At 70.7% G+C, this 57,671-nt stretch carries 48 protein-coding genes (2 of these 48 only partly in view); 20 read left to right on the top strand and 28 right to left on the bottom strand.

All coding sequences use genetic code 11. The features are described from left to right. A protein-coding gene (locus AB0B96_RS12830; protein ID WP_362898273.1) for a hypothetical protein crosses the window boundary here: on the top strand, positions 1-353 show its 3' portion. Its footprint begins 334 nt before the window's first position; only the last 353 of its 687 coding nucleotides appear in the window; the start codon falls outside the window, past its left edge; its stop codon occupies positions 351-353. 7 nt (positions 354-360) lie between these two features. Further along, the gene (locus AB0B96_RS12825; protein WP_362898271.1) at positions 361-543 is read left to right on the top strand and encodes a hypothetical protein; all 183 of its coding nucleotides are present in this window, start codon (positions 361-363) and stop codon (positions 541-543) included. Here the strand turns inward: AB0B96_RS12825 and AB0B96_RS12820 are convergent. After that, positions 540-1,610: an SURF1 family protein gene (locus tag AB0B96_RS12820; RefSeq protein WP_362898269.1), complete on the bottom strand. Its 1,071-nt coding sequence runs from the start codon at positions 1,608-1,610 to the stop codon at positions 540-542. The genes AB0B96_RS12825 and AB0B96_RS12820 overlap by 4 nt on opposite strands. A 198-nt stretch (positions 1,611-1,808) precedes the next feature. On the opposite strand from AB0B96_RS12820, the gene AB0B96_RS12815 reads away from it, so the two are divergent. Beyond that, positions 1,809-2,504 carry a VC0807 family protein gene (locus AB0B96_RS12815; RefSeq protein ID WP_362898267.1) on the top strand — a complete coding sequence of 232 codons (696 nt, stop codon included), beginning with the start codon at positions 1,809-1,811 and terminating at the stop codon, positions 2,502-2,504. On the opposite strand, the gene AB0B96_RS12810 is transcribed toward AB0B96_RS12815, so the two are convergent. Beyond that, the gene (locus AB0B96_RS12810; RefSeq protein ID WP_362898265.1) at positions 2,416-2,982 is read right to left on the bottom strand and encodes a helix-turn-helix domain-containing protein; all 567 of its coding nucleotides are present in this window, start codon (positions 2,980-2,982) and stop codon (positions 2,416-2,418) included. The genes AB0B96_RS12815 and AB0B96_RS12810 overlap by 89 nt on opposite strands. 88 nt (positions 2,983-3,070) lie before the next feature. Here AB0B96_RS12810 and AB0B96_RS12805 point away from each other — a divergent pair, with 88 nt between their 5' ends. Beyond that, a complete protein-coding gene (locus AB0B96_RS12805; RefSeq protein WP_362898263.1) occupies positions 3,071-3,739 on the top strand; it encodes a GNAT family N-acetyltransferase in 669 nt (222 codons plus the stop codon). Positions 3,740-4,061: 322 nt separating this feature from the next. Further along, the gene (locus AB0B96_RS12800; protein ID WP_350941762.1) at positions 4,062-4,658 is read left to right on the top strand and encodes a TetR/AcrR family transcriptional regulator; all 597 of its coding nucleotides are present in this window, start codon (positions 4,062-4,064) and stop codon (positions 4,656-4,658) included. 61 nt (positions 4,659-4,719) lie between these two features. Here AB0B96_RS12800 and AB0B96_RS12795 read toward each other — a convergent pair whose 3' ends face one another. Then, the gene (locus tag AB0B96_RS12795; protein ID WP_350941761.1) at positions 4,720-5,031 is read right to left on the bottom strand and encodes a hypothetical protein; all 312 of its coding nucleotides are present in this window, start codon (positions 5,029-5,031) and stop codon (positions 4,720-4,722) included. Between the two features lie 140 nt (positions 5,032-5,171). Between AB0B96_RS12795 and AB0B96_RS12790 the strand changes: the two genes are divergently transcribed. Further along, complete coding sequence (locus AB0B96_RS12790; protein WP_362898260.1) at positions 5,172-6,638, top strand: class I SAM-dependent methyltransferase; 1,467 nt, start codon at positions 5,172-5,174, stop codon at positions 6,636-6,638. 314 nt (positions 6,639-6,952) lie between these two features. Here the strand turns inward: AB0B96_RS12790 and AB0B96_RS12785 are convergent, their stop codons facing one another. Continuing rightward, the gene (locus AB0B96_RS12785) at positions 6,953-10,048 is read right to left on the bottom strand and encodes a BTAD domain-containing putative transcriptional regulator (protein WP_362898258.1); all 3,096 of its coding nucleotides are present in this window, start codon (positions 10,046-10,048) and stop codon (positions 6,953-6,955) included. 305 nt (positions 10,049-10,353) lie between these two features. Here AB0B96_RS12785 and AB0B96_RS12780 point away from each other — a divergent pair, with 305 nt between their 5' ends. Next, positions 10,354-10,839, top strand: a complete 486-nt coding sequence (locus AB0B96_RS12780; protein WP_350941758.1) for a hypothetical protein — start codon at positions 10,354-10,356, stop codon at positions 10,837-10,839. 279 nt (positions 10,840-11,118) lie between these two features. Here the strand turns inward: AB0B96_RS12780 and AB0B96_RS12775 are convergent, their stop codons facing one another. Both AB0B96_RS12775 and AB0B96_RS12770 read right to left on the bottom strand, forming a co-directional pair. Beyond that, on the bottom strand, positions 11,119-11,763 hold the full coding sequence (locus AB0B96_RS12775) for a GNAT family protein (protein ID WP_362898255.1): 645 nt from the start codon (positions 11,761-11,763) through the stop codon (positions 11,119-11,121). Between the two features lie 173 nt (positions 11,764-11,936). Then, positions 11,937-13,217, bottom strand: a complete 1,281-nt coding sequence (locus AB0B96_RS12770) for a pyridoxal phosphate-dependent aminotransferase (RefSeq protein ID WP_362898253.1) — start codon at positions 13,215-13,217, stop codon at positions 11,937-11,939. Positions 13,218-13,397: 180 nt separating this feature from the next. On the opposite strand from AB0B96_RS12770, the gene AB0B96_RS12765 reads away from it, so the two are divergent. Further along, a complete protein-coding gene (locus AB0B96_RS12765) occupies positions 13,398-14,384 on the top strand; it encodes a LysR family transcriptional regulator (RefSeq protein ID WP_362898251.1) in 987 nt (328 codons plus the stop codon). A gap of 221 nt (positions 14,385-14,605) precedes the next feature. Continuing rightward, a complete protein-coding gene (locus tag AB0B96_RS12760; protein WP_350941754.1) occupies positions 14,606-15,274 on the top strand; it encodes a ribonuclease HII in 669 nt (222 codons plus the stop codon). Between the two features lie 125 nt (positions 15,275-15,399). Here the strand turns inward: AB0B96_RS12760 and AB0B96_RS12755 are convergent, their stop codons facing one another. Both AB0B96_RS12755 and AB0B96_RS12750 read right to left on the bottom strand, forming a co-directional pair. Continuing rightward, positions 15,400-15,786 carry an SCO5389 family protein gene (locus AB0B96_RS12755; protein ID WP_350941753.1) on the bottom strand — a complete coding sequence of 129 codons (387 nt, stop codon included), beginning with the start codon at positions 15,784-15,786 and terminating at the stop codon, positions 15,400-15,402. A 63-nt stretch (positions 15,787-15,849) separates the two neighbouring features. Further along, on the bottom strand, positions 15,850-16,812 hold the full coding sequence (locus tag AB0B96_RS12750) for an ATP-binding protein (RefSeq protein WP_362898249.1): 963 nt from the start codon (positions 16,810-16,812) through the stop codon (positions 15,850-15,852). Positions 16,813-17,692: 880 nt separating this feature from the next. Here AB0B96_RS12750 and AB0B96_RS12745 point away from each other — a divergent pair. Next, entirely contained in the window at positions 17,693-19,003 is a 1,311-nt protein-coding gene (locus AB0B96_RS12745) for a hypothetical protein (RefSeq protein WP_362898247.1), read from the top strand. 66 nt (positions 19,004-19,069) lie between these two features. Here AB0B96_RS12745 and AB0B96_RS12740 read toward each other — a convergent pair whose 3' ends face one another. Together AB0B96_RS12740 and AB0B96_RS12735 are read right to left on the bottom strand one after the other, a co-directional pair. After that, positions 19,070-19,630 (bottom strand): hypothetical protein, encoded by a 561-nt coding sequence (locus tag AB0B96_RS12740; RefSeq protein WP_362898245.1) that lies wholly within the window; start codon positions 19,628-19,630, stop codon positions 19,070-19,072. A 255-nt stretch (positions 19,631-19,885) separates the two neighbouring features. Beyond that, complete coding sequence (locus AB0B96_RS12735; RefSeq protein ID WP_350941746.1) at positions 19,886-21,280, bottom strand: LCP family protein; 1,395 nt, start codon at positions 21,278-21,280, stop codon at positions 19,886-19,888. 228 nt (positions 21,281-21,508) lie between these two features. On the opposite strand from AB0B96_RS12735, the gene AB0B96_RS12730 reads away from it, so the two are divergent. Beyond that, the gene (locus AB0B96_RS12730) at positions 21,509-22,420 is read left to right on the top strand and encodes a hypothetical protein (protein WP_362898243.1); all 912 of its coding nucleotides are present in this window, start codon (positions 21,509-21,511) and stop codon (positions 22,418-22,420) included. On the opposite strand, the gene AB0B96_RS12725 is transcribed toward AB0B96_RS12730, so the two are convergent. From AB0B96_RS12725 to AB0B96_RS12705, 5 genes are read right to left on the bottom strand one after another with little or no spacing between them, the layout of a single operon-like run. Next, positions 22,378-23,388, bottom strand: a complete 1,011-nt coding sequence (locus AB0B96_RS12725) for an NAD(P)-dependent oxidoreductase (protein WP_362898241.1) — start codon at positions 23,386-23,388, stop codon at positions 22,378-22,380. The genes AB0B96_RS12730 and AB0B96_RS12725 overlap by 43 nt on opposite strands. Beyond that, positions 23,381-24,994 (bottom strand): class I adenylate-forming enzyme family protein, encoded by a 1,614-nt coding sequence (locus tag AB0B96_RS12720; RefSeq protein ID WP_362898239.1) that lies wholly within the window; start codon positions 24,992-24,994, stop codon positions 23,381-23,383. Before AB0B96_RS12720 ends, AB0B96_RS12725 begins: the two co-directional genes overlap by 8 nt. Next, a complete protein-coding gene (locus AB0B96_RS12715; protein WP_362898237.1) occupies positions 24,991-26,121 on the bottom strand; it encodes a cytochrome P450 in 1,131 nt (376 codons plus the stop codon). Before AB0B96_RS12715 ends, AB0B96_RS12720 begins: the two co-directional genes overlap by 4 nt. Beyond that, positions 26,118-26,849 (bottom strand): glycosyltransferase, encoded by a 732-nt coding sequence (locus AB0B96_RS12710; RefSeq protein ID WP_362898235.1) that lies wholly within the window; start codon positions 26,847-26,849, stop codon positions 26,118-26,120. Before AB0B96_RS12710 ends, AB0B96_RS12715 begins: the two co-directional genes overlap by 4 nt. After that, positions 26,849-27,808, bottom strand: a complete 960-nt coding sequence (locus AB0B96_RS12705; protein WP_362898233.1) for a ketoacyl-ACP synthase III — start codon at positions 27,806-27,808, stop codon at positions 26,849-26,851. Before AB0B96_RS12705 ends, AB0B96_RS12710 begins: the two co-directional genes overlap by 1 nt. Before the next feature lie 484 nt (positions 27,809-28,292). On the opposite strand from AB0B96_RS12705, the gene AB0B96_RS12700 reads away from it, so the two are divergent. Continuing rightward, entirely contained in the window at positions 28,293-29,648 is a 1,356-nt protein-coding gene (locus AB0B96_RS12700; protein ID WP_362898231.1) for an extracellular solute-binding protein, read from the top strand. Positions 29,649-29,859: 211 nt separating this feature from the next. Here AB0B96_RS12700 and AB0B96_RS12695 read toward each other — a convergent pair whose 3' ends face one another. Both AB0B96_RS12695 and AB0B96_RS12690 read right to left on the bottom strand, forming a co-directional pair. Continuing rightward, positions 29,860-30,831 (bottom strand): helix-turn-helix domain-containing protein, encoded by a 972-nt coding sequence (locus AB0B96_RS12695; protein ID WP_350941730.1) that lies wholly within the window; start codon positions 30,829-30,831, stop codon positions 29,860-29,862. Between the two features lie 196 nt (positions 30,832-31,027). Then, positions 31,028-32,365, bottom strand: coding sequence for a HAMP domain-containing sensor histidine kinase (locus AB0B96_RS12690; protein WP_362898228.1), 1,338 nt, complete (start codon positions 32,363-32,365; stop codon positions 31,028-31,030). A gap of 291 nt (positions 32,366-32,656) precedes the next feature. Between AB0B96_RS12690 and AB0B96_RS12685 the strand changes: the two genes are divergently transcribed. Further along, on the top strand, positions 32,657-33,169 hold the full coding sequence (locus AB0B96_RS12685) for a GNAT family N-acetyltransferase (protein ID WP_362898226.1): 513 nt from the start codon (positions 32,657-32,659) through the stop codon (positions 33,167-33,169). A 181-nt stretch (positions 33,170-33,350) separates the two neighbouring features. Here AB0B96_RS12685 and AB0B96_RS12680 read toward each other — a convergent pair whose 3' ends face one another. Continuing rightward, positions 33,351-34,133 carry a glycoside hydrolase family 16 protein gene (locus AB0B96_RS12680; RefSeq protein ID WP_350941726.1) on the bottom strand — a complete coding sequence of 261 codons (783 nt, stop codon included), beginning with the start codon at positions 34,131-34,133 and terminating at the stop codon, positions 33,351-33,353. Positions 34,134-34,163: 30 nt separating this feature from the next. On the opposite strand from AB0B96_RS12680, the gene AB0B96_RS12675 reads away from it, so the two are divergent. Then, positions 34,164-34,484, top strand: coding sequence for a hypothetical protein (locus AB0B96_RS12675; RefSeq protein WP_362898224.1), 321 nt, complete (start codon positions 34,164-34,166; stop codon positions 34,482-34,484). A 99-nt stretch (positions 34,485-34,583) separates the two neighbouring features. Beyond that, positions 34,584-35,894 carry a hypothetical protein gene (locus AB0B96_RS12670; protein ID WP_362898222.1) on the top strand — a complete coding sequence of 437 codons (1,311 nt, stop codon included), beginning with the start codon at positions 34,584-34,586 and terminating at the stop codon, positions 35,892-35,894. Positions 35,895-36,465: 571 nt separating this feature from the next. Here the strand turns inward: AB0B96_RS12670 and AB0B96_RS12665 are convergent. The 4 genes from AB0B96_RS12665 to AB0B96_RS12650 are packed head-to-tail and all read right to left on the bottom strand — an operon-like array spanning position 36,466 to position 42,978. Next, positions 36,466-37,467 (bottom strand): MinD/ParA family protein, encoded by a 1,002-nt coding sequence (locus AB0B96_RS12665; protein WP_350941723.1) that lies wholly within the window; start codon positions 37,465-37,467, stop codon positions 36,466-36,468. 46 nt (positions 37,468-37,513) lie between these two features. Further along, a complete protein-coding gene (locus AB0B96_RS12660) occupies positions 37,514-39,646 on the bottom strand; it encodes a hypothetical protein (protein WP_362898220.1) in 2,133 nt (710 codons plus the stop codon). Continuing rightward, positions 39,643-41,790 (bottom strand): hypothetical protein, encoded by a 2,148-nt coding sequence (locus AB0B96_RS12655; RefSeq protein WP_362898218.1) that lies wholly within the window; start codon positions 41,788-41,790, stop codon positions 39,643-39,645. Before AB0B96_RS12655 ends, AB0B96_RS12660 begins: the two co-directional genes overlap by 4 nt. 30 nt (positions 41,791-41,820) lie before the next feature. Beyond that, entirely contained in the window at positions 41,821-42,978 is a 1,158-nt protein-coding gene (locus AB0B96_RS12650; protein WP_362898216.1) for a hypothetical protein, read from the bottom strand. A gap of 801 nt (positions 42,979-43,779) precedes the next feature. Between AB0B96_RS12650 and AB0B96_RS12645 the strand changes: the two genes are divergently transcribed. Further along, positions 43,780-43,995, top strand: coding sequence for a hypothetical protein (locus AB0B96_RS12645; protein WP_362898214.1), 216 nt, complete (start codon positions 43,780-43,782; stop codon positions 43,993-43,995). A 159-nt stretch (positions 43,996-44,154) separates the two neighbouring features. Continuing rightward, positions 44,155-46,470, top strand: a complete 2,316-nt coding sequence (locus AB0B96_RS12640; RefSeq protein ID WP_362898212.1) for a polysaccharide lyase 8 family protein — start codon at positions 44,155-44,157, stop codon at positions 46,468-46,470. Between the two features lie 168 nt (positions 46,471-46,638). Here the strand turns inward: AB0B96_RS12640 and AB0B96_RS12635 are convergent, their stop codons facing one another. From AB0B96_RS12635 to AB0B96_RS12620, 4 genes are read right to left on the bottom strand one after another with little or no spacing between them, the layout of a single operon-like run. Beyond that, a complete protein-coding gene (locus tag AB0B96_RS12635) occupies positions 46,639-47,268 on the bottom strand; it encodes a hypothetical protein (RefSeq protein WP_362898210.1) in 630 nt (209 codons plus the stop codon). Continuing rightward, a complete protein-coding gene (locus AB0B96_RS12630; protein ID WP_362898208.1) occupies positions 47,255-48,991 on the bottom strand; it encodes a VWA domain-containing protein in 1,737 nt (578 codons plus the stop codon). Before AB0B96_RS12630 ends, AB0B96_RS12635 begins: the two co-directional genes overlap by 14 nt. Beyond that, entirely contained in the window at positions 48,988-50,154 is a 1,167-nt protein-coding gene (locus tag AB0B96_RS12625) for a toxic anion resistance protein (protein WP_362898206.1), read from the bottom strand. Before AB0B96_RS12625 ends, AB0B96_RS12630 begins: the two co-directional genes overlap by 4 nt. 34 nt (positions 50,155-50,188) lie before the next feature. Beyond that, complete coding sequence (locus AB0B96_RS12620; RefSeq protein ID WP_362898204.1) at positions 50,189-51,304, bottom strand: hypothetical protein; 1,116 nt, start codon at positions 51,302-51,304, stop codon at positions 50,189-50,191. A 210-nt stretch (positions 51,305-51,514) separates the two neighbouring features. Between AB0B96_RS12620 and AB0B96_RS12615 the strand changes: the two genes are divergently transcribed. After that, on the top strand, positions 51,515-52,375 hold the full coding sequence (locus tag AB0B96_RS12615) for a 3-methyladenine DNA glycosylase (protein ID WP_362898202.1): 861 nt from the start codon (positions 51,515-51,517) through the stop codon (positions 52,373-52,375). A gap of 387 nt (positions 52,376-52,762) precedes the next feature. After that, entirely contained in the window at positions 52,763-54,211 is a 1,449-nt protein-coding gene (locus AB0B96_RS12610; RefSeq protein WP_362898200.1) for an endo-1,4-beta-xylanase, read from the top strand. A gap of 126 nt (positions 54,212-54,337) precedes the next feature. Here the strand turns inward: AB0B96_RS12610 and AB0B96_RS12605 are convergent, their stop codons facing one another. Beyond that, positions 54,338-55,525 carry an endo-1,4-beta-xylanase gene (locus AB0B96_RS12605; RefSeq protein WP_350941702.1) on the bottom strand — a complete coding sequence of 396 codons (1,188 nt, stop codon included), beginning with the start codon at positions 55,523-55,525 and terminating at the stop codon, positions 54,338-54,340. A gap of 190 nt (positions 55,526-55,715) precedes the next feature. Further along, positions 55,716-56,627 (bottom strand): polysaccharide deacetylase family protein, encoded by a 912-nt coding sequence (locus tag AB0B96_RS12600; RefSeq protein ID WP_362898198.1) that lies wholly within the window; start codon positions 56,625-56,627, stop codon positions 55,716-55,718. A 670-nt stretch (positions 56,628-57,297) separates the two neighbouring features. On the opposite strand from AB0B96_RS12600, the gene AB0B96_RS12595 reads away from it, so the two are divergent. After that, on the top strand, positions 57,298-57,671 hold the start of the coding sequence (locus tag AB0B96_RS12595) for a glycoside hydrolase family 11 protein (protein WP_362898196.1). The gene runs 619 nt beyond the window's last position; the window shows 374 of its 993 coding nt (coding positions 1-374); it begins with the start codon at positions 57,298-57,300; its stop codon lies off the right edge, out of view.

The following is a 57,671-nucleotide window of genomic DNA, read 5'->3' as shown; positions in this document are numbered from 1 at the left end:
TGCGCGCCATCGCCGATCCCTCGGTGGAGATCGTGCGCACCGACGGCTTCAGGGCACTGGCGGGCTCGCCCGCCTACGGACGGTGGTGGGAGCCGTTCGCCCCGGTGGCGGTGGCGGCGGAGATCCTGGCCTGGCTGCTCATGCTGGCCCGGCCGAACCCCCGCTACGCCAGCCGCTGGGCGTGGTTCTGGATGTTTCTCACCGGCGGCTCGCTGCTCTACGTCCTGCTGGAGCCGAGACCCCTGTGGCGGGCTCCGTACGAGGCGCTGCCCGCGCCGGCCAGGATCGACGGGACACGCGGGTTCGTGATCGCGGTGGCGCTCCTTTTCGGCCTGTCGATGGTGAACGCGTGATCGTAAAGTGGGCGCGCTCCTGTTCCTGCTGCTCGAACCCCGCCCGCTCTGGTTCGCGGCCGGGCGACGTCTCGCGCCGCGCGAGCGGCTGGGCGGCGGCCGGGGCTTCCTGCTGGCGATCGGAGTCGGTCTGCTCTCCCTCGGCCTGGTGTCGGCCTTCGGCTGTCTGCTGACCCTCGTCGGAAACTAGGCGCGGAGGTCGGCGGACTCGCCGGACGGGGAGGACACGGCGGACTCGGTGGATTCGCCGGACGGGGAGGACGCAGCGGGCTCGGCGGACTCTGCGGAGTCGCCGGGCGAGGAGGGCTCGTCGGAGGAGTCGCCGGGCGCGGAGGACCTTCCTGAAGGCCCCGGGGACACCGGGGACACCGGGGACACTGAGGGCGCTGAGGGCGCTGCGGACCTGGAGGGTGCGTTCGGCCCGGGTTCTCCGTCTCCGGGTTCTCCGTCTCCAGGCTCGCCCGGCCCGGGTTCGCCGGGTGTCGTCGCGGCCGCCTTGAGGTCGGCGGCCTCCCTGCGGATCAGCAGGGCCCAGCCGCCGATCGCGACCCCGATGAACAACCACCACTGCACGCCGTAGGCCAGGTTGAGGCCGCCCCCCTCGCCGACGTCCGGCGCGGGGACGGGCGCGGGAGCGACGGCGGCCGCGGGCGACTGCTCGATCAGGTCGACGTAGCCGCCGAGGAGCCGGTACGGCAGGCCGCGTCCGATCGCCTCGGTGTTGATCAGCAGGACCTGCCCCGCGGGCAGGCCCGTCCGGTCGCGGATGCCGGAGGTCTCCTCGGTCTCGGTGGGACGTAGCCTGCCGGTGACAGTCACCTCACCCGAGGAGGGCGCGGGGACCTCGGGGAGGGCGTCGGCGGTGCTGCCCGCCCTGACCCAGCCACGGTTCACCAGCACGCCGGTGCCGTCCGCCGTGACCAGCGGGGTCAGCACGTAGAAGCCGACCGCCTTGTCCTGGACGCGGCGCCGGACCAGGAGCTGGGCGCCGGCGTCGTACGTCCCCTTGGCCAGGACGGTGCGGTATTTGTCCTGCGTGGAGACAGTGCCGCCGGGTGAGGTGAGCTCTTCCACGGCGACGGGGGCGGCGGCGAGGTTGCCGGTGATCTGGTGGCTGCTGGTGGATCTCTCCTCGAAACGCCCGAACTGCCACTGGCCGAGCAGCACGAAAGCGGGGATGACCAGCAGCACCACCACGTGGAGAGCGAGCCATCGGGGAGTCAGCAGGAACCGGTACACGTCATCAAGAGTAGGCACCGGGGGCATCGCCCTGCCCTCCGACTGTCCTCCGAGTGGGCCTCCGGGGATAGCCGGATACGCCTTGGGGCGTAGTAAAGTTCCCGGGACCGCCTGATCCTCGGATGTCAGGAAAGCTCACCGGACACTTCGGGCATCGCATACGGTCGTCTGAGTTTTCCCCTCGGGATGTTCCATCACCTCCGGAGCCCGCCCCTGATGACCGTGCTCATGCCCGCCCCCCCGGCTCCGCTCGTACTCCCCCGCATCGGGGTCCTGCTGCGGCACGCCGTCCCCAGGGTGTTCGAGAGCATGATCCTTCCCGTTCTCGTCTTCTACGTCGCGTTGGTCTTCACCAACGCGAACGGCGCGCTGGCGGTGGCGGCGGCGTGGGTCTACGGCGGCGTCGCCTGGCGACTGGTGAAGGGCGGTGAGGCCCCCGGCACGCTGCTGCTGGCGGCGGGCACGATCACCGTGAGGGTGGCACTGACGCTGGCGACGGGCAATCCCATCGTGTTCTTCCTGCAGCCCTGCCTCGGAGTGTTCTGCGTGAGCATGGGTTTTCTGCTCACCGCGCCGCTGCGGAGGCCGCTGATCCGGCGGGTGGTGGCCGACCTCGTGCCGCTGCCCGACCAGGTGATGGAGCATCCTCGGATGCGCCGCTTCTTCGTGTCGCAGTCGGTGCTGTGGGGCTGCGCGCAACTGCTGAACGGTGCGCTGAGCCTGTGGCTGCTGCTCAGCCAGACCCTGGAGACCTATCTCCTGGTGCGCACCTCCGCGGTCGCGGTGCTGCTCGGCGGTGTGGCGCTGGTCTCGGTGCTCAGCTTCAGGCACTGCCTGCGGAGGCTGGAGACGACGCGGGGGACGTGGCCTGCGGAGGCTTCGGCGCCGGGTCCGGAGACGCGGGGGCTGTAGCGCGAAGGCGCGCTCCGGGACCGGGCACCGGAGTGACCTCTCTCGGGCCGGACACCTCGTGCCCTTCCGCGCACCGGAAGTGCTGTTCGACCAGGGCGCCGCAGTCGCGGTGGGTGATGCGCAGCGGCGGTCCCGCGGCGTCGCTGAGATACCGGTCGCCCCACCACATCAGGGCCATCAAAGTCGGATAGAGGTCGAGCCCCATCTGGGTCAGCCGGTATTCGTCGCGCTGCCGCTGGCCGGGCTCGCGGTAGGGGACCTTGCGCAGCAGCCCTTCCTCCACCAGCCGGGTCAGCCGGGCGCTGAGCACCTGCCTGGGCGCTCCCGTGGCGGCCTGCATGTCGGCGAAGCGCCGAACGCCGCCGAACGCCTCACGCAGCACCAGGAACGTCCACTTCTCGCCGACGACGCCCAGGGCACGTTCGATGGAGCAGTTGTCCATCCGCAGGGGCAGGTCGCCGGGAGTCGCCGCATTCATGTGCGAATCGTAAGTCGCCATCGCACCACCTCCAACGTGGGTCTAAGTCTAGTTGACATACTCAGGTGTGCTGCGAGAGTCTGAGTTCATGATGCGAACTCAGCTGGTGCCGGCGGGTGGCGTACCGGGGTCCGCCGGCATCCCGGTCGTGTGCGGGAACGTCACCCAGGGGGCCGAGGGCATCCTCGCCGCATCCGGGCACGTCACATGGGAGGCCGGAGCGGGCACGGCCGCATCCGGGGACGTGTCCGGAAGTGTCGGGGCGGCCTCGGGGGACGTCGCGGCGCTGTCGGAGGCCGCCGTGGAGATCCGGCCCGCGCGGCCGGGCGACGAGGAGGGGATCCGCCGCTTCCTCGGAGGGCTGTCGCCGCGCACGCGGGCGCTGAGGTTCTTCGCCGGGATGAGCCGCCCGAGTGCGAGCTTCGTCAGGACGCTGCTCGCGGTGGACGAGCGGCGCGACGCCCTGCTCGCCGTGCGGGGGAACGTGCTCGTCGGGCACGCGATGAGTTGTCGGGGCGAGGAGGTCGACGTCGAGATCGCCGTGGTGGTGAGCGACGAGTGGCAGGGGATGGGGATCGGCTCCCGGCTCATCCGGACCCTGATGCGCCGCGCGGAGGCGAGGGGTGCCGTGACGGTGGGGATGGACGTGCTCGGGGACAACCGCGAGGTCCTGTCCATGGTCCGCGGGATGTGGCCGGAGGCGACCATGCGTGCCTCCTCCGGCATGGTCGAGGTGACCGCACAGGTTCTCCGTTGAACGCCACCCCTGGCCGGTCCTCGCGCGGGTCGTCCCGGGGTTCGCCGAACGGGTTCGGCGCCGAACTCTTACGGCCGATTCCCATGTGAGCGGGGTGTTCGGGCTCGACGGTGACGGCGGCGCCGAACTCTTACGGCCGATTCCCGTGCCGGCCCCACCGGGATTCGCCGGACGGAGGCCCCTGGTCGGGAGGTATGGGAGCACGGGTGGCCGGGCGCCGGGACGACGACGCGGCCCCGAGGGCGGGCGGTATGATCGACATGGTCCAAGCCGGTTTCCGGGCAGTTTGCGGAACAAGGTTCTGTTGCCTCACCATGGATCCGTGAAGACCGCCAAGAACGGACGCGACGGCCGCACCAGGATCGTCGAGGGGGCTCTCCGCCGATTCAGCCAGGACGGTGTCTCGGCCACCACCCTGGCGAGCCTCCGCGAGGAGAGCGGCGTCAGCGTCGGCAGTTTCTACCACCACTTCGCCAGCAAGGAACACGTCTTCGGCGTCCTGTACGCGGAGACCCTGCACATGTACCAGGAGGCGTTCCTCGCCGAACTCCAGCGTCACGAGAGCGCTCGGGGAGGCATCGAGGCCATCGTCGCCATGCACATGTCCTGGAGCGGCGAGCACCGCGAGCGGGCGCACCTGCTCATCAGCGAGCGGCCGCCCAGGCGCGACGAGCCGGGCGGCACCGAGGTGTCGGAGTCGCGCAGGGCGTTCTTCAGGAAGGTCTCCGAGTGGTGGCGTCCGCACATGAAGGACGGCCTGCTCCAGCCCGTTCACCCGACGATGTGCTACGTGCTCTGGCTGGGGCCGGCCACCGAGATGTGCCGCCTGTGGTTCGCCGGCGCGCACCAGCCCACCCCCGACGAGATCAGCGGCCTCTGTGACGCGGCCTGGCAGAGCCTGAGGCAGCGAAACCCCTGAGGTCGTGGCGCCGCCGATACTCCGGCCCGGATCACGGGGGCTTTTCCGGGCCGGAGCGGTATCAGCGCGCCCCCACCAGTTGACGCGTCCGCGTCGACACCCGCCAGACGTCCTCGTCCAGTGAGATGTCCAGCCGAAGGTCCTGACGTCGGCGCCGCAGGCCGGGCACCAGCACCCGGTCGGACACGTCGAACCCGCCACGCCGGGCGTAGCCGAACCCCAGCTCTCCGGGAAAGACCCGTAACTCATCCCGATTGCCGCACCGCGGGCAGGTCCATGCGACCAGGTCCTTGCCACGGTGGTAGTCGTGGCAGGCGCGGAAGTATTCGTCGGGGTGGAAACGGGTCTCGCAGGCGAAGCAGGGGATCAACATCAAGGATCCTTTGAAGCGTGTGGTGCGGCTACCAAGAAGTACCGCTTATCGCTTGAAGTCCGCTTGCAGAACGCTTACCTCGGTGGGTAACAGTCTCATCACCGGGAGCGTTCGGGCGTGCCCGATGCGAGGATTGCCCCGTGAACGATCTGCCTGGCCGGCTCAGAGGGCTTCTGCTCGACACCGGCTACACCATCGACGGCGTCCGCGAGCGTCTCGGCGGCGTCGCCGCCACCGCGCTCTCCCGCGAGGAGACGGTGCCCGCCCTGCGCGCCACCGCGGAAGGTGACCCGCTCGCCACCCTGATCCGGCTGTGGTGGCTCGGCGTCCCCGTGGAGGCGAGACGGGTGCCGACGGCCCTGCCCGTGGAGGAACTGGCCGTCGCGGGCCTGGTGACCGTCGAGGGCGACCGGGTCACCTCTGCGGTCCACCTGCAGCCCTGGGACACCGCCGCCGACGCCCCCGGCGGCTACGTCGTCTCCGACCGCAAGGTGAGGCCGGGAGACCCGGCCCTGAGCCCGTACCACGTCGTCGGCGCGGGCGGCGCCTCGGCGAACCTCGCCCAGCTCGCCTCCCGCCGTCCCGTCGGGCGTGCCCTGGACCTGGGGACCGGGTGCGGGGTGCAGGTCCTCCACCTAGCCGGCAGGGCGGAGGAGATCACGGCCACCGATGTCAACCCGCGCGCGCTGGAGCTGGCCCGTCTCAGCTGGGCGCTGTCCGGGATCGTCGACGTCGACGTCCGGCTGGGCTCCCTGTTCGACCCCGTCGAGGGGGACCACTTCGACCTGGTCGTCTCCAACCCGCCGTTCGTGATCTCCCCTGCCGGCCGGTTCACCTACCGCGAGTCGGGCTTCCACGCCGACGGCTTCTGCCGTGATCTCGTACGGGGCGTGCCTCGTCACCTCGCGCCCGGCGGCACCTGCCACCTGCTGGCGAACTGGCTGCACGTCGACGGGGAGGACTGGCGCGACCGGGTGGGCGGCTGGCTCACCGGGACCGGTTGTGACGGCTGGGTGGTGCAGCGTGACGTCCAGGATCCCGCCGAGTACGTCGAGCTGTGGCTGAGGGACGCCGCGGAGCAGGGCACCCCGCGCTACCGCGAACTCTACGATAACTGGCTCGGCTGGTTCGAGGCCGCGAACGTCACCGGGATCGGCTTCGGCTGGATCACGCTGAACGACTCCGGGAGTCTCGATCCTGTCGTGCGGGTGGAGGAGTACGGGGGGCCGGTGGAACTGCCGGTCGGTGGATATGTGGACGAGGTGCTCGGTGCGATCGCCGCAGCGCACCGGCTGAGTGACGCCGAGTTGCTCGGCTCCAGGCTTGTGGTGGCCGAGGGGGTGCTGGAGGAGAGGATCGGCCCGCCGGGTGCGGAGGACCCGGCGCGGATCGTTCTCAGGCAAAGCGGGGGGCTGCGTCGCAGGGCTGTGGTCGGGACCGTGGAAGCCGCGCTCGCGGGGGTCTGCGACGGTGATTATCCACTGGATCCGCTGCTCGCCGCGATCGCGGAACTGACCGGCGAGGACCACGATGACCTGCGGACAAAGGCCCCCGCGGCTCTTCGCCCGCTGATCGCGGAGGGGTTTTTCCACATATCCACAGGGTGACTGTCCACAGCCTGTGGATATCGTCGCTATCACTTGTCAATCGGATGGCAAACGCCGTGGGCGAAGCTCTGGCCGTGGGGCACGGACCCGGGGGGTGAAGGGTCCGTGCCACGTCCGGCCGACCGTCACAGTGAGGCGGCCGACCCGCGGGCGACGCACCGGATGACCGGGCCCCCTACGCGTCGCCCGGGTCAGACGGCCGGCCGGACCTCCACACCCGCCCCGAAACACGGGGTCCGACTGCGAGGGGAACGCCGGTGATCAACCACGTCTGGATGACGCGTCTCGACGACGACCTGTACGACGGCCTGGGATCAGCTGTCGACCTGGTCGCGCTCCAGCAGAAGACGCAGATCCTCGGCCTCAGGTGCTCCGAGCCTGCCGAACAGGTCGTAGGCGCGTTCGAGGCAGCCCCGGCCGCGCTCGACCTCGCCGAGCCCGTTGAGCGCGGTGCCTAACACCGACAGGGCCTGCGCCTCGCCGTACGGGTGACCGATCTCCCGGCTCACGGTGAGTGCCTGCTCCGCGTGACGGGCCGCGTCGGTGAAACGGCCCGCGTTGATGAACGTCTCGGCGAGCCGGGAGCAGACCCGCTGTTCCCAGACCCGTTGCTTGCTGGCCCTGAAGAAGGCGAGGCACTCGGCGTGGTGGTGGACGGCCTCGTTCAGCCGGCCGACCCGCGACAGGATCATCCCCAGGTGGTAGCGGGCCCTCGCGGTGCCCGCGCTGGAGCCCATCTCGATGAACAGGGCGAGCCCCTGCTCGGCGGCGGCGATCGCCTCCTTCGGCTGCTTCAGGAACAGGTGGTCGCGGGCGGAGTAACTGAGCGTCAGCGCCTCCCCGCCCCGTGCCCCGACCTCTCTGAACGCCTCGCGCGCCGAGTCGAACCAGGCCAGGGCCTCCGCGTGGCGGCGCCGACGCCCGGCCACGACGGCGAGCGCGTTGAGCGTCTCGCCGGTGACGATGCGGTCGCCTCCGGCCGACAGCTCCAGCGCCGTACGGAACTCCTCCTCCGCCTCGGCGAGCCGGTTCGCGCCGAACAGCACCCGCCCGAGCACGTAGCGGCAGCGCAGCTCGCTGGAGACGGCGCCGAGCCGCCGCGCGACGGCCAGCATCTCCCTCGTCCGGCCCTCGAACTCGCGGGCGTGGCTCCCCGACTCCAGCAGCGGCTCCATCGCGAGCAGCAGGTCGGCCCCCGGCAGCAGCTCGTCGGCCTCGTCCGCGCAGGTCACCTGGGCGATCGACGCGAACAGCGACTCCGCCTCCACCGACAGCCAGGCCACCGCCTCGTCGGCGGAGGCGAAGACGTGACCGGTCCCCGTGACTCCCAGCAGGTCGGCCATCGTGCTGCCCTCGTAGGCGAGGCGGTGCGCCGAGCGCGCGGACGCCAGGTAGAAGTCGAGCAGCCGGCGCAGCGCCGCCTCGCTCTCCCCGCCGACGGTCACGCTCACACCGGTTCCGCGCCGCTCGCCCCGCCTCGTCTCGCCCGCGGCGCAGCTCTCCTCGGCCGCGTTCTCGGTCCGTTCCGCGACGCGGCGGGCGAAGAGTTTGAGCAGGTCGTGGAAGCGGTAGCGGCCGGGGGCCGGGGCTTCGAGCAGGCTGGCGTCCACCAGGGACTCAAGGAGGTCCTCGGTGTCCATCGGGTCCAGCGCGAGCAACCCGGCGGCGGCCCCGATCGAGATGTCCGGGCCTCCCGGCAGGGAGAGCAGCCGGAACGCGCGGGCCTGGGCGGGGGTGAGCTGGCCGTACCCGAGGGCGAAGGTCGACTCCACCGCGAGGTTGCCCACGCGCATCTCGTCCAGGCGGCGGCGCTCGTCGGCGAGCCGGGGCACCAGGGAGGCGACCGTCCAGGACGGTCTGGCCGCGAGGCGCGCCGCCACGATCCGCACCGCGAGCGGCAGGAAGCCGCAGGCGGCGACCACGTCCATGGTGGCGGCGCGCTCGGCCTCCACCCTCTCCACGCCGGCGACGATGCCGAACAGCGCGAGGGCCTCCTCCGGCTCCATGACGTCCAGGTCGATCAGCCTGGCCGAGGCCAGGTCGGCGAGCTTGCCCCGGCTGGTCACGATCGCCGCGCACCCGGCGGAGCCGGGGAGCAACTCGCTCACCTGGTCGGCGTCGCGGGCGTTGTCGAGCAGCACGAGCATCCGCCGGTCGGCGAGGAGCGAGCGGAACAGCGCGGACCGCTCGGCCAGGCCGTCGGGGATGGCGTCGGCGGGCAGGCCGAGCCCGCGCAGGAAGGCCGCGAGCACCGACTCGGGCGCGGTCGGTTCCTCGCCGTATCCGCGCAGGTCGGCGTAGAGCTGACCGTCGGGGAACAGGTCGTGCATCGCGTGGGCGACGTGCACGGCGAGGGCCGTCTTGCCCACGCCGCCGATACCGGAGATGGCCGCCACCGGCACACCCTCGGAGCCGCCACCGGACGACAGCAGCGCGCGGAGCCGCGCGATGATCTGGCGGCGGCCGGTGAAGTCGTTCACGGCGGCGGGCAGCTGCGCCGGTCGCGGCAGCTCCGGGGGCGTCGCCGTCGCCGTCGCCCTCGCGGGCTCCGGATCCGGCTCGGGGGTTTCCTGCGCGGACGGTGCTGTGACCTCGTCGGCTCCGGCGGGGACGGGTCGGGTCGGCGTGAGGGCCGGGTCACCGGTGAGGATGCGCTGGTGCATGCTCGTCAGGTCGGAGCCCGGCTCGATGCCCAGCTCCTCGATCAGCGTGGCGCGGGTGTCGGCGAAGGCCGCGAGCGCCTCCGCGCTGCGCCCGCACCGGTGGTAGGCGAGCATCAGCTGGGCTCGGAGCCGCTCGCGCAGCGGGTGGTCGGCGGTGAGCGCGATCAGCTCGGACAGCACGTCGGCGTGCCTGCCCAGCTCCAGGTCGAGGTCCATCAGGACCTCGAGCACGCTCATCCGGCGCTCGGCGAGCCGTCCGCGCTGGTGCTCGGCGTACGGGCCGACGGCTCCGGCGAGCGGATCGCCGGTGTACAGCGCCAGACTCGCACGCAGGCTCTCCGCGGCCCGGGCCAGGGCGCCCTCGCGGCGCGCCGCCTCGGCCTCCTGGACACCGCGTTCGAAGAGGAGCAGGTCGAAGGAGTTGTCGTTCAGCCGCAGCGCGTAGCCTCTGCCGACGGAGGTGAGCAGCTCGGGACGGGTGCGCGGGGACCTGCCGGGCTCCAGCACCGTGCGCAGCCGGGAGACGTAGGTGCGCAGGGCGCCGAGCGCGCGGGGCGGGGCGTCGTCTCCCCAGATCGCGTCGATCATCTCGGCCGGAGTGATCGCCCGACCCTCCCTGAGCAGGAGCATCGCCAGGATGGAACGTTGCAGTGGGGTGCCCAGATCGAGCTCGGAGCCGTCGCGCCATGCCTGGACAGGACCGAGCACGGCGAACCGCAGTCCGTCTCCGCTGCCCTGAACAGCCATTTCCCGAATCTCCGCCCAAAGGAAAGTTTTATGGCCAAATGATAGATCCTCCGTCGCTTCCCTCGTAGGCGGAGGGTTGGTTGTTCGCCGGGACGTTGATTGCACGTCAATCGGCCGTTGAGCCCTGCGGCGGATGCTTGGCGCTGTCGGGCATGGCCCCATACGGGGGCGGCCGTGCCCGACATGTCAGCGGATTGCAGGCATGGATAAAGGCTCTGTAAGTGCGATGCAGGCATGCGCGCCTATCAATGAGCCATGGCTCCTGAAGAAAGAAAGGAGCCGCACCCCTCAAGGAGAGAACCATCATGCGCCGCTCGATCAGCAAACTTCTCGGTCTCGCCGCCGCCACCGCCGTTGTCGCGATCGGCGTTCCCGCCCTCGCCTCCCCCGCCTCCGCCTCCGCCACTCTCACCGCCTCAAGCGGCTACGACGCGGAGCCCTGGGGCTACTACTACTCCAAGTACTACGACGACTCCCGCGCCAAGGCGAGGGGGAGCGTGTGGGTCGACGGGGCCGACCGCCTCCACGTCCAGGGCAGGCTCTACGACAAGTACTCGCCGAGCCGGCTCTGCGGCTACGCCCAGTTCAAGTTCGAGAACCACGACGGCGACGAGGATTACACCTGGGCGCGCAAGTGCGGCACCAGCGGCTACCAGAACTTCCACTACGTCGCGGACGAGGTCGACAACCTGCAGGTCAGGGTCTGCTACTGGGACAGGCACCAGGCCAAGAAGACGCTGTGCGGTAAGTGGAACTACATCTACGAGGTCGACTCCGACGACGAGGAGTGACCCAGAGGTCTTCGGCGAACCCATCCGGTAGCCCGTACCGGTGGTATCCATATACCAGTGTCCTCCTCCGCCCGCGATCTCCGCTCGACCCGGTGATCATGTGAGCCGCGACTCGCGTACGGCACCGGACGAACACCAGGCCCGCCCGAAAATTCGGGCGGGCCTTTTGTTCCTTTAAGTGATCAAAGTGCTATTTGCAATGTCTTGCTCTGGTTATATAAATATGGCCTTTTCGGTCAACCGTTCTCCTCGTATTCCCGCACCTGTCAGGCGTCCGTCTCACGCGGCCTGGGCGAGGCCCATCCGCGCGTGCATCCGTTCTCGGACGACCGGCCATTCCGCGCTCAAGATCGAGTAGTACGCGGTATCTCGGACCGTGTCGTCGGCGCCTCGGCTCTCCGCCCGCCGCACACCGTCGAGGTGTGCGCCGAGGGCTTCGATGGCGGCCCGGGAGCGTACGTTCCGTATGTCGGCCTTGAGGGTTATGCGGTGGACCTGCCAGGTCTCGAAGGCGAGGGAGAGCATCAGATACTTGCTCTCGCGGTTGATACCGGTTCCCTGCGCGGAGGCGGAGAGCCAGGTGTAACCGATGTCCGCCACGGACGGGACATCGCCCACCGCCCCACGAGCGCCCGGCGGCCAGGGCATGGGCCCCTGCCAGTACTCCAGGTGCATGAGACGGGTGGCACCGACCACGCGATCGGTGTGAAGCCACCGGATGGCGAAGGGCATCGTGCGGCCCTCCGCCTGCTCAGCCAGAGCGGCCTCCACATAGGAGACCATCTCGTCCCGGCCATTGGGGACACGAGTGAAGGTATAGGTGGAACGGTCTTCACTCGCCGCGGCGACGAGGTCGTCGACGACCGCGAGGCTGAGCGGTTCCAGGCGCACGAGGCGCCCGGACAGGGTGACGAAAGCGGGCATGAGCACATCATGGGGGCTCCTCACCACGCCTGATGCCAAACAGTGCGAGACATCTTGGTGAGCATCGGGGGACGTCCGTGACGGGTGGGCCTCTCCACGGAGAAATCGCAGGTGGGAGCCGCTGAAACCTCGTGGAGAACCCGTCGCGGGAACCTTCCCGCGACGGGGTGCGATCACCCCGTCGCGGGAGCCGTGACGAGCGGGAGACGCACGTGGGAGCGGGATGCCTGACGCGTCGCGCGCAGGGCGGTCAGCGCCTCGCTCAGATCATCCAGCGAAGCCGAGATCCAGGGCAACTCCAGGGGGTCCGCGGCGTCGAGCGCGGCGAGCCGCAGCGACGTCGTCTCGCCGTACAGGAGGCTCGTCGCCACCCGCACCCGCAGGGCTTCGGGGTCGTCACCGAAGGCGTGGCCGGGAAGCACGCCGACACCGTGCCGGTCGAGCAGGTACGCGGCCAGGTCGGCGGAGGAGGCGAAGTCGAGCCCGGTGAAGTCGGGGTAGAGGTAGAAACCGCCCTGAGGCGCGTCCACCCGCACCCCCGCGCGGACGAACCGCTCGTACACCGCCCGCGCCACCGCGCCGTGCAGCTCACGGCTCCGGTCCACCCGATCGACGAGCTCCGGCGGCTCGGTGTAGGCGTACGCCGCCGCCTGCTGGACCGGCGCGGCGGGACTGGACCAGATCTCGCTCGCCACCGCGAGGAGCCGGTCGCGCAGCAGCGGCGACGGGAGGCGGGCCACGCCGATCCGCCAACCGCCCAGGGCGAGGCTCTTGCTGAGCCCACTGGTGATCACGGTCCGCTCGGGGGCGACGTCGGCCGGGCTGAGGAAAGCGGTGGCCGGGGAGTGGACCAGGTCGCGGTAGATCTCGTCGGAGACGATCGTCAGATCGAGCTCGCGGGCGACCTCGGCGATCCGCCGGATCGTGGACGCCTTGGCCAGCGTGCCGGCGGGGTTGTCGGGAAGCGTGACCAGCAGCGAGCGCACGTCGCGCCCCTGGGCGCGGGCGCGCCTCACCGCCGCGGCCACACGCTCGGGGTCCGGCACCCCACCCTCGCCGTGGGGCGTCGGAACGAGCAGGGAACGCGCTCCGACCAGCTCGGTCTGGGCGGCGTAGCTGACCCAGCTCGGCATCGGCAGCACGATGTCGCCGCCGATCGCCAGCAGCAGGCCGTACAGCAGGGGCTTGCTTCCCGGACCACAGACCACCAGGTCGGGATCGGTGGGCAGGTGACGCCGTGACCAGTAACCGGCGGCCGCCTCGCGCAGCGCGGGCGCGCCGGCGACCGGTCCGTACCCGTTGAGGCCGGACGCCGCGATCAGCCGCTCGCGCAGGGCCGGATGAACGGGCAGGCCCGCCTCACCGAAGGCCAGGTGCAGCACGCGCTCACCTGCGCGCCGTCTTCGTTCGATGTCCTCGTTGGCCGCCAGGGTGGCGGAAAGGGTGACGCTCATCGCGGGGTCCTTACCTCGTCGCGGAACACCACGAAAACGCTACGGAGCGCGACAGAGCGCGGCAGAACGCAGCGGTACGTCGTGGTCGTCTGTGGAACGTTGTGGAACGTCTTCAAGCCTGCTGGGATGGACGGCATCAGGACAAGCTTCGGTTGTCGTGGGTGGGCGTAAGGAAAACTGATGCTTGATTTACGCAGGCTCGCGCTGATCTGTGAGTTCGCCCGTCGTGGCAGCATCGCGGCCACCGCGGCCTCCCTGGGCTACAGTCCTTCGGCGGTCTCGCAGCAACTCGCGGCGCTGGAGCGCCAGGCGGGAGCCGTGCTCATCGACAGGACCGCGAGGAGCGCGGAGCTGACCGACGCGGGGCGCCGCCTGGTCGAGCACGCCGAGCGCATCCTGGCCATGGTGGAGAGCGCGGAGTCGGACCTGTCGGCACAGGCCGCGACCCCGTCGGGGCGGGTCACCGTGACCGCCTTCCCGACCGCGGCGGTGGCCTTCGCGCCCGCGCTCGCCAGGACGCTGCGACGGCACGACGAGCTCACCCTGCGGATGGGACAGGCCCGCTCGGGACGCGGCATGCGCGAGGTGCAGTCGGGCGAGGTGGACATCGCCCTGGTCGACGACTGGTACGGCCGGATGCGCGAGCCCGACACGATGCGGGTCTTCCCGCTGCTGCGCGACCCGCTGGTGCTCGTGGTGCCGCGCAGGCACAGGCTCGCCTCCCCCGATGTCCCCGTCGACCTGTGGGATCTGCGCGACGAGCCCTGGATGGCCACTCCGGACGGTGAGCCCTCCCGGCTGGCGGTGGACAGGCTGATGGCCGACGTCGGTGGGCACCGGCCGGTGACCTGGGAGTTCGAAGGGCTGGGAACGATCATCGGCCTCGTCGCCAAGGGCATCGGCATCGCGGCCGTCCCCGCCCTGGCGCTGGCCGCGGGGGTCCGCGGCATCGCCGTCCGCCGGTTTCCCGGTCCGTCGGTCGGCCGGGTCGTGTACGCCGTGGCTCGATCGTCCAGCGTCCACCGCCCCGCGGTGTCCGTCACCCTCAGGGCCGTCCACGTCGCCGCGCGACTCCTCGCCGCCGACCTGGAGGGGGTCGAGCCGGCGTCCAGGGAGGGTCCGGACTCCGAAGGTCTGTCCGGTGTGAGGCTTGGAGGTGATGCCTGACCGGGCTTCGAAGGCCCGGGCGGCTGTGAGGCTTGGAGGTGATACCTGACCGGACTTCGAAGGCCCGGGCGGGTGTGAGGTTCGGAGGTGATGCCTGACCGGACTCCGAGGGCTCGGCTGGTGTGACGCTCGAAGGTGGGTCCCGATCAGGACGGTGTCTGATGAGGGTGGTGTTCGAGCGAGACGGCTCCCGGAGGCTCGCGTCCCGGTAACGTCGGCACGTGCCTCCCACCTACGCCCTTGAGCGGTTGCTGAACGACGGCGGTTCCAAACTGGTCGCCGGGGTGGACGAGGTCGGGCGCGGAGCCTGGGCCGGTCCGGTGGCGGTCTGCGCCGTGGTCACCGACCTGTCGGAACCGCCCGCCGGACTCACCGACTCGAAACTGCTCACCCCCGCCCGCCGCTCCGCCATGGTCTCCGAGATCACCGCCTGGGCGGCCGGTATCGGGTACGGCGAGGCGTCCCACGAGGAGATCGACGAACTCGGGATGACCGAGGCCCTGCGCAGGGCGGCGAGGAGGGCGCTGGCCGGGCTTCCCGTCCGTCCCGACGTGGTCGTTCTGGACGGGAAGCATGACTATCTGGGAGCGCCCTGGCCGGTCAGGTGCGAGGTCAAGGGCGACCTCTCCTGCGTCTCCGTGGCCGCGGCCTCCGTGATCGCCAAGGTCCGGCGGGACACCTACATGGCCTCACTCGGTTTCGAGGAGTACGGGTTCGCCGACAACGCGGGATACCCCTCGCCGGTTCACCAGGCGGCGCTCGCCTCCCTCGGCCCTACGGAGCATCACCGCCTTTCCTGGTCCTATCTGGACGACCTTCCCCGGTGGCGCCACCTCAAGAGGCATCGCAACCCGCTGGCCGGAGAGGGCCAACTCGGGCTTTTCGGATAGACGCCCCTTTATATGGGGCCTCCGGCCCGCCCGGTGACGTCCGGCCGGGGCCGGCCGGACGCGATGAAACCGGTCCGGAGGCCGGGACGAGACCGGGGAAGGCGGTCCGCCTCGGAACGAGGCCGTCAGCAGTCGACGAGCTCGGGCGACTGGTTGAGGATCTGTGACCTGGCGGTGACGAACTCCGCGTGGGCGCCGGTGGCGGTCGGGTCGAAGACGGCGACCCGGTGGCAGTTCTGGAAGGCGAGTCTCACCCCGAAGTGGCGCTCCAGGGCGCCGCGCATGGCGTCGCTGGCGAGAGCGCGCAGGAGTTGGCCGCGAGCGGCCTCGTCCGGCGGGGGCACCGTGTTGTCGGCGAATTCGGCACCGGTGTCCTCGCGCTCCTTGACCAGGCCGCTGATGAGCGACCAGGCGTAAGGAAGGGAGTCTCTGACACAGGTGACGAATGCCGCGTCGTCCACCTCACCGGCCTTGGCCTGGTCGAGAAGATCGTTCGAAACGGTCAGCGACATGCTGCGTTCTCCTCACAGAAGGGGATTCATCAGACACTAGGTCGGGCCTACCGATCGCTCCACCTAGCGGGAGAGCGACACTCGTGTGGGCCCGAAGACGAAGCCGGGGTCGATCTGGGCCGCCAGATCCTCGCCCGTCGCCCTGTTCGCCCAGGCCGTCGCGTTGCGGAGGTGGAACTGCACCGCCTGGCGTCCGAAGCGGAACCAGTCTTTCTCCTGGCTGTCGAGACGGTCGAGAAGCGTGCCCAGGGCTTGGGAGTTGGCCGGTTCGAGGTCTTGGAGAGTGAAGGGGCGGCCCTGCTCCATCGCGCGGATCGCCGAGGAGTGCTCCAGGCAGACCAGCAGGTCGTCGCCGACCTGATCGCGGAGGAAGGCCACGTCCCCGGGGCCGTGGATCTTGTTGCCCACCACCGCGATCGGCACGCCGTAGTCGGCGGCGTAGTCGCGGTACTGCCGGTAGACGCTCACGCCCTGGCGGGTCGGCTCGGCCACCAGGAAGGTCATGTCGAAACGGGTGAAAAGCCCCGAGGCGAAGGAGTCGGCCCCGGCCGTCATGTCGACCACGACGTACTCGCCCGCACCGTCGAGCAGGTGGTTGAGGTAGAGCTCCACGGCGCCGACCTTGGAGTGGTAACACGCCACCCCCAGGTCGTCCTCGCTGAACGGCCCGGTGACCATCAGCCGGGGCCCCTCCGGCGTGACGACGGAGAATCCGGTGTGGATCGGGTCGTCCTCGTCGAGTCGGAGCAGCCGCGAGCCGGAGCCCGGCGGGGTGGTCTTGACCATCGCGGCGGCCGAGGAGATGCGGGGATTGTCGCCCCGCAGGTATTCCTTGATCTCGGTCAGGTGCGAGCCCATCGGCCTGGGCAGCGCACTCTCGGCCAGCCCCAGTGCCATGCCCAGGTGCTGGTTGATGTCGGCGTCGACGGCGACCACGGGACCGCTCCGGCTCGCCACGTATCTCGCGAACAGCGCCGACAGGGTCGTTTTGCCGCTGCCGCCCTTACCGACGAATGCCACCCTCACAACAACGATCCAATCTGATTATGAAAATCATTTCAAGACCTCGGAGGGCCCATCATGCCACGACGGGCGGGGGCGCGTGACGCGTATCGCGGGGAAGAGGGGAGGCGTGCTCGCCTGGTAAATGCCAATAAAGGTGATGTCTCATGACAAATATCGGCGAAAGGTGTGAGGGGAAACGTCTGCCATGTCATGACCGGTGCCAAAGATCCGCTGTTACCGCTTCGCGGTCTCCTGTACGGACTCGACAACCGGCTTGGGGATCGGCGGGGCGGATGTTTGCCATCGGCGCCGATGAGATCCGGCCAGTCCGGGTATCCCCTCCCGAGTTGGTTGATCTTGACCCCCCGGTGAGATCGTGGACAAGGATCAGCAAGGGGCTCTGGTGGCACGTACCGGTACCTGGTCGCGTCGCGTTTCCGAACGGCGGGTTCCTGAACGGCGGTTCTCCGAGCGGTGGTCTCCCCGCGGGAGGTCTTCCCCGCGGGGGATCGGTGGATTCGCCGCGTGGAGTGTCGCGCTCGCGGTGCTCGTGACGCCGTCGCTCACTCTCGCCGCCTCCCGGACCGGGGTGGCGGAGGTGTCCTCGCCGTCCGTCCGGGCGGAGGCCCCGGTTCCCCGGACGACGATGGACGGGAAGTCCTCGGCCGTGCGGGTCGTGGAGAAGAACGTGCGGGTCGCGAGGAAGAAGAGGGAACCCTCGTCCGTATCCGCGGGGAAGGAGAACGGGGTGTCTTCGCCCGCGTCCGTGACGGGAAGGCGGGCTCCCGTGTTCACGGGGAGGCGGGCTCCCGTGTTCGTGACCGGAAGGCGGGCTCCCGCGTCCGTGGCGGGGAGGCGAAGCGCGCGAGGGGCCTTTGGCGGCGAGAGTCGTACGGCGAGGGTGGGAAAGCCGGAGATCAAGATCACCAAGACGGCCTCGCCCGTCCTCGCGAAACCCGGCCAGAAGGTCACCTACACCGTCGAGGTGCGCAACACCGGTGACATCGCCTACCCGGGCCTCACCTTCACCGATGACCTGTCGGGGCTGCTCGACGACGCGAGCTTCGGCCACGACCAGTCGGCCACGTCGGGCACGGTCTCCTTCGCCGAACCCAGGGTGGCCTGGACCGGCGACGTGGCCGCCGGGCAGACGGTGACGGTCACCTACGGCGTCACGGTGAACGACCCCCCGGCGGGGGACCTACGTCTCTCCGGCGAACTGGTCGGGCCCGAGGGCTCCAACTGCGAGGCCGGGTCGGCCGATCGCGCCTGCGGAAACCTCGGCGGGATCGGCCTGCCGCTGCTGTACGTCCTCATGACCGCAGACAGCGAGACCGCCGACCCCGGCCAGACGGTCGCCTACACGATCACCGTCGGCAACGTCGGCAACGCCACCTATCCCGGTGCCACACTCACCGGGGAACTCTCCAGGGTCCTCGACGACGCGGTCTACAACGGCGACGCGCGGGCCACGAGCGGCACCCTCTCGTACGGCGCGCCGAAGCTGAACTGGGCCGGGGACATTCGGGTGGGCGAGACGGTCACGGTCACCTACAGCGTGACCGTCGGTACTTCCGCCACCGGGGACGGGGTGCTGGACAGCGCCGTCCAGGCCCTCGGGGGTGGGACGAACTGCCCGGACCCGGTGCCGTGGTCCGCGAGGCGTGCCGCGCCCGTCCCCGGTACGGGGCTCGGCTGCGCGCAGCGGGTCGCCGTACAGAGGACGACGGGCACCGGGACGCTCGGGCCCGAGGATCGCGAGGCGGACTCGGCGCCGGTTCCGGCTCCCGGCTCGGCACCCGCGCCCGAGTCGGACTCCGGGCCGGTGCCGCTTTCCGGGGCGGATTCCGCGCCGACGCGGGTACCCGGGTCGGACTCCGCGTCGGTGCCGGTTCCCGAGTCGGACTCCGGGCCGGCGTCGGTTCCCGAGTCGGATTCCGTTCCCGGTTCTGTGTCCGCGCCGGTTCCGGTTCCCGGCCGGGATCGGAAACCGGCGCCCGCGCGGGTGCCGGAGCCGGTCTCCGACCCGTCGTGCGTGCCGGGCCGGGGGCGATCCTTCTCGGTCCCCTGTCTCCCCCGTGGGCCTCGCGAGGTGTCGGCCGGCCCCTCGTTGCCGTTCACTGGTCCGCCGCTCGGGCCGGCCCTGGTGGGACTCCTGCTCTCCGGCCTCGGGCTGGCCCTGCGGCTGCGTACCCGGCCAGGGAGAACCTAGCCGGGTACGGGCCGTGGTCGGCGTAGAGGCCGGCGCGGACCTTGGCCGGGCGCTCGTCGCGCCGGATCAGATCGGTCGGCCCCGGCGACCGCGGCGGAACAGGAGCGCGGCGGTCGCCAGCCCGGCGGCGACGGCGGCGGCCAGCGAGACGGGCAGGACCCAGGCGGCCGTCTCCTTCGGTGGGGCCACGGTGTTGATGTCCGTGGCACAGGCGAGTACGGGGCCGGTGGCGCTCCTGCGAGCGCAGGCCGTCGTCGCCAGGTTCTGCACCGCCGCGCCGGCCACCGCGCCCACCCGGGCGCTCACGTGGACGATCGTGTCCTTCTCCGGCGGGACGTTCACCGTCCACGCCACCTTGCCCTGCTCCACATGCCCTCCGGCGTCGGCCTTCACGAAGGTCATCGACGGTGGCAGGGACTGCACCAGGAGGACGCGCTTCAACCGGTCGCCTCCCTGGTTGCTGAGACGGAGTGTGTAGGTGTTCTCCGCGCCGGGCGTGGTCTCCCTCGCTCCGTCGTCGAGGGAGATGGAGACCGAGGGGACCGGATCGGCCCAGGCGAGTGGCCATCCGACAGCGGGTGCGGCGATCGCGGCGAGCAGGCTCACGCTCGCCAGGTGGTGTTTCATCCTCTAACCTCCGTTGTCACACTAAGTAATCACTCCATAACAGCATTCCGGACCTCGTGGGCGCTCTCAACGCGCCGGACACGGCGCTGGGCCGTCATCCGTGAGGCCGTCGGCGTATCAGTTCGTTGGCCCTCGGTCCGCCGGCCCTCAGTCCGCGATCCGCTGGTTAGCCGGTTCTTTGGTTCGTCGCCCTGCCGGTCCTGTGCTCCACCGGAGCGTTCGGGCCCAACGAGTTCTCCGGTCTCGGCCGGTTCGTCAGTGGCAGGCGGAATCGAGGACGACGGCCTTTGTCTCGGCTGTCTCCGCGTATTCGCCCGCCTTCCCCTGGTCTCCGGCCTGTGCGGCGGATACGGAGCGGGGCGGAGCGGGCGGCGCCGCCAGGGTGGCGGTGACCTCGCGCCTGATCAGGTGGTAGTCGGGCGCACCCGAGTAGATGAGCGGGGGGACGAACTGGAGACTCCTGATCCTGGAGTTCTTCACCTTCTCCGACAGTTCGACCAGGTCAGGCAGCAACTGCCGAGGTATGTCGGTGGAGATGGTGTCGACGGCGGCGGCGGCCAGTTTCTCGAAGCTCCTGAAGACCGTCACCGGGTCGGCCTGTTTGGCGACGGCGTTCAGCAGGCACTTCTGGCGGCCCATCCGCACGTAGTCGTCACTGTAGGTGCGGGATCTGCCGTACCAGAGCGCCTCCTCGCCCGAGAGTTTCCGTTTTCCCGCCTCGATCAGGCCCTCGTTCTGCCTGCCGTACACGATGGGATCCTTGATGCGGACCCGTACACCGCCCATCGCGTTGACGATTTCCACGAAGCCCCTCATGTCGACCATCGCGTAGTAGGGAATGTCGAGGCCGAGGATGCCGCCGATCGTTCTTTTCAGAAGCGTCGGGCCGCGGTGCCGCTTGCTCTGCCGGGGAACCATCTCGGGATAGTCCTCGGCGTACTGGTAGATCTCGTTGAGCATGCCCGGTGTGTACGGTGGCTCGCCCTGGAAACCGTAGGGAAAGCGCTCGCGGGCCGGGCCCGGCGGCATCGGGACGTTCTCCAGGTTCCTGGGCAGGCCGAACAGCACCGTGTCTCCGGTCCTTGGGTCGATGCTGGCCACGGTCATGCTGTCGGTGCGCACGCCGATCCGGTTGGCCGCCGCGTCCGCGCCGACAAGCAGGATGTTGAGCCGGTCCACGTCCTTCCACGGGTCCACCGGGATCGGTGCGACGCTTTCCGCGAACACCGAGGTCACGACGCCGTGCGAGATGTAGGCCAGTTTGGCCGTGTAGATCATCGGAGCGACCACCAGCGCGCATATCACCCCGACGGCCGCGGCGGAGAGGTAGCGGGCCGCAGGCGACACCGTCTTCGGCCGCACCAGCAGGTGGGAGCGGATGGTCACGGCGACCGTCACGCCGGCGACCAGCATCGCGGTGAGGGCGAAGACCCAGAGCCAGGAGGGTTGTACGGCGAGGGAGAGCAGGGAGGGACCGGCGGTCAGCACGGCGGTCGCGAGGGCCGCGGCGAGGATCAACTCGATGCCCATCAGGATGGCACCGGTCAGGCGGCGGCCCACCCAGACGTGGGCCAGACCCCACAGAACGGCTGAGCCCAGTGTCAGTGCCAGGCTCGATCCGACGCCTGTTCGCCCCGTATTGCCTGCCATAGCCGTGACATCTCCCGTCCGTCAGACCAATACGTCGCAGGTTAGTAACGGTTTTCGGGTGAATCGGCTATGTGGTTGTTCGACGCGCTGAGGGCGGCGGGTCAAGGTTTGTAAACCAGATTTCGCCGTCGGGATGACATTGATCTCCAAGTTCACGTCAAAAATAGGTCGTAACCGGTTTTGCCTGGCAAACGCGGGGATTTCCCGGTAATGCGGTTAGGGAAGTCCGTGCGTACGGTGATCGGCTCGATTTTGATCGTGCTCGGATGCCTCCTCGCCCCCTTCGCCCTCACCGCCTACTGGGCGGCGAACGAGATCGCCGACCCCGACCGCTACATCGAGAACGTGGCCCCGCTGGCCGCTCACCCGGACGTCAGGAACGCCGTCACGGATCGTGTCACCGACGAGGTCGTCGTGCGGCTGCGCGCGCTGGGCGTCTCGGTCGGCGGGGAGGTCGTCCGCGAGACGGTGAAGTCCGGCGTCGACAACGACTTCGCCGTCGCCTGGGTGGAGATCAACCGGCAGACACACCGCAGGCTCCTCGCGATCCTGGGCCACACCCCGAATCCCGGCATGGCGGACGACGGCGTCGGCTACGACCTCGCCCCGGTGTACGAACTGGTCAAGCGGAGGTTGGAGGTCGTCGGCGTGAGAGAGGCGTCCCGCCTGCCCAGTACGCACCCGGTCACCCTGCTGCTGCCCACCTCCGCCGTTTTCGTGATCGACAATTCCTACGACAGGCTGATCTCGCTGAGGTGGGTCCTGCTGGGGCTGTCACCGGCACTGATCGTCACGGGGGTGCTCCTGCCCCGCGACCGGTGCGCCGCTCTGATCGGCGCCGGGCTCGGCCTGGCCACGAGCATGCTCGCGCTGGCCGTCGTCCTGTCCGTGATCCGCAACGTCTACCTGCCCGCCTCCGCCACCGGTGGCATGTCGTACTCCGCCGTGGCCGCGATATTCGACGCGCTGACCGCCTTCCTGAGGGACGGCCTGCGCGTGCTCTTCACGCTGGGCCTGCTCGTGGCGGCGACCGCCTTCGTCGTCAAGGGAAAGCGCGTCCGTTCCAGGTTCGCGGCCGCGGTGCTTGAGGACCGTCGTCACCAGCCTGCGGACCCCTCGAAGGACGTCTCCGAGGGGTGATAGCCGAGCCGGGTGCGCGCGGCGGTGATGTCGAAGGTCCGTTCGACGGCCAGGTGGCCCGCGGCGTAGCGCGTGAGCCGGGGCGGGCGCGGGCGCCGGAGCAGCCGTGACACGGTCTCGGCGACGGCGGCGAGGGGATCCACCAGCGCGAGCGGCAAATAGTGCGGTTCGGCGTCGATGCCGCGCTCCGCGAGGATCGCGCGCAGGGCGTCGTCGAGCACGACGGGCTCGGCGTCGGTCACGTTGAAGACGCCGTGATCGACCGGGCCTTCCGCGGCGAGCAGGCAGGCCTGGACCAGGTTGTCCACCGAGGTCAGGCTGATCCGCTGGCGCCCGTCGCCCACCGCGAGCAGCCTGCGGCCGCTGACCGCGCGGAGGACCCGGGGAAGCAGCGTGGTGTCCCCCCTGCCGTAGATCGCGTGCGGTCGCAGGATGACCGCCCGTTCCAGGCATCTCTCCGCGGCGGCCTTCGAGGCGCCGTACGCGTTGGCGTACCGCCCGACCGGGGCGGTGTCCTCGACGGCCATCACGGTCGGCCGGAACGGGTCGTAGACGCTCGCCGTGCTGAGGTGCACGAACCTGGCGCCCGGGAAGGCCGCGGCGGCGTTGCGGGTGCCGTCCACGTTGGCGGCCCAGATGTCGCGTGGCGATCCCCAGTCCGTGACGCTCCCGGCGCAGTGGATCACCACGTCCACCTCGATCGGGGGTGTCGCGGGCCGGGGGGTGCGGAGGTCCCACGACGTGTACGGAGCGCCGCCGAGGTGCCCGGTGTCCACAGCGGGTCGCCTGCCGAAGGCCCGCACCGTCCAGCCTCGCGCCACGGCCGCCCGGCAGACCGCGCCGCCCACGAATCCGGAGGCGCCCGTCACCGCGACCCTCGGCCGCCCGCCCGGCCCGACGGGTCGCTCGGCCGCGGCGAGGTGCTCAGGTACGGCGGGTCGCTCAGGCAGGGTGGGGTGCTCAGGCACGGCGGGCGACCAGGTCCCGCAGGGCGGCCCGGTCGAGCTTGTCGGCCCGTCCCGAGCGGGGGAAGGCGTCGAGCGGCTCGATACGGTCGGGCAGGGCCGCGGCGTCCACGATCTCGGGAAGCGCCCTGCGCAGCAGACCCTCGTCGTAGCCCTCCGAGGGAACGACGGCCAGCACGACCTCCTCGTCCCCGGTCTCGGGGTCGGAGAGTCCGACGATCGCGGCCTCGGCGACCCCGGGCAGCGCCGCGATGCCGGACTCGTACAGGCCCGGGTAGATGTTGACCCCGTCGCGGAGGATCATGTCCTTCTTCCGGCCGAGCAGCACCAGCCGGTCCCCTTCGAGCCTGACGAGGTCGCCGGTCGCGACCTCCCGCAGCGGCTCCTCGCCGAGATAGCGCCGCGCGAGGTGCGGGCCGGAGACGAACAACTCGCCGTCCTCGGCGACCCGGACCCCGACGCCGGGCAGGGGCTCCCCGAGCAGATCCCCCTCGGCCTGGGCCAGTTTCTCGTGGGCGGACGCGATCGCGATGGGGAGCGCCTCGGTCATCGCGTAGACCGAGAGGACCTCGGGCCCGGCCTCGATCGCGCGGCGGAGCACGCCCGGCGGGGCGGGAGCGGCGCCGAGCAGGAGGTAGCGGAGGGTCCCGGGGAGCCTGGGGGTCTCGCGCAGCAGCCGATCCAGGTGCACCGGTACGGCGAAGGTGTGGGTGGCCCGCCGCGCGGCCAGTTCCGCGGCGAGGTCACCACCCCCGGGCAGGGACCAGGTCGCCCCGGCCAGCAGCGCGGGGAGCCCGAGCATCAGCTGGTCGGTGTGCACGACGTCACCGGGACCGAGCGGGAACGCGCTCCTGAACATCTCCAGTCCGGCCGCGAGCGACCCCCGGGTGTGCACCACCCCTCGCGGACGCGCGGTGGTCCCCGAGGTGAAGATCACCGCCGCCGGTTGGTCAGGATCCGTCCCGTACCCCTCCAGGCCGGGAACGGCGGACGATCGTCGCAGGACGCGGGAGAGCCGCAGCGCTCCGCGGGGCACTCCCGGCAGCCACGGGCCCGTGTACAGGTGACGGACGGGGTGGCCGGGAAGCGGGTCCGCGAGGTCGGGCAGCAGCAGCCCTCGGCGGCGGGCGAGGCGCCTGAGCGGGCCGCTCAGGGTGTAGAGGAGGGACTCGCTGATCACCCAGGCGGGCCGGGTCGCGGCCATGCGGGCCGCGAGCACGTCGGGGGCCAGGCCGGGGTCGGCGAGGACGAGCGTCCCGCCCGCCGCCACCGCCCCCAGCGCCAGCGCCACCGCGTCTACCCCCGGCCGCACCGCGAACAGCACCCCGTCCCCCGGCCGCATCCCGTCTTCGGGCTGGGCCGGGGTTTCCGCTCGTGCCTGGTCTTCCGGCTGTGTCCCGTTCTCCGCCCGCGCTCGCTCGCCCGGCCGTTCCCGGTCTTCCGGCCGCGTGTCGTTCCCCGGCCGGCCTCCGCCCATCGCGTCGCGGACCGCCGACACCCGACGGGCCAGCTCGCCGTAGGTGATCTCACGGCCCCGCCCGTCGACGATCGCGGTACGCCCCGGCTCCCGCCCGGCGATTGTCATGATCCCGCTGACGATGTCGTTCACAAGGCTCCCGCCCGGCCGATCCACAGATGCTCGTACGTGGGAATGAGGACCCGCCTGGCCGCCCGTCGCCGCACGACGCGCACCCGGTGGGAGAGCAGGACGGAGGCCACCGCCCGGATCTCCGCGAGGGCGAGCGGGTAGCCGATGCAGAAGTGCGGGCCCGCGCCGAACCAGAGCCTGCGCAGCTCGGGCGGGTGGGCGCGGGAGGGGTCGAACGGGCCGTACGCCCTGGCGCAGTTGTGGGTGACGATCAGGATCCGGTCGCCGGGGCGTACCGCCGTGCCGCCGACGTGCGCGGCGGCGGCCACCGAGCGCAGCATCAGCGGGGTCGGCGTGGTGACCCGCATCGCCTCCTCGATCACCCTGTCCAGGTCGCCGACCTGGGTGCCGTGGTCGTGCAGGAGGGCGACGAGCCGGGGGACGAACGTGGCGACGGTCTCGGTACCGGTCAGGAAGAACGCCCCCGCCGCGCCCCGCGCCTCGGCCACGGACAGCCCCTGCGCCCGCATCCGGCCCATCACCGTGGACTCGTCCCCGGCCTCGTAGGCGGCCTGCGCGATGTCCCCGATCCGGTCCAGCACCCGCCTGGCGACGGCCACCTGCCGGTCGGACAGCCGCCGCGAGCGCAGCGAGACCATCGAGACGACCCGCTCCCCGTCCGCGAAAAGTTCCCTCGCCCGCGCCTCGGAGACCTCGCCCAGCCCGATCACCCGGCAGATCACCGCCCCGGCCATCAGCCGCATGGCGTCCACCAGGTCGACCGTCTCGCCCTTTCCCAAGCGGGCGGAGAGGTCGTCGAGCGGCCCGCGGAGCACGTCTTCCACCAGCGAGGACACGTACCCGGCGGTGAACAGCGGCATCAGTTTCCTGCGGAGCGCGAGATGGCCGGGGCCCTCCATGTTGAGCAGCACGGAGGGACCGAGCACGGGCGTCCACAGGTCGCCGGGCGAACCCGGCCCGTCCTTGCGGAACCGCTCGTCCATCAGCACGGCCCGCGCGACGGCGGCGTCGTTGACCACCACTCCCAGCCCGGGGACGCGCACCACGGGCCCGAGCCGGGCCAGCAGCCGCATGAGCGGGTAGGCGAAGGGGTGGGCGGCCAGGTGGAGGCGGGTCTCGTGGTTCACCGGACGTCGATCACTTCCGGCCGGTAGTGATGGTCGGCGTACCAGGCGAGGGTGCCCGCGAGGCCGTACGCCCGCAGCCTGCGTACGGAGCCGAAGACCACCACGTCACGGCGCGAGGCGTACGCGGGGGTGAGCGCGCGCACCCGGTTGACCAGGGCGCGGTCCTCGTGGACCTCCTCGATCGCGGTCCTGGGGAAGCCGCCCGCGCGCTCGTAGAGGTCCGCGGTGATGGCGAGGGTGGCGCCGGGCATCATCACGTACGGGCCCAGGTAGCGCGGGTCCCTGTTGCCGGGCCGGAAGCGTCCGAAGGTCGCCGCCACCTCCACCACGAACGGGATGAGGTGGCGCTCCCAGAACTTCAGCCGGAACTCGTCGGTCCTGGGTCTCAGCTGCCCGCCGACCATCTCCAGCCCGTCGCCGAAGGCCCGCCGGATGTTGCGCACCCAGTCGGGGCGGGGCAGGCAGTCCGCGTCGGTCCTGGCCAGGTGGGTCGCCCCGTGCGCGATGGCGTGGCGCATGCCGGTGTCGGAGGCGGCACCGGTACCCTTCCGAGTCTCGACGACCACCTGGACACCGTGCCGCCGTACGACCTCGGCGGTGCCGTCGGTGCTCGCGTTGTCCACCACGAGCAGCGTGAAGTCCCGGTCGTCCTGCTCGGCCAGGGCCCGCAGTGTCGCCTCGATGCCGGGGGCCTCGTTGTAGGCGGGAACGATCACCCAGAGGTCCATCACATCTCCGCCAGCATCACACCGGTACTGATCCCGCCGCCCAGCCCGAGCAGCGCCACCCGGTCGCCGGGTCGCCAGTCGCCCAGGGTGAGCTGGAGCGGAAGCGTCGTCGAGGCGCAGTTGCCGTGCTCGGGTAGGCTGACCACGAGCCTGTCCTCGGGGATGTCGAGCACCTCGGCCAGGAAGCGCAGGTAGGGCAGCGCCACCTGGTGTACCGCGACGACGGCGAAGTCGTCCCAGGTCAGGCCGGTGCGCTTGAGGGCGTTGAGGAAGATGTCCGGGCCGATCGCCTCGAAGGCGTCCTTCAGCCTGCGCCCGTCGCCACGGAAGTAGGAGTACTCGAGGTCGCGGGGGTGCGCGGAACCGCCTCCGGGCAGGGTGCCGATCGCCCAGGCCGTGGAGTCGGCCGCGAAGTCGCGGTAGAAAATGCCACGTTCCAAATCGGCGGCGACCGTGACCGCGGCCCCGGTGTCCGACAGCGTGTAGCCCGCGAAGGAGTCGACGAACTGTGCGCGGTCCCTGACCCGCCACCGGATCGCCCGCGACGGGATCTCGCCCGAGCAGACCAGCACCTTGCGGTGCGCCCCGGTCAGGATGAGCGCCTCGGCGATCTGGATCCCGTTGAGCATGCTGTTGCAGGCGTTCTTGACGTCGAACACCGGGCACGAGAGTCCCAGTTTGGCCGCCACGATGTGCGCGGTGGCGGGCTCGATCATGTCCTGCGAGGCCGACGCGAAGACGAGCAGGTCGACGTCGGAGTGGTCGAGTTCGCGGGCCGCCTCCACGGCCAGGTCCGACGCCTGCTGGTCGTCCCTGGCCACGTGGCGGCGCCGGATTCCCGTCAGCCGTTCGACGACGCCCCTGTGGGGCGTGTAACCCTCGATCCGCCGTTCGACGTCCGCGCTGGACACGGTCCGCTCCGGCAGATACGTCGCGACGCCCGTGATCCGGGCTTTCATTGATCTCCCTTTATCCCTGAACAGTGTCGAGCCGAACAGCGTCGAGCCGAACAGCGTGAAGTCTCGACACGCTCGCGCAATGTATCTAAAACGCGGTGTTTTGTCCTGGTCATCCGAGAAAGACGGGCAAACATGGACGAGAAATCACATACCTGTACAAGTCTGTCGTGAAGCGGATATCGTGCCGTCCTTCCGTGCCGCCTTCCCGTGTCGCCCGTTCGCGCCGACATGAGTTTCATGATCGCCAAAGGGGCGGTGGATCTTTTCCCCGAGGTCAAGGCCGAGGGCGGGGACAGGCGAACACCGCCGGGCCGCCGAGCATCACCTCGGATCGGGAGCCGTGGCTCCGCCGGGTAGTTTGACGACCCCCTGTCGCGGCAGAGGACCCCATAAGATCTTTTTTCGTGATCGACCGGAATGACCGTGATCGACCTCGCCGGGCTGAACACCGTCACCCGCACCGTGATTCTGCTGGAGGTATGCCATGCGTGGTACAGCTCGTGCGTTCGCCCTGACCACCGCCGCCCTCGCCCTCGGACTGACCGGCTGCAGCGCGGGCGGGCCGGCCGACGGCCGGCCGGTGCAGCAGGCCGTCCCCAAGGCCGGTGAGGAGACCAAGAAGCCCGAGAAGCCGGCGGGACCCGTCACGCTGAAGTACTGGACCTTCACCCCGCCCGAGGCCGCGCTGAAGAAGGCGGTCGCCGCGTTCGAAAAGGCGAACCCCGGCATCAAGGTCGAGCTGCGCACCTTCGCCGAGGCCGACTACCGCAAGCGGCTCCCCAAGGCGCTCGCCGACGAGAAACTCGACGTCGTCGGCCTCCCGATCCCGACGATGACCCGCTCGGTCGCGAACCGGCTCCGCCCGGTCGACGACTGGAAGGACAAGGTCTCCGGCGGCTGGGTCGACGAGCTTGAGAAGAACGCGGTGAAGCAGACGGAGAAGGCAGCCAAGGGCGGCACGCTCTACTCCGTCCCGATGGGGTCCAACGGCGGCGCGGTCATGTACTACAACGCCGGCCTCCTGTCCGAGCTCGGACTCTCCTTCCCGAAGACGGCCGCCGATCTGGAGAGCGTCGTGAGGCGGGTCAAGAAGGAGATCCCCGACCTCCGGCCGGTCGTCTTCTCCGGCGAGCCGCGCCGGCAGGAGGAACTGCTGTTCACCATCGCGAGCCAGAGCCACCCCACCCTCTCCGACGAACTGCTGGCCGGCGGCAGGCCGTGGAACGGCCCCGAGGTGGTCTCGGCCCTGACCGCCTACAGGTCGCTGTTCGACAGGGGCGTACTGGCGAAGTCGGGACTCGCGCTCAAGGGCGACCGCCCGGCCGAGCTTTTCCGCTCGGGCAAGGCCCTGTTCCTGGTGGACGGCTCGGGCCGGAGCCCGATGCTGTCCGCGTCCTACCGCAAGTCCGCGAAGATCTCCGTCAAGGAGATCGGCGCCGGGCCTTTCCCGACCGTCCTGCAGGGCTCCAAGCCCGCCGTCCGCAGTACGGCCGAGGTGGGGCTCGCCATCCCCAAGAGCTCCAAGCACGTGGCCGAGGCGGCCACGCTGATCGAGTTCCTGACGGTGGGCGAGGGAGTCTCCGACTGGGCCGGAGACCTGGCGCTCGTCCCCGCGCGCGAGGACTTCCGGATCGACTCCTCCGTCTTCGCCGACTCGGAGGGCAAGGAGGGCTACGCCGCGATCCAGGAGCTCGTCAAGGACGGCGGCTCCCTGAACGTCCCCGACGAGTCCTTCCTGGAGCGGGTGGAGGGTGACGTCATCCTCGACGTCGCCCATGGCCGGATCACCCCGAAGAAGGCGGCCGACCGCCTGCAGGAGGAGTGGTCGCGCGGCGAGTGAGGGTCTTCCCCGGTTTCTCCGCCGTCCTGCGGATGAGCGCCTCCTTCGGCTTCTCGTCGGCAGGACGGTGATCCTCTCGATGCTTTTCCGCCGTCCGGGCCTCGACGATGGCTTCCCGTCCGGTCGGGCCCCGACGGTGGTTTCCCGCTGTCCGGGCCCCAACGGTGGTTCCCCGTCCGGTCGCTGAGCGCTCCCGGGGGTCCCTGCGAGGTCAGGCGTTCACGTTCACCGGCCGGAAGGTGCGGCGGTAGGCCATCGGCGAGACGCCGATGGCCGCCTGCAGGTGCTGGCGGAGCGAGGCGGCGGTGCCGAACCCCGACCGCAGGGCGACGCCGTCCACCGGCAGGTCGCTGGTCTCCAGGAGCCGCCGGGCCAGTTCGACCCGCTGCAGGATGAGCCACTGGCCGGGGCTGAGCCCCATCTCGTCGCGGAAGCGCCGGGTGAAGGTACGGCGGCTCATCCGGGCGTGGGCGGCCAGTTCACCGAGGGAGAGCGGCTCGTGCAGCCGCTCCAGCGCCCAGGCCCTGGTCGGGGCGGTCGTCGCCGCGGTCGGGGCGGGAATCGGGCGCTCGATGAACTGTGCCTGACCGCCGTCGCGCCACGGCGGGACGACGCACCGCCTGGCCACGCGGTTCGCCACCTCGGTGCCGTGGTCGCGCCGGACGATGTGCAGGCAGAGGTCGATCCCCGCGGCGACCCCTGCCGAGGTGAGCACGTCCCCGTCGTCCACGAACAGCACATCCGGGTTGACCTTGACCTTGGGAAACAGCTTCTGGAAGTGGTCGGTGTGGCTCCAGTGGGTGGTCGCGGGGCGGCCGTCGAGCAGTCCGGCCGCCGCGAGCACGTAGGCGGCGGTGCAGATCGAGACCAGGCGGGTGCCCGGCCGGATGCGCGCGATCGCGTCGGCCACGGGGGCGGGGAGTCGTCCCTCGGCGGAGATCGCTCCGAGGGCGCGGGTGGCCGGGATCACCACGGTGTCCGCGTCCGCCAGGACTTCGGCTCCGTGGTCCACCGCGATCGCGAAGTCGGCGTCGGCGCGTACGGGGGTGCCGTCGACGGTGCAGGTGAGCACCTCGTAGAGCGGTTCGCCGTCCGCGCCCCTGGCGATGCCGAAGATTCGCGGCGGGATGCCCAGCTCGAAGGGGATCACACCGTCCATGGCGAGCATGACGATCCTGTGCATGACCCGATTCTTACATGGGTGAGGTACGGGCCATCCCCGCCGAGGGCCGCCGCTTCCTCTGCCGAAGGCCGCCTCTCGCGAAGCCCGTTTCCTTCGCCGAGGGTGGCACCGCCTGCCAAGCCCGTTCCCTTCATCGAGGGACGCCGTTTCCGCCGCGGGGTGTTAGGTGAAGCCCCGTCCCCGCCGCGAGGTGGGCTCAGGAGTCGGCCGCGGTCGACAGCGGCAGACGGAGGACGAGGCGGGCGCCGCGACCGGTGGGGGTGTCGGCGGCGTAGAGCCTGCCGCGGTGTGCCACGGCGATGTCCCTGGCGATCGGCAGGCCCAGGCCGGTTCCTCCGGCGTCGCGGCTACGCGCCGAGTCCAGGCGGGTGAACCGCTGGAAGACCCGCTCCCGCTCTTTCTCGGGGATGCCGAGCCCGTCGTCGATGACCTCCACCACGGCCTCGCCCGACCGGCTCCCGACCCGGACCTGCACCTCCTTCGCCGCGTGCCGGTCGGCGTTGGCCAGCAGGTTGGTGAGCAGCCGTCCCAGCTGGACCCTGCTGCCTCGCACCGTGACGCCGGGTTCGAGCCTCAGCAGTACCTCGTGCCGGATCGGCCGGCGCTCCACCTCCGAGGTGACCAGGTCGGCGAGGTCGATCACCTCCGGTGCGCCTCGTACGCCGGAGTCCAGGCAGGCGAGCAGCAGCAGGTCCTCGATGACGGCCTGGAGGCGGTCCGCGTCGGCCAGCACCGAGCGCATCGTGGTGAGCGGGTCCTCCGCCTCGGGGTCGGAGATCGCCAGTTCGAGCTTGGTACGCAGCCCGGTCAGGGGGGTGCGCAGCTCGTGGGAGGCGTCGGAGGCGAAGCGGCGCTGGTTCTCCACGGCCCGCTCCAGTCTTTCGAGGGTCGCGTTGATGGTCCGTGTGAGCTGCGCCATCTCGTTTCCCGAGGTGGGGACGGGCATCCGGCGGCTGAGGTCGGAGGCGGTGATCTCGGTCATCTCGGCGCGGATCCGTTCCACCGGGGCGAGCGTACGGCCGGCGAGCTGCCAGGCGCCCCAGCCGAGCAGGGTGAGAAGCCCCAAGGAGAAGAGCGCCAGCGTGACCACCAGGAAGCTGGAGCGGAGCAACGGGGGTTCCGGTGTCATCGCGTAGACCATCACGTCGCCGTAGGCGGAACGTTCGACCCGCAGTCCCACGACGCCGTAACACGCCCGTTCTCCCGTCGGTGGCAGGGCCGCGCACACCGTCTCGTCCACTCGTGTCTCGCCGGGCGGCGGGCGCGTCCGGGTCAGAGGCGGTTGTCCCTTCATGGCAGGGCTGGCGGCGACCACCCGGCCGTCGTTCGCGACGACCTGGATGCGGTTGACGCGGTTGAGCGGGAAGATGACGCTGTCCGCGGGGCCTTTCTCGACGGCCAGGGCCGCGTTGGCGGCCGCGCCGGCCGCCAGGTCGGAGAGGTCTGCCGAGAGTTTGGCCCTCACGACCTGCCAGGTGGCGAACATGCCCATGCCCAGCACCAGGGCGAACGCGATGATCGCTATAAGGGTCACCTGCCCTCGGATTGACCGCGGACGTCGAATTATGGCTACCCCCCGAAAAAGTGGCTCCTCCTATTTAATGTCAGCCTTTTAAGGCATTTATAGGTGATTAACGTTAATCAGCTAGTAAAGCGCGACCAAGCTCTCGTTGTTGTTCGGCGGGAAAGGGTAACGGTTCCCACCTGCGGTGCGACCGGGAGGAGCGTCGGCCAAGCGGTGCCGGATGCGGGGTAAAGGCGCCAGATGTAGGGATTCGGCTGGCATGTCATCGTGTGTGGGTGTGTGTCCTGTTAAGATCCGCCGATGGTTATCCGTGACGGTCACCTTGGCGACGTACCGGCCGTTCTGGCGATGTTCGACGGCGCGGTGGCGTGGTTGACCTCCCTGGGCCGCACCGGCCAGTGGGGCAGCGAGCCGTTCTCCGCCGACGCGGCCCGTGTCGAGCGGATCACCTCGTGGGCGACATCCGGCGGGATGCGCGTCGCCGAGCTCGACGGCCGGCCCGCGGGCTGCCTGGTCGTGGGGTCCGCCATGCCCTACGTCGCCCCCGCTCCCGAGCCGGAGCTCTACATCCAGGGGCTGGTCGTCGACCCGAGGTTCCACGGCCGGGGAGTCGGGGCCGCCCTGCTGGAGCGCGCCCGCGCGGAGGCCGCGGGGCTGGGGATCGCGCTGGTGCGGGTCGACTGCTACGCCGGTGACGACGGCCGGCTGGTGGCGTACTACGAGAGCCAGGGCTTCACCAGGACGGAGAGCTTCAAGGTCGGCGACTGGCCCGGCCAGGTCCTGGAGTCGAGGCTCTCCGTGGTCACGGGCTGAACGGCGGGCGGAGGGGCCACCACCTCGAAGAGGTTCGACGCTCACCGAACGTCCCGCGCCGAGAGGGCCGTGCCGGATGAGCGGCCCGGATGAGCGGGCCGGATAAGTGAGAAGGCCGCGGACGCGAGAAGGGTGCGGGACCCGTCACGGGTCCCGCACCCTCCTGTCGTGCGGAGCGGGGTCAGCCCGCGGTTCCCGCCGAGGCCGGGTAGATGCGGAGCCAGTCCACTTCCATCCACGCCTCACCGGAGCTGCCCTGGCCGGGGAACCAGTCCAGCTGCAGGCAGACCGACATCGAACTACGGGTGGCGTTGCCGGAGCGGAACCACTCCTGCCCGTCGATGTAGCCGACGACGCTGCTGGGGGTGACCTCCACGGCGTAGGTGTGCCAGGCGGTCATGTCGATGTTGGCGTGGGCCTGCTCCTGCCCCTGAGGGGTGTGCAGGAAGAAGTTCGGCCGCTGCCGCTCGGGATCGTTGATGACCTCCAGGAAGTCGATCTCCTCACCGGTGGAACTCCGCACGTTGCCGCCGCCGTCCTTCGGCCACAGCAGGGCGACGGGGTGGTACGACCCGGCTCCCGGGTACAGGCGGACACGGGTCTCCCAGCGCCCGTACGCCTGGGCGTGACGGGCGGCCAGGCCGGCGGTGGTCCCGTCCTCGCGGCCGTACAGGTAGAGCGCCCCGTTTCCGAGGTAGAGCTGCTGGGGGGATCGGCGGCCGTTGCCGGCGTGCCCGGCCGAGTCGTAGAACACCCAGTCGGACTCGTCGAGGTAGTCGTCGAACTCCGCGCACCAGGACGGTGCGCCCCAGTTGAGGGCTTGCGCGGCGCTGGCCTCGCCGGTGGCGGCGGGGGCGCAGGGGGCCGCGGAGACCACCTCTCCCTGGGCCGCGCTGAGGGTGCTCACCGTCAGCGCGGCCACCATGCTGAGTACGGCCACCCGCACGTGGGATCTGGTGATCATGATTACTCCTCCCAGGATCTTGCGCAGAGTGTGGAGGGACTGAAGCTCCAGCAGCCGGTGCTCGTCGGGCTCGGGCTGGGGATCGCCCACACGGCCGGGCCCGACGGCTGGGTGGGTGAGGCGGGCGGCGCGAACACCCAGCGCGGCGCGCCCGCCGGCTCGTGGTTCGCGATCAGCCGGACGCCGGGGGACACCGCGGTACGGCCACGCCAGGGCGCGAGGCTCCAGCACGAGGCGAGGTCCTCCGGCTTACAGAAGTCGGAGGTGGAGCGCTTGAGCGGGGGCAGAGGCAGGACGGTACGGATCGAGGGCGCCGGGGACGGGGCCGCCATCGGGGATCGGGTGCTCTGAACCGGCTCGAGCAGGAGGGAGGGGTCGCGGGCGTCGGTCCGCGCGGGCACGGGCCGGGGCGCGTGGGTCGTCCAGCGCGGCGGGCCGGGGCGCGACGAGGTGGCGGTGGGAGCCGGGGTGACGGGCGGGGTCGGGCTCGCCGAGGGCTTCGGAGTCTCCTTGGGCGAAGTGGTGGGCTTCCGAGTGGGCTTGGGGGTGCCGCTCGGCGCGGATTTGGTCGCCGTCGCCGTCGCGGTGGGTTTCGCCGTCGCCGTCGCCGTCGCGGTCGCCGTCGCGGTGGGTGTGGGGGACGGCGCGGGCTGGGTGGTCGTACCGGAGGGGGACGGTGTCGTCGCCGACGGCGGTGTCCCGGTCGACGTGGGTGAGGAGGTGGTGCTGGGCGACGGCGCCGGGGTGGCGGGGGCGGAGGTCGCCGTGGACGTCGCCGACGGTGCCGGGGTGGCGGTCGGCTTCGGCGGCGCCGAGGTGGGCTTCTTGTCCTCGGGGGACGGGTCGGTGGTGGGCCTGGTGTTCTCGGGCGGCGCCGAGGGGACCTTCCTGGCCCTCACGGGGGCGTCGTTGGGCTCGGTGTTCCTCCTGGTCGTCGGCTTGGTCGTCGGCTCGGACCTCTTCGGCGAGCTCTCGGTGGACCTGGTGCTCACGGGCGGGTCCTCGGCGGGACGCGACCTGCTGGACGGCGAGCTCGTCGGCGCCGCGTTCCTGGACCGGGTGGCCTCCCGCGTCGTCGTCCCGTCGGGGGACGTGGAACGCCGCTCGACGGGAGCGTCCTCCTCCACGCGCGGTGCGGTGTTCCTCTCGCCGGAACGGTTACGGGACGTGGGAGGAGGGCTGTCGGTCTCGGTGAACGTCTCGGGGGACGAGGTCTCCTCCGAGGGGGCGCGACGCGTCCGCGTCTCGGCGGGCGGGCTCTCGTCCCTGGAGCGGGAGTCGCTGTCCGAGGGCGGGTTCCTGTCGGATGTCGAACGGGAGTCGTCCGAGGGGGGAGTCCTGTCCTGCTGGGAGGAGTCCTCGACCTCGGAGGGGGGTTCCTGGCGTGCGGGGGGAGAACCGGCGAACTCCTGCGACGGTGAGCCGGAGCTCAGGCCGGGATCGGCCATGGCGGCCCACGGCTGGGCGATGACCGCGCTCGTCGTCGCGGATACCGCGGCCAGCAGAAGGCCGGAGAGTAAGGTGACACGCCGGGATGAGCTGCGTGGGGGCATTGATCGCTCTTCCTCGATCTATGGGGTGGGCTCTGGGCCGGAGATGGGTTTCCAGCCCGCGGCGGTGAATTCCGGGGTGCCCGGGAGGGCGACCGGCGGCACGGAGGTGGCGAGGGGGTCGGGGACGTTGACCCAGTCCCCCTGGTTCGCACCGCGCATGCCGGGCTGCCAGACCATGAGCAGGCTCATGGCGTATGGGCTCGAATAGGTCGGATCGGTGTCGCCGACGCCCTTGGTCGCGGTCACCTGGACCAGGACCGAGACCTGCACCTGATCCTGGGCGCGGGGTTTCCACTGGACGCCGATCGTCCGTGTCCTCATGGCGGCGCCCTCGGGAAGTGCCCCGTCCTTGGGCAGGCCGAGGATCTCCCTCCAGCCCGCGACGGCCTCGCGGGCACCGGCCCGCGCCGCGTCGTGCTCCTCGGGCCGCGCGTAGAGCACCGCGGCCTGCTCGGCCTGTTCGACGTCCAGGGTCCACGCCGCCTCCAACGCCGCGGCGGCGGCGGAGGCCGCGCCCAGCTCGGTGCGGGGGAACCCGACGGGGTAACCGGCCGCACCCTCGTAGGCGGAGGGTGGGGCGAGGAGAACGGTATCCCCGAGGGCCTTCGGCGCGGAGGCGTTCACGGGGGTGGCGGAGTCGGGTCGGAGGAGCTGCCATGCGCCGGCCGCCAGCAGGATCGTCCCCACGATCGAGACGACCACGATGAGCATCCGCCGCCGGGCGCTTGGCGGCGGGCCCAGATCCCAGTCCAGCGTGGGATCGTCGGCGACCGGTCGCACTAGTGACTCCGGTCGGGGCGCTGCCCGAAGCTCTGCCCGGCCGCGGCGGCCAGGCGGAGGTACGCGCCCCGGGTCGTGGGTCGGAGGCGGACCAGGTCGACCTCCGCGCCCTCCTTGAGGTGCGGGTCGTAGGGGATGCGGATCACCGAGCGGCAGCGCGAGGAGAAGTGACGCTCCAGCAGGTCCAGGTCCACGTCGGACTTGGGCTCCACGGCGTTCAGCACGACGATGGCGTTCCTGACGAGGTCGGCGTGGCCGTGGGCGGTCAGCCAGTCCAGCGTCGCGGCGGCCGAACTCGCCCCGTCCACCGCGACCAGGCTGACCAGCACGATCTGGTCGGCCAGTTCCAGCGTCGCGCCCATCGCCCCGTGCAGCAGGCCGGTCCCGCAGTCGGTGATGCAGATGGAGTAGTAGCGCTCGATGAGCCCGGCGACCGTGCGGTAGTCCTCGGCGTTGAACGCCTCGCTCACCGCCGGGTCGGTGTCGGAGGCGAGGACCTCGAGCCGGGCGGGTGACTGGGAGGTGAAGGCGCGCGCGTCGGCGTAGCGCAGGATGTGCGGGGCCTCGGCCAGCATCGTGCGGATGGTCGCGGCCGTCTCGGACTTGACCTTGAGACCGAGGGTCCCGCGGTCGGGGTTGGCGTCGATCGCGATCACCCGGTCACCGCGCAGCGAGGCCAGCGTGTTGCCGAGGGCGACGGTCGTCGTGGTCTTGCCGACCCCGCCCTTGAGGCTCATGACCGCGATCCGGTGGTGCCCGCTCGCGACGGGGGTCTGGGCATGCGCGATCAGCGTGCGCCGTTCCACCTCCGCCGCCGACTCCGCGGGGATGATGCGCTTGCCGGAGAGCTGCCAGACGAGGCGGCGCCACCCCCCGGCGGGTTCCGGGCGGCGGTTGGTGAGCAGGTGCTCCGCGGTGAGCGGGACCGTTTCGTGGAACTGGTCGGGCGGGAGCGGCGGATTGGGGGGTGATGCATGGATATGTGGAGAGGTATCCGTCATTTCCCTGGTCCTTTCTTGAAAAGTGATCGTGGGGGGGTGGGATCGGTCAGCAGGTCCGCCAGCGCACCGTCGTACTGATCGAGTCGTCGAGGGCGTGCACGGTCACCGGAGCGGTGGCCGACGCGGGGGCGCCACACCAGTTGCGGACCCGGTGGGCACGCAGGTTGATCACCTGGGTGACCCCCTCCCGCAGCGTGCCGCCGGAAGGGCTCACGGCCAGGCCGGGAGCCGAGATCCGCCATTTCAACGGCTCTCCGGAGGAGGTGATGACCATGCTTCCCAGGCCGAACTCGTCCAGCGTCACCACGGGCGGGACCCGCAGGCGGGAGGCGAGCCCGTCCTGCCGCGCCGGCGCGTCGGCGGCGGGAGGCGGAGATCGGGTGGCCTGGCTGGTGGACGCCTGCAGCGACCTCGCGGGCTCCTCGGGCCCGATCGCGGGGCCGAGGAAGTTCATTCCGGTCAGGGTGCCCGCCGCGCCCGCCACGACGATGATGACGATCTTGATCGTCGTGTTCCTGATCCGGGCACCCGCCCAGCTGAGCGCCTCCAGTACGCGGATCCCCATCTCGATCCGCTCCTCGTCGGGGCGGTCGTCGGGTTCGGTGTGGAAGCGCAGCGCGGGAACCTGGGTGTCGTCGAGTGTCCCGGTCTCGCGGGTTTTGGCCTCGCGGGTTTTGTTCTCGCGGGTTTTGTTGTCGCGCGCTCGGGTTTCGCGTGTCCCGGTATCGCGCATCTCGACGGACGCCTGCCCGGCGATGACGACGGGTTCGGCCTTGGCGACCGGTTGGGGAGCCGGCGGCTCCTGCCGGGGGATGGTGCCGGTGAGCTCCTCGCTCTGGGCGAGGACCTCACGAGCCCACGCCTGGGTGAGCAGGGCGTCGTAGAGGGGGGTGTCGTGTCCGGGTACGGGAGGCGCGGACGGCGGGCGGGCCGGCCGGGTCCTGCGGGGCGGCAGGGCGGGCAGCGGGGGCAGGCCCGAGGAGGCGGCGGGAGCGCGGGAACCCGCCGCGGGCCCCTCTCCCGATGCCGTGACCGGCGACACCGCGCCCGACGTCGTACTCGGCGGCGTCGTGGCAGGTGGTGTCGCGGCGGGTGGCTTCGGCTTCGTGGGAGGTTTCGACGCCACCGGTGGGTAGGGGGGCGTGCCGACCCTGGGCGAGGGCGGTGCCGGGGTGGTGCCGCCCGCGGCCGGGGAGGCGGGCGGCGTGGAGGACCGTCGTCCGGGTGGGGAGGCGGGCGATGCGGAGGACCGTCGTCCGGGTGGGGCGGAGTGCCGGCTGCCGGGCGGGGCGGGAGTCCGGCCCCCGGGCGGGGGCGCGGGAAGGACCGGGGAGTGTCCACCCGCAGGAGGGGCGGACAGGACGGGAGACCCGCCACGGGCCGGTCGTGTGGGCGGGGCCGCCTCCGAGGCCGCCTCGCGGGCGGCCTCGGGAGGCAGTGAGTCCACGAGCCGCTGCCGCTCCTCGGCGGAGAGCGGCGCGACCGGGGGGTAGGCGATCATCTGCGGCGCCGTGTAGCGGATGTTGATCGGCCGCGTGCACACGGAACACCTGATCATGTGGGAGAGCAGGCTCGCCTGGGCCTCCACCGGGTCCGCGGCGGAGTGCGCCGTCCGTCCGCCGGGCGGGCCGTCGGGAAAGACGTCGGGAAAGACGTTCTCCACCAGCGGGGCGAGCTCGGGGCAGGTACGCCGCCCGTGGGTGAGCGCGTCCAGCCCGCTCACCAGGGTCTCGATCAGATCCTGGGTACGGGTGGTGAGCCTGCTGACCTCGTTGACGGGCATCGCCAGCACGTGGGAGAGGTCCTCCATGCTGAGCGCGTGACGGTACGTCAACCTGAGCGCCTCGGTGCCCAGGGGGTCGACGATCGTCCACACCCGCTCGATCAGCGAGGCGTCGGGCATGCCGGGCCCCGAACCCGGCACGTACCGCTCCCGGTAGGCGGCAGAGGTGCGGCAGTCACGTCGCAGTGCGGCCAGCAGCCGCCCCCGGGCCGTGACGCCCTCGGGAGCGGCCTCGGCCCGGCCGGCCGCCAGCGCGGAGACGACCGCCGCGTGCGCCCGGCCGGGTTCGAGATGGGAGGCGGCGTAGTCCATCAGGTGCGCGCCGTGCTCACGCACCCAGGCCGCCCCCTGGCCGGGGCCGGGCGTGGGACGCCCGGTTCCGGTAGGTGTGCTCATCGGCCCTCGTACTCGAACGGGTTCTGCTCGGTCTGGTCTCGGGGGGGCCGGCCCCGGTCGGACTGGGAGGGAGCGGTGTTCTCGCCCGGCCACTGTTCGGAGACGTCGCCTCCGGGGTCTCTGGGGGCCACCGCGTCATCGGGACCCGGCTGGGCGGGGTTCAGCCCGCCCGTGTCAGGCTGCCAGGGCTCCTCCTGGCCGGGGACGCCCTGTCGCCGGTCGCCCTGCCGCTGCTCACCTTGCCGCTGCTCACCTTGCCGCTGCTCGCCCTGTCGCCGGTCGGTCTGTCCCTGGTCAGGCTGCGGGAGGGTGCTCTCGCTGGGGATCGGGCTGGGAAGCGGGACGGGAGGAGGATCGGTCACCACGAGCTCCAGATTGCGCTGGGGCAGTCCGGTGAACTTGGTCCAGTTGCTGATCTGGCCGGGTGCGGGCTCCGCGTAGAGCCAGCGGATGAAGGCGGGCCACAGGCACGAGTCGCGGGGGATCGTGGCCTGGCCGCCCTGGGCCTGGTCCGGCCCCTGGGTCGCGCTGAGCGCCCGGAGTTCCTCGGCGGTGTAGTCACGGCACGGCGGGGTGCCCGGCGGGGCGATGTTGAGGTCCCACACGCCGTTCTCGTCCGTGTAGCGCATCCCCCTGTCCAGCCCGAGGGCCTCGTGGGCGCGCCGCATGAGCTCGGGGTTCTCGAAGATCGGCAGTGAGACACCGCCGTCCGGGCCACCGCCGGGAAGCTGCGGAGTGGCCGGCATGAGCACGGTCCCGTCGGGACCCTGCGACGCGTTCTCGGCGGGACCGAGGGAGGGCTGCGGCTGGGACGGCCCGGCCGAGGGGAGCTTCCGCGACGGGTCGGGCGCCTGGGAGCGAGTGCGGTCGCCGTCGCGCGGTGCCACCGAGGGCGTGCCGGCGTCACCGGTCGGCCTGGTCTCGGGAGACGCCGTGGACACGGGACCTTCACCCGAGGGCACGATCGGCCGGCCGGTGCCCGACCGGATCGCCGGCCTCAGGGTGCCCGTCGGCCGGGGGTTCCTCGCGTTGTCCCCGGGCTGCGGATTCCTGGCGTCGCCGATGGGCCGAGGTTGCTGCTGCCCGTTTCCTCCGGTGGGCTGGGCCTGCGGGGGCTTGAGGCCACCGGTCGGCTGGGGCTGCTGCTGCCGGTTCCCCTCGCCGGGACGCTGCCCGTTCCTGTCCGGGGACTGCTGCCACTTCCCGTCGGGGGGCTGCTGTCCGTTCCTGCCGGTGGGCTGGGGCTGCCTGTTTCCGTTGTCGGCGGGGGGCTGCTGTCCGTTCCCGCCGGTGGGCTGGGGTTGCGGCTGCCTGTTTCCGTTGTCGGCGGGGGGCTGCTGTCCGTTCCCTCCGCTGGGCCGGGGCTGTGCCGACAGGGTGGGCGCCGATGACCTCGTCGCGCCGGACTCGGGAGCCGGCTTGGGCGGCGAGACGACCTCGACCTGCTCCACGGGCCGCGGCTCGATGACGCTGCCGCTCTCGTTCTGGCTCTCCGAGATGTTGCCGCTGATCTTCTTCGTCGGGGTCGGAGCCGGTGGGGCGGGAGGGTTGACGGGTTGGTTGTTCACCTGGGCGGGAGGAGGCTGGGCGGGGGGTTGCGCCGGCCCGGGGTTGGGTGCGGGCTGGACCGGCGCCGGGTCGGGCTTGGCGGGCGGATCGGCCTTCTTGGGCGTCGTGGGTTTCGTCGACGTGGTCGCCTTGGGGGCGGCCGGCGGGGCCGGAGTGCTCTTGGGGTTTCCCGGCCGCTGGAGGGGGGCGGCCGCGGCGGCGGCCACGCCCAGGACGGGAAGGGCGACACAGCCTTCCGCGGTGCCGCCGACCGCGCGACCGTCGGTGGTGGTGGTCAGGCAGACCCGCTGATCCCCGGCGGCGGAGGCCCGTTTGGTGCCCTTCGCGATCGTGCTGCCCGCGTCGGCGCCGGAGAGCGGGAGCGGTTGGTCACCGCCGGGTGCCGCGCCCGCCGACCAGGCTCCCGCCTGGTCGTCGAGGAGGTACGTTCCCGCGGCGAGTCGCATCACCTGCCCCTCGCCGGGGTCGGGGCGGATGGCGATGACGGTTCCCAGCCCGGCGCCGGCGCCGAAGACACCGATCGCGACACTCGCAGTGATCACCGTCGCGCGCGATGGCTTACGTGAGGGTGTCATTAGAATGTTCCTTTTCTTCCGGTAAAAACGTCAGTCGCCGTGGCTCTCCAGGACATCGCTCCACTCGCCCAGCACGCGAGCGGGTTCGTTCGAGCCGACGGGGGGGACATGGGTCACATACATGCGTCCGTATGTGGCGCTCACCGAGCGTGCGAAGGACTTGCCGCGGGTGCGGACGGCGGCCGAGCCCTTCAGCTTGACCTTCGCCCCTTCCCGCACCGCCTCGCGGAGCTCGGTGGATCGGGCTCCATACCAGACCAGGGCGCCCCCGTCACTGGTCCTGAGTGCGCGTACCGGTCCCTCAAGCCGGTACGACAGCGTGAGCTTCCAGTCGGCCTGCTCCAGCCGGACCCGCTCCTGATGCCAGAACAGCGAGGCCTCACTGGTCCACGGGCCTTCCTCGAACCGCGAGTCGATTTCCGCGTTCTCCAGACTCGCGAGGTGCGCGCGGGCGATCTGCCGAGGGGTCGCGCTCAGGCCGGTGGCGTTCTCCGGCAGGCTCGTCGCGTACCCCTCGCCGTCGGTGGCTATCTTGGGGAACCGCGCCGGGGTGTCGCGCGTGTCGGCCGCCGAGGCGACGAGCCGCCAGCCTCCGGGGGCCGAGCTCATCACGTCGACGATCCTCGCGACACCCGGTTCGTGCGAGACCGCCACGAACCAGTCGGCGGTGCCCTCCACATGGCGCGGGATCCACACCTGGGGGTTGGGCCATATCCCCGTCGCGAGTGAGGTCCCCTGCATCTCGGCGGTCTTGAAACTCGCCCGTGTCATCTCCAGCGCGAGCCCGTGCTCCAGCTTCGCCATGGCCGCCTGGTCCTTCCTGGCCTGGGCCGCCGACAACCCCCGCTGGTAACGGCCGTGGATGCCGTACGCCTCCTTGGCGGTGAGCTCGGGTGAGCTGGACCCGGCGGGCGGGTCGGCGGGTGGCGGGGTGGTCCTGGTCTCGGTCCGTGGCTTCCGAGTGGGAGTGGCCTCGGGGCGAGGGGACTTCTCCTTGCCGCTTTTGGTGGGCGTGGGCTTCGGTGTCGGTTCGGGGGTGGAGCCGGAGGGCTCCGGCGTCGGTGAAGGCGAGGAGTCGGCCTTCTCCCAGCCGGTGTCGGAAGGGTCGGGCGTGGGGTTCGCCGCGAGGGACGAACCGGAGGTCGATCTGGTCACGAGCCAGATCACGGCGAAGGCGATGATCGCCAAAACCGCCGTGAACAGAATAACCTTCCGCCAATCGAATGACAGGAGGCGTTCGGGATGCCAGTCGGATGCGTGTTCGGAATCGTGCCGAGAGGAAGCACCGCCACGGCGAGAGGGCCCAGCCTGTCCATCTGGGAAATCTGATGCACGCCATGACATAGGTCCAAATATTAGACTGACCGTGATCTATTTGGAAGGTAAAGGGCTCAGTAATTGACACTTATGGTTATTGGGTTATAAATAACACCTAACTCGATATACGGACGGTCCGAAACGGCGAGTGCCCCCGCCTGCAGCCCTCCTGTGGTTGGATCGTGCCACTGGTTCTCTAGAGATGTGGGGACATCCGGAGGTTTCGGATGATCCTTCACGTTTCTTGGTGAACTGCCATTTCCCTGGGGAAGGCCGGTCGTTCACCTCCCGGTGGGCTTTCCGGCGGGGAGGCGGGGCCCTCGTCGCGTACGGGCGATCGCGCAAGCGTTTCCCACTCCGGATTGGTGCAAGCCGTCATAGCAACTTGATATGAATACGTTTCCTCTGTTTAGCTGTTCGGTTCCTGGCCGGCGTTCGGGTAATTGGAACCCTGCTTTTCCGAGACCGCTCGGAGGGCGGTGCCCCACCCTTCGGACGCCCGCTGGGCGAGGCGCGCGCGACGGCCGTACGCACGGCCGGGGGCGCCGGGGCGAGCGAGGGTTCGCCGCTGTCCGAGGTTGTGCGCGGGGCCTTCTCGACCGGGAGATGGACCTCCCAAGGACAACCCCGGGGTATGGACCTCCCGAGGACGACCACGGCCCGGAGGCTGCCATGACCACCTACACCCTGTCGATCGTCGAAGGCGACACCGGCGACGACATCTTCTCGCCCGCCTCCCCGATCCACTTCAGTCAACTCGACGTGTACACCCTCATGTGGCTGACCGAGCACGGATACGAGGAGGCAGGAAGGCGGGTCGTGGTCACCCCGGTGGGCCACGAACCCGAGGGGGTCCGCGTGGTCGCCTCCCGCGACGTGGATCTCTGACCCCCGCCCGCCCGCGACGTGGCCCCACCCGAGTCGGATACCGCTCGGGGGATCACTCTGACCCTCGCCCGCCTGCGGCGAGTCGCCCACATCACGGCAAACGACGGCAATGTGGCGCGGTGTCCACGGCGAGGATGATTTCCGGCCGACAATCTAGGCGTGGACCGACATTCCCGGAGATCTTTCCTTCGGCTCGGCGGGGTCGTCGCGACCGGGGCGATGATTCCGGCGTACGCCGCGCACACCGGTATCGGGCGGCACGAGGAGACCGCGTCCCCGAAGAGCGCGTCGCACCCGCCGGCCGATCCCCTCACCGCGCTGCGTCACCGCTGGCGGGACGTGACGGCGGGGTCGGGGTTCGACGCGACGGCCGAGCCGTACCGGACCCGGCTGGCGAGGCTGGGGACGAGGGCGGCCGGATACCGGGACGCCATGGCGCCGGCCGACGCGTCGCTCTGGCCCGGCCTGCCGTTCCCCTCGCTCGGCGCCACCACCGCCCGGCTGCGGACCATGGCCCGCGCGTACGCCCTTCCGGGGACCGGGCTGACCGGCGACGCGAACCTGGCCGCGGCCGTCGCGACCGGCGTCGACCACTACCGGCGGCGGGTGTACGCGGCGGGCGCCGACCAGGTCGGCAACTGGTGGCACTGGCAGATCGGTGCCCCCAGGAACCTCCTCGACGCGGCCCTGCTGATCGGCCCGCACCTGACCGGCCCGCGGGCCGCGGCGCTGCGGGAGGCGGTGGACCACTTCGTCCCCGAGTGCCGCCTGGACGACTACGAGGGGACCAGCACCGGGGCCAACCGGGTGGACCTGTGCGTGGTGACGCTGCTGCGGGCCGTCCTCGGCTCCGACCCGGCGAAGGTCGCGCTCGCCGTCTCCGCGCTCTCCCCGGTCTTCCCCTACGTCTCCGAGGGCGACGGGTTCTACCGGGACGGCTCCTTCGTCCAGCACACGACCGTCCCCTACCAGGGCACGTACGGAGCGTCGTTGCTGTCCGGCCTCGCGACGCTGTTCGCGGTGTTGCGCGGCTCGCCGTGGGAGGTCGTCGACCGGGAAAGGCAGGTCGTCTTCGACAGCGTCGAGAGGACGTTCGCGCCGGTCGTCCACGACGGCTCCTGCATGGACCTGGTCAGCGGCCGGGCGGTCGGCAGGCGGCCGTACGGCGACCACGACAGGGGGCGGGCGATCGCCGCCGCGATCCTGCTGCTGGGAGAGACGGCCTCCGCCGCCGAGCGGTCCCGCTGGCAGGGCATGGTGAAGGGGTGGGCGCTGCGGAACACCCACCGGCCCATGCTCGACGCGGCCGAGGAGGACGACCTGGGCTTCCACGCCCGCCTCGCCGCGATCCTGGACGACGACGCCGTTCCCGCGGCCGAGGAACCCGCCGGGCACCGGCTGCTCGCGATGAGCGCCCGCGCCGTCCACCGCGGGCCCGGCTGGTGCGCGGGCCTCAGCATGGCCTCCCACCGCATCGGCCACTACGAGCACGGCAACGGCGAGAACCTCCGCGGCTGGCACACCGGCTCGGGGATGCTCTACTGGTGGGCCGACGGCCACGGCGACCAGTACTCCGACTCCTTCTGGACCACCGTCGACCCCTACCGCCTGCCGGGCACGACCGTCTCCACCCGGCGGCTGGCCGACGGCGCAGGCGAGGCGTGGGGCGACACCTGCCCGCCGGGCCGCTGGGTGGGCGGCGCCACCGATGGTGCGTACGCGACGGTCGGCCAGCACCTGAACGGCTTCGAGAGCACCCTGGAGGCCTTCAAGTCGTGGTTCTTCCTCGACGACGCGGTGGTCTGCCTCGGCGCCGCGATCACCGCCACCGACGGCGTGCCGGTCGAGACCGTCGTGGACAACCGCAGGACCGGCGCGCCTCTCGTCGTGGACGACGGGAAGGGGTGGGCGCACCTGGAGGGGCACGGCGGTTACGTGCTGCCCTGCGGCACCCGCCTGCGCACGCTGCGAGAGGAGCGCACCGGCGGACGGGAGCGGGCGACCCGGAGTTACGTGACGCTCTGGCTCGACCACGGTGTCGATCCCGTCTCGGCGGGTTACGTCTACCTCCTCCTGCCGGGCGCGAGCCTGGCGGAGACCCGCTCCCGCGCCGCCGACCCCGGCTGGGCGCGGGTGCTCGCCAACAGCGCCCGCTGCCAGGGTGTCCGGGTCCCGTCGCTCGGGATCACCGCCGTCAACTTCTGGAACGACGGGGCCGCAGGGGACCTCGCCGTCTCCGCCCCGTGCGCGGTGCTGGTCAGGGAGACCGGCGACGGTACGGCCACGCTGACCGTGTCGGACCCCCGGCGCGACCTGGACGAGCTCACCGTGACCTGGAACCGGCCGGTGACCGGGGTGTCGCGCGGACATCCCCTGCTGGCGGGCGCGACGACCGGCGCGCGGCTCACGCTCACCTTCGGGCGCCTGGCGGGCCGGGGCGGCGGCTCGAACACGGTCGTCGTACGTCTCGGTTGACGGGGGCCGAATCCGACGAACCCCCTCCCTCCGCCGGAGGTGCCGGGTGGCCGGTTCGGAGATCCAGGCGGGAGGTGCAGGCGGGCCGGGTCGGATACTCAGGCCCGAGCCGCCGGAGGTACAGGGTAGCCGGGTCGGAGATTCGGGCCGGAGGTGCAGGGGGCCGGGTCAGAGGTCCAGGCCGGAGCCGCCGAACCGGTCCCGCAGGAACCTGCCCTGGTCGCGCAGCGCCTGCTCGTCACCCCGGTAGACCGACTCGGCCACCTCGCGCAGCCGGGTGTCCAGCAGGTCGAGCTGGGCGAGCAGTTCCTCGTGCGCGCTGCGCTCCCGCTCGCCGCGCCGGGTGAGCGCGTAGGAGCGGGGCAGGTTCGCGTACGTCTCCAGGCTGGACGGCAGGTAGTCCCTGATCGTCTGCGACACGATGTGCAGGTGGTCGGGCGAGGAGGTGAGCGTGTCCGCCCGCCGGAGGATGTCGCGCAGCACCTCGGCGAGCGCGCCGACCCGCCTCACCACGTCGTCGGGGAACCGGTTCCCGTCGACCTTGGCCGACAGGGCGGCGAGGTCGGTTTCCAACTGCCGGGACTCCACCTCCGCGTGCGAGATGGTGAGCCTCACCCGGTCGGCCGGGGCCAGCAGCGCTCCGACGCCGTACAGCCCGGCGACCACGACGGGCCAGAACGTCCCGGCGACGCCGAGGAAGACCAGGACCACTCCGACCAGGGCGAGGACGCATCCGGTGATGTTCCTGGTCGACCCGGCGTAGGCGAGGATCCGCCTCAGCGGGCTACTGGTAGCCACGGATCTCCTTGAAGGCCGCGGCCAGCGACCCCTGCCGGGCGTCGAAGGTCGCTCCGCCGGTGAGTTCGGCGATCCGTTTCATCTCGTCGACGTCGCTGTCGCCGAAGAGCACGACGAACGTCCGGAACTTCACGGGCAGTGCGGCGTAGTAGTCGGCGAAGTCGTCGTAGGAGGCGCCGTCGGTGTTCTCGCCGTCCGTCATCAGCACGATCGAGGTGAAGTCCTCCGACGGCGACGACCGGATCTGCTCGTAGGCGGCCCGCAGGCTGTCGAAGATCGCGGTCCCGCCCTCGGCCCGCAGCCCCTCGCCGTACGAGCGGATCTGCCGGAGCACCGGTTCTGGGTCGCGGTCGGGCAGCGTGAAGGTCCGCGGGCTGCCGGGGGCCGTGTTGAACGGGATCATCGTCACCGTCTCGCGGTCGCGGAAGCGCGAGAACGATCCGCCGGCGGAGGTGTCGGCGCCCGACAGCGCGGTCAGCGCCTGCTTGAGCGCGTCGATCCGCCCTCCTGCCATCGAGCCGGAGGTGTCCAGCACGAACAGGGTCCGCGAGGGCCTGCGCACCTGGTTGAGGTAGGCGCCGATCAGCCTGTCGGCGGCGTCGCGCCGGTTGGGGAAGGGCAGCTCCACCGGCGACGCGGTCCCGAAGCGCGCCTCCGGCCTCACCTCGGGGACGATGGGCCTGCGGTGGGTGGTGGTCATGATCTCCCGCTGGATCTCCGGCGTGCGCAGCCAGGCGGCGAGCTTCCCGTACAGCTCCTTCTTCTCCGGGGGTGCGGAGCTCAGGAGCGTGAGCGGGTAGTCGGCCGTCACCACTCCGTCGCCCGGGTAGACCAGCGTGAGCGGCTCGGCGAGTTTTCCCGAGGCGTTGAGGCCGAGCAGCACGGACTCGTAGTTCACCAGCCCGTCCACCCCGCCCTCCCTGGCGTACGCGTCCGCGAGCCAGCCGGAGGAGCCGGAGGTGAGCGTCTGCGCCGAGAAGAACTCCTTCAGCCTGGGGGTCACCGCGTCGATCTGGGCCTCCTCCAGGGCCTCGCCCGCGTCGGAGAGCGCCGCCGTCACGCCGACCAGCGCCGAGAATCCGGAGTTGGACGCCGCGGGGCTGGTCATGCCGAAGGTGAACCTCCCCGCGCGTGCGGCCGAGGCGATGTCGTTCCAGGTCACGGTCTTGCCGTCCCAGCCGAGCTCGCGGGCCTTGGACGCCTTCAGCCCGAGCAGCACGGGCGAGACCATGATCTTGGTCTGGGTCGAGAGCCGCGCGGACGCCCCTTCGATCAGCGACAGGTAGCGGTTGGAGGAGAACCAGGTCGCGTCGTACCGCCCGTCCGCGCCGCCGCCCGCCACCTGGTCGGCCCCGTCGAGCGTTCCGGCGTACGACAGGGCGACCCGCACGCCGACGGCCTCCCCGGCCCGCTTGAGCAGCGGTTCCAGGTCGCCGACCTCGCTTCCCGCGAGGACGCGCAGCACGTCCGGGCCGTCCGGGTGGCGGGTGGCGGTGCCGGGGGTTTCCGTGGTGCCGGTCCCGCCGCACGCGACCGACACCGTCAGCAGGGCGAGCACGGCGAGCGCCCACCCGAGCCGGCGGGCACCCGCCCGCGCGCCGGGTGCCCGCATGACACGGCGGGAGTCGCGCGGGGTGCCGGGTGCGGGTCCGTCCAGGTGGGGGGTACGTGGGGTGCCGGGTGCGTGTCCCGCCGGGCGGGGGCCGGGCGCCGAGCCCTTCATCGCGGAAGCTCCTGCTCGTCGCCGCGCCGGGAGCGCTCCAGGTACGTGCGCGCGTGGTCGAGTTCGACGGTCAGGCTGTCCACGGTGATCGCCATGTTCTCCACGGCCTTGGCCTTGAACGTGTCGATCGTGTCCATGGTGGCGTAGACGTTGTCGAACGCCCTGCGCAGCGCGTCCATGTCGACCGTGGTCGACGCCGCCTGGGTCTGGATGTCGGCCGCCTGGGTGCGTAGCATCTCGCTCGTCGCCACGATCAGGTCGGAGGTGGTGGCGTTCAGCGCGGTGATCTGGTCGAGCACGAGTTTCTGGTTGGCGAGGGCCTGGGCCACGGTCACCGCCGTGCGCAGCGCCGCGACCGTCGTCGTGGTCGCCCGGTCCACGCCTTTGATCAGTTCGAGGTTGTTCCTGCGGATCAGGTCGAGGGCGAGATACCCCTGGGCGGACACCGCGAGCTGCGTCAGCAGGTCCTGGTGCTTCTGCCGGATGCCGAACAACGCGTCCGAGCGCAGGGCGGTGGCCTTCTCCGGCTCGGCCGCCTCGACATACATGATCTTCTCTTCCACCGCGGCGTCGAGGGCGGCGGCGAGCAGGGCGTACTCCTGCAGGCGCTTCATCGACTCCCACAGGTTGGTCTTCTCGCCCTCGATGGCCGCGTTGTCCTTGCGCAGCTCGTCCTGTCCGGACGTGAGGGCGCGGATGATGTCGTCGAGGTGTTTCTGCGCCGACCGGTACTTCGCGAAGTAGTCGCGCAGTTTGTCGCCGAACGGGATCAGTCCCAGCAGCTTCCTGGCCGGGGCGGACGCCTGCTTGGGGTCGAGGTCGACGATCGTCCGGCGCAGCGCGACCAGCTGTCCCGCCACCGCCGCCTGCGCGTCCCGGCCCTCGCCCTTGACGGAGGCCAGCGCGGCCACCGGCCGTTTCAGCATGCGGTTCGCCACCTGGGAGGAGGCCCGGATCTCCGAGTCGCCCATCGAGGTGATGTCGTACACCTTCCGGGTGAACTCCGGTGACCTGGGGTCCAGGCCGCTCAGCTCCTCGGCGAAACCGCGGGCCTTCTCCGCGAGTTCCGCCTCCCGCCCCTCCGGGACCGGCAGCATGGTGGCGGCCTTCTCCGTGGGCACCTTGGCCACGGGTTCTGGCGGGCTGAGCACGAGATCGCTCACGGTGGTCTCTCCTCGAAGCGCTGGGAAGGTGAGGTCAGGGGGTGGACGAGGGGACCGCTCCGGACCGGTAGCGCGTCTCGATCGCGGAGATCATGCCCTCCAGCCGCTCGTGGTCGGGGGGTTCCACCACGTCGACCAGGCCGGGAGGCAGCGGCGCGTTCACCTTCGCCACGAGGTCGTCGAACGCCTTGGCGGCGGCGGTGCGGAAGCCGTACCGGGCCGCGAGGCGTCCGAGTTCGGGGTCCTCCTGCAGGAGCCTGCCGACCTCGGTGCCCTGCGCGCTCAACGGCACGAGGGTGTGCTTGCTCAGGACCGTGGGCGAGGGGTAGAGCAGCCGCATGTCAGGACGGATCGAGCCGTCCCCGGCGAACAGCCGCGAGGCGTACTGCGCCTCGTAGATCACGACCATGGGCGTCTTCCCCATCCCCAGGGACAGGTAGTCCTCGAACGGCGCCTCGGTGGAGGTCTCGGAGTATCCCTGGTCGAGGAAGAGGGGGGCGACGGTCCCGGCGACCCTGGCACCCTGCTCCTCGGAGGTGACCACGTCGTCGCCGTTGGCCACGTAACCGGCGATCGAGAGATACATCGCCGCGGAGTTGGAGGTGCGGATGTCGGTGGTGGTGAGCAGTACGCGTTTGCGCGCCGGGTAAGCAGTATTGCCCGGTAGTTTGTCCCACCGAGTGCCTTTAGCCACCATATCCAGATATTTCCGGATATCGAGCACCTGGTAACCCTGTCCCGAGTCCCGTACGACCCCCGCCTTGCTCAGGACCTCCACGATCGGGGTGAAGGTGGCGACCGCCATGGGGGAGGAGAACGGCGCGAACGTGCGCGCGACCCCCCGGTCACGCCTGATCTTCTCGGCCGCCGGAGCGCTGGACGGGAACGCGAAGCCGTATTTCCCCAGGTCCACCGAGGTCGCGATCTGGCGCGACCCGGCGGTGTCGACCTCCACCCGGAGGCCGTGCCCGGCGAAGACCGCCCGCACCTGCGGATCGTCGAAGAACGGCTTCTTCTCCGACCCGATCACCCCTCTGACCAGGGTGAGCTCCCGCGTCTCCGCGCCGCCGCCACGGTTGCCCGCCACGATCGCCGCCACCACGGCGGCACCGAGGAGCAGCGCCAGCCCGACACCGATCCAACGCTTCATGTGATTCCTCGAAGGCTTGCCCCGTATCGCCATTAATAGCGGCTGTAATCGAATTATGTGATTAATGACGACAGTGCGAAGCGCGGTACCCGCATTTGTATTGACAATTCATCTTCCGTTCACCGATGCGCCGTTCGGCGGGCGCTCACCGTCGCCCGCACCCGGAAGGGGGGCGGACGGGCACCATCCGCCCGCGCGTACCATTCAGCGGTGGAGGTTCTGGAACCGGAGGAGTGGCGGGCTCGGGCGGAGGCCCACCGCCGGCGGATCGAGGTGTGGGCGGAGCCGCACCTGGCGCGCCGGGCGCGGGGCGAGGCCCATCCCATCGAGGACTTCCTGTTCACCTACTACGGGCACCGGCCGGCGCGGTTGCGCAGGTGGCATCCGGGCGCCGGGGTGCTGCTGAAGGGGGCGCGCGATGTGGGCCGCGGCTACCTCGACACCCCCGAGGGAGCGACGCTCGACACCGCGACGCTGATGAGCAGGCGCGGCCCCTCCGTCGAGTGGATCATGCGGCTGCTGGCCGCCACCGCGTCACGGCCGGGATACTTCGGCTGCTTCGGCCTGCACGAGTGGGCGATGGTCTACAAGGCCACGGAGGTGCGGCACGACTCCTGGCCGCTGCGGCTCAGCGGGGAGGAGATCGCACAGGTCGTGGAGGAGCGGGGCGTGCGGTGCGGCCACTTCGACGCGTTCCGCTTCTTCACCCCCGAGGCGCGTCCGCTCAACGCGCTGTGGCCGACGAGGGAGCGGCAGCCGGAGCTGGAACAGCCGGGCTGTCTGCACGCCAACATGGACCTTTACAAGCATTCCTACAAGCTCTCGCCCCTGGTCCCCTCGGAACTCGTGGCCGACTGCTTCGAGCTGGCCAGAGAGATCAGGACCCTGGACATGCGCGCCTCCCCGTACGACCTCACCGCGCTCGGCCATCGGGCGATCCGGATCGAGACGTCCGAGGGACGGGCCGAGTACGCCGCCGAGCAGCGGGGATTCGCCGAGCGGGCGAGGCCGCTGCGGCGACGTCTGCTCGACGCGTGCGAACGGCTGCTCGCCGCCGGCCGCCCTTCCTGATTCGCGGGGGCGGGAACGAGGATCTCCCGCCCTCGCGATCTTCGAGCGCGAGGGCGTCGCACTGAAACTTACATTCACCGTGTCTCGCCTCGCTGCGATGGGACCGCAAGGTTTCAGGAGGCAGGGACAGAGGTTGTGAGCATGGCCAGGGCGTATACGCCGAGCGAGGATCCGAAACTTTCTGTGCAGCCTTGACGTATTTCGGTGAGGTTTCCACACTGAGTCCCCAAGGCGTCCTCCTACGGCCAGGTCGGTGGCGCGCGCAGCAGGGCCGTCGCCTGCGACGCCCTGTGGTGTGCCTTTCCGGCCTTTCCGGCAACGGGCGTGACGTCGAACTCACGGGGATGTCCCCCGTGTTTCCCGTGATGCATTTATGGAGGCTCAGGCATGGGCACAAATGCCATCCCCCCACCCGGAACCCGGCGCCCCCTCGGTGGTCTCCGCCGGACCCTGGTCGCCGGTGCCCTCGGCACCCTCGTGCTCGGCACGTTCGCGGCGGTGACGGTTCCGGGTTCGGCCGGTGCCACTTCCGCCGGTTCCGCGAGCGCCGCGGCGACCACGCTCGGCGCGGCGGCCCAGCAGAGCGGGCGATACTTCGGCACCGCGATCAGCGCCGGCAGGCTCGGTGACTCGCAGTACACCACGATCGCGAACCGTGAGTTCGACATGATCACCGCCGAGAACGAGATGAAGATCGACGCCACCGAGCCGAACCAGAACCAGTTCAGCTTCGGCAACGCCGACCGCATCTACAACTGGGCGGTGCAGAACGGCAAGCGGGTGCGCGGGCACACGCTGGCCTGGCACGCCCAGCAGCCGCGCTGGATGGAGAACATGTCCGGCAGCGCGCTGCGCCAGGCGATGATCAACCACATCAACGGTGTGATGAACTACTACAAGGGCAAGATCTACGCCTGGGACGTGGTGAACGAGGCCTTCTCCGACAGCGGCGGCGGACGACGCGACTCCAACCTGCAGCGCACCGGCAACGACTGGATCGAGGTCGCCTTCCGCACCGCGCGCGCCGCCGACCCGGCCGCCAAGCTCTGCTACAACGACTACAACATCGACAACTGGACCTGGGCCAAGACCCAGGGCGTCTACAACATGGTCCGCGACTTCAAGCAGCGCGGCGTGCCGATCGACTGCGTCGGCCTGCAGTCGCACTTCAACAGCGGCAGCCCGTACAACAGCAACTACCGCACCACCATCCAGAGCTTCGCCGCCCTCGGCGTGGACGTGCAGATCACCGAGCTGGACATCCAGGGCGCCTCCCCGCAGACCTACGCCGCGGTGGTCAACGACTGCCTGGCCGTGCCCCGCTGCAACGGCATCACCGTGTGGGGCGTCCGCGACCAGGACTCCTGGCGCTCGGGCGACACCCCGCTGCTGTTCAGCGGCGGCAACAAGAAGCCGGCCTACAACGCCGTCCTGGACGCGCTCAACGCCGCGACCCCGAACCCCACCCCGTCGCCCACTCCCACCGTGACCCCGACCCCGACGCCCACCCCGACCCCGACGCCGACTCCCACCCCGGGTACGGGGGCGTGTACGGCGACGGTCGAGACGACCAACAGCTGGCCGGGAGGGTTCCAGACGACGGTGACCGTTCGCGCGGGTAGCTCGCCGGTCAACGGATGGACCGTGCAGTGGGCCTGGCCTGGCGGGCAGAGCATCAGCAGCCTGTGGAACGGCCAGCACACCGTGTCCGGTTCCAACGTGACCGTCCGCAACGCCCCCTACAACGGTTCCATCGCGGCGGGTCAGTCGACCACCTTCGGCTTCACCGGCAACGGCACCGCGGCCACCCCCACGGCCACCTGCACCAGCCCCTGATCCGATCCCGGTTCGGGCCGGGCCGCGCTGTTCGCGGCCCGGCCCGTTCGTCTCGTCACCGAGTCCTCCACGGGAGGCTCGGCCGAGAAACGGCGGGGTGTCCGAGCACGGACACCCCGCCTTCGCTCATCGCCGGGGCTTCTGCGGGATCCTCGGCAGGACGTTGGGCGGTCCGGTGAACGCCAGGTCGGCCTTGACGACGTTGTAGGCGAGCTTGGGCCGGTAGGACTCGTCGTACAGGGTGGCCAGGCCCTCCGGGGGGTCGGAGAACCAGCCGGGCACCCAGGAGTGCCTGTCGGTGAATCCCCAGACGGTGTAGGCCAGACAGTGCCGGTTGGCGAGGCATGCCTGCAGCAGCACGCTGAAGTTGGCCGCCGACGCCTGGAGGCGGGGGTTGACCTCGTTGGAGTCGCCCGCCCGCACGCCGTCGGTCATCTGGCTGCGCACGTCCACCTCGGTGAACGCCGTGGCGAGCCCGAGGTCGGAGAAGGCGTCGAGCACCTCCAGCGCCTGGAAGGCGTTGAAGTTGCCGTACTGGGTGCCGAGATGCCCCTGGCTGCCCACGCCGTCGATGGGGACGCCGCTCGCGCGCAGTTGCCTGACCATGTTGTAGACGTACCAGGTCTTGTCCGAGGCGCCGCGATCGCCGAACGCCTCGATGTTGTAGTCGTTGTAGAACAGCAGCGCGCCCGGGTCGGCCGCGCGGGCCCAGCGGAAGGCGTCGGCGATGTAGCCGGGGCCGAGGTGCTGCGCCCAGAAGCCCTTCAGGTGGATCGACGACGGGCTGTCCCACGGGTCGCTGGCCGCCTCGTTGACGACGTCCCACTGCCAGATCTTGCCCTTGTAGCGCTTGACGACGGTGGTGATGTGGTCGCGCAGGATGTCGCGGAGCTGGGTCTTGCTGATCGTCCCGTCCTCGACGCCCTTGGTGAGCCAGGTCGGCAGCTGGTTCTGCCAGACCAGCACGTGCCCGCGGACCTGCTGCTTGTTCTTGCGGGCGAATTCGATCAGCTCGTCGGCCGGCCCCCAGTTGTACACGCCCCGGGTCGGCTCCAGCGACTCCCACTTCATCGCGTTCTCGGCGGTGACGGTGGAGAACTGCGAGGCGGTGAGCGCACGGTACTGCGGATCGCTCGCGTCGCGCAGCACGTCCATGTCGACGGCGGTGCCGATGGCGAGGTTGTGGCGGGCGGCGAGTGCGCGCAGGCTCTGCTCGGCGACCTTGGGGGGCCGCTCCTTCGCCTGCACGGGGACGGTGTTCAGCGCACCGGCCAGCATGAGCGTGGTGGTACCGACGATCAGTAAACGCTTCATCGAACTCCCTCGGAATCGGCCCCCGAAAAATTTTCGACACGACAAAGAAAAGTGATGACGTCGGTCCCCGCACCGCGGATCCGCGGTGCGGGGACCGACACGGCCGGATGACGGCTCCGTGAGCTCACCGGCACCCGTCGTCCGTCGGCCTCGTCCGGGGTCACCGGCGAGGCCGAGGTCGTGGGGAAGGTCAGCCCACCCGGCAGGAGACCGTCGGCCAGGTCCAGTCGCCGCCGTGCATCACGGTGAAGCCGAAGGTGTTGCCGCTGCCGTTGGGACGCATCGTCATGACCTTGCCGCTGCCGTCCCAGGTCGGGCTGCCGTTCCAGGTGGAGCTGATCCGCTGGGCGTTCCGCAGGGTCACGGTGACGATCCAGTTGTTGCTTCCCGAGACGTTGACCGACAGGTTGAACCGGTCGCTCCACTGCTGGCCGGCGGTGATGCCGGCCGTGCAGCTGCCGGTCGGCGGATTGGTCGGGGTGCTGCCGCCGTCAGGTGCCACGGCCCTGCCGGTGGAGGGGGAGATCATGCCGGCGCACAGGTTGCGGCTTCTGAGGTTCGCGGCGATCTGCGGGATCGCGTTGAGCGTCGTCGCGTACTGGTCGTGCATCAGGATGATCTGACCGTTCTGCAGCCGCCCGGCGGCCTGCACGATCTGGGCCGTACTGGCGCCGTTCCAGTCCTGGGAGTCGACATCCCAGATGATCTCGGTGAGGCCGAGTTGCTGCGCGACCGACCGCAGGGTGGCGTTGGTCTCCCCGTACGGAGGCCGGAAGAGTTTGGGGGCGGTCCCCGTGGCCTGCTGGATCGCCTGCTGGGTCCGCTGGAGCTCCGACTGGATCTGGGAGCTGCTCATGTTGACGAGGTGGGGGTGGGTGTAGCTGTGGTTGCCGATCCACATGCCGGCGTCCTGCTGGGCGCGGACCAGGGCCTGGTTGTTCTGGGCGTTCTGCCCGGTGTTGAACATGGTGGCCCGCAGGCCGTTCTGCTTCAGGGCGTTCAGCAGGTTGGCGGTGTTGCCGGGGTTGGGACCGTCGTCGTAGGTGAGTCCGACATATCCGGCACTGCAGTCGGCGGCCTGCGCCGCGGGTGATGAGGTCACGGCGAACACCGTTCCGAGAACCACGAGGAGACTCATGACGAGTGAATTCCGGACGCGCGAGCGGCGTCTCCGGCCTCCACTGCCGATGGTCGCGTTTTCGATCATTCTGTTCCTCCACTGGAACATCGATCGGTGAGAACGGACACCGTACGGCTGCGGCGTAACACGTACGGAACGCACGGAACCGCGGTTCCGTCGTCACTCGCCCCGGGTGAGGCGAGCAGGGCCTGTTTGGTGAGTCATTCTGTGGATTGTTACGAAACCTGTCAAGGAAGCATCGAAACGTTTCGGAATCGCTGCCTTGTATTTGATCATCAGGGAGAAGCTTTCATGGAGAAATCTGGCCTCGCCTGATGACGCAATCTCTGCTACCAGGCAAAACGTTCTATCGGCAAAGCTCTAGCAAGATCAGATTTCCGATATGTTTCTGAAACTTATTGACAGTTCGGCGGAGGCGAACCCACACTCTCACCATCGACAGCCCGAAACGCTGCCGATCCGGGTCACTCGCCGCGCGGCCTGGTCCTCCGGCCGTCGACCGTACGACGGCCGGCCAGCCCTGCCGCGTTGTACGACCCCAACGCGTGGTGGACGTCCCCTCGGCCACCGCGAGCCCCGCCGGGTCGTATCACGCTGCCTGCCCCAGCCCTCACGAGGAGGAAGCACGCACATGAACGATGCCCCCCGCAAGAGGCGCGGACGCGGTCGCGTCAGGCTGCTCGTCGGCCGTGCCTGCGCCGTGGCCCTGGCCATCGCCGTGGCGGTACTGCCCGGCCCGGCCCACGCGGCCGTCACCACCAACCAGACCGGCGACAACGGCGGCTACTTCTACTCGTTCTGGACCGACAGCCAGGGCACGGTCTCCATGGAGCTGGGGTCCGGCGGAAACTACAGCACCTCGTGGAGGAACACCGGGAACTTCGTCGCCGGCAAGGGCTGGCGCACCGGCGGGCGCAGGGCCGTGAACTACTCGGGCAGCTTCAACCCGTCGGGCAACGCCTACCTCACCCTCTACGGATGGACGAGAAACCCGCTCGTGGAGTA

Source organism: Streptosporangium sp. NPDC049046, assembly GCF_040649155.1.
Lineage (GTDB): Bacteria > Actinomycetota > Actinomycetes > Streptosporangiales > Streptosporangiaceae > Streptosporangium.
Note: the sequence above shows the minus strand (reverse complement) of the source record. Positions and strands in the feature narration are given on the sequence as shown.

What these genes read in the sequence shown, in the direction of transcription:
- AB0B96_RS12795 (WP_350941761.1), bottom strand. Translation starts at nt 5,031, where the DNA reads ATGTTGATCCCCTGCTTCGCCTGCGAGACCCGTTTCCACCCCGACGAA.
- AB0B96_RS12705 (WP_362898233.1), bottom strand. Translation starts at nt 27,808, where the DNA reads ATGAAAGCCCGGATCACGGGCGTCGCGACGTATCTGCCGGAGCGGACC.
- AB0B96_RS12665 (WP_350941723.1), bottom strand. Translation starts at nt 37,467, where the DNA reads ATGACGGATACCTCTCCACATATCCATGCATCACCCCCCAATCCGCCG.
- AB0B96_RS12770 (WP_362898253.1), bottom strand. Translation starts at nt 13,217, where the DNA reads ATGAGCGTCACCCTTTCCGCCACCCTGGCGGCCAACGAGGACATCGAA.
- AB0B96_RS12655 (WP_362898218.1), bottom strand. Translation starts at nt 41,790, where the DNA reads ATGACACCCTCACGTAAGCCATCGCGCGCGACGGTGATCACTGCGAGT.
- AB0B96_RS12605 (WP_350941702.1), bottom strand. Translation starts at nt 55,525, where the DNA reads ATGAAGCGTTTACTGATCGTCGGTACCACCACGCTCATGCTGGCCGGT.
- AB0B96_RS12815 (WP_362898267.1), top strand. Translation starts at nt 1,809, where the DNA reads ATGACCGTGCTCATGCCCGCCCCCCCGGCTCCGCTCGTACTCCCCCGC.
- AB0B96_RS12780 (WP_350941758.1), top strand. Translation starts at nt 10,354, where the DNA reads ATGCGCCGCTCGATCAGCAAACTTCTCGGTCTCGCCGCCGCCACCGCC.
- AB0B96_RS12805 (WP_362898263.1), top strand. Translation starts at nt 3,071, where the DNA reads ATGATGCGAACTCAGCTGGTGCCGGCGGGTGGCGTACCGGGGTCCGCC.
- AB0B96_RS12630 (WP_362898208.1), bottom strand. Translation starts at nt 48,991, where the DNA reads ATGAAGGGCTCGGCGCCCGGCCCCCGCCCGGCGGGACACGCACCCGGC.
- AB0B96_RS12810 (WP_362898265.1), bottom strand. Translation starts at nt 2,982, where the DNA reads ATGAATGCGGCGACTCCCGGCGACCTGCCCCTGCGGATGGACAACTGC.
- AB0B96_RS12610 (WP_362898200.1), top strand. Translation starts at nt 52,763, where the DNA reads ATGGGCACAAATGCCATCCCCCCACCCGGAACCCGGCGCCCCCTCGGT.
- AB0B96_RS12785 (WP_362898258.1), bottom strand. Translation starts at nt 10,048, where the DNA reads ATGGCTGTTCAGGGCAGCGGAGACGGACTGCGGTTCGCCGTGCTCGGT.
- AB0B96_RS12695 (WP_350941730.1), bottom strand. Translation starts at nt 30,831, where the DNA reads ATGCACAGGATCGTCATGCTCGCCATGGACGGTGTGATCCCCTTCGAG.
- AB0B96_RS12775 (WP_362898255.1), bottom strand. Translation starts at nt 11,763, where the DNA reads ATGCCCGCTTTCGTCACCCTGTCCGGGCGCCTCGTGCGCCTGGAACCG.
- AB0B96_RS12700 (WP_362898231.1), top strand. Translation starts at nt 28,293, where the DNA reads ATGCGTGGTACAGCTCGTGCGTTCGCCCTGACCACCGCCGCCCTCGCC.
- AB0B96_RS12710 (WP_362898235.1), bottom strand. Translation starts at nt 26,849, where the DNA reads ATGGACCTCTGGGTGATCGTTCCCGCCTACAACGAGGCCCCCGGCATC.
- AB0B96_RS12685 (WP_362898226.1), top strand. Translation starts at nt 32,657, where the DNA reads ATGGTTATCCGTGACGGTCACCTTGGCGACGTACCGGCCGTTCTGGCG.
- AB0B96_RS12620 (WP_362898204.1), bottom strand. Translation starts at nt 51,304, where the DNA reads ATGAAGCGTTGGATCGGTGTCGGGCTGGCGCTGCTCCTCGGTGCCGCC.
- AB0B96_RS12740 (WP_362898245.1), bottom strand. Translation starts at nt 19,630, where the DNA reads ATGAAACACCACCTGGCGAGCGTGAGCCTGCTCGCCGCGATCGCCGCA.
- AB0B96_RS12645 (WP_362898214.1), top strand. Translation starts at nt 43,780, where the DNA reads ATGACCACCTACACCCTGTCGATCGTCGAAGGCGACACCGGCGACGAC.
- AB0B96_RS12755 (WP_350941753.1), bottom strand. Translation starts at nt 15,786, where the DNA reads ATGTCGCTGACCGTTTCGAACGATCTTCTCGACCAGGCCAAGGCCGGT.
- AB0B96_RS12735 (WP_350941746.1), bottom strand. Translation starts at nt 21,280, where the DNA reads ATGGCAGGCAATACGGGGCGAACAGGCGTCGGATCGAGCCTGGCACTG.
- AB0B96_RS12660 (WP_362898220.1), bottom strand. Translation starts at nt 39,646, where the DNA reads ATGAGCACACCTACCGGAACCGGGCGTCCCACGCCCGGCCCCGGCCAG.
- AB0B96_RS12765 (WP_362898251.1), top strand. Translation starts at nt 13,398, where the DNA reads ATGCTTGATTTACGCAGGCTCGCGCTGATCTGTGAGTTCGCCCGTCGT.
- AB0B96_RS12680 (WP_350941726.1), bottom strand. Translation starts at nt 34,133, where the DNA reads ATGATCACCAGATCCCACGTGCGGGTGGCCGTACTCAGCATGGTGGCC.